The organism is Ancylobacter amanitiformis (assembly GCF_030814815.1).
Classification (GTDB): domain Bacteria; phylum Pseudomonadota; class Alphaproteobacteria; order Rhizobiales; family Xanthobacteraceae; genus Ancylobacter; species Ancylobacter amanitiformis.
In genome coordinates this window covers 1-56971 of record NZ_JAUSVR010000008.1, presented here as the reverse complement: position 1 = coordinate 56971, position 56971 = coordinate 1, and the positions used below count along the sequence as shown (strand labels likewise).

52 protein-coding genes and 1 tRNA gene (1 of these 53 cut by a window edge) are annotated in these 56971 nt (G+C 67.0%); 19 read left to right on the top strand and 34 right to left on the bottom strand.

What is annotated here, in order from left to right; translation table 11 throughout:
- The 8 genes from QOZ99_RS13245 to QOZ99_RS13210 all read right to left on the bottom strand — a co-directional run.
- A protein-coding gene (locus QOZ99_RS13245; protein ID WP_306890462.1) for a GMC family oxidoreductase crosses the window boundary here: on the bottom strand, positions 1-1332 show its 5' portion. It extends 366 nt beyond the left edge of the window; only the first 1332 of its 1698 coding nucleotides appear in the window; its start codon is at positions 1330-1332; its stop codon lies off the left edge, out of view.
- Positions 1333-1340: 8 nt separating this feature from the next.
- Positions 1341-2816: an aldehyde dehydrogenase family protein gene (locus QOZ99_RS13240; RefSeq protein ID WP_306890460.1), complete on the bottom strand. Its 1476-nt coding sequence runs from the start codon at positions 2814-2816 to the stop codon at positions 1341-1343.
- Positions 2817-2842: 26 nt separating this feature from the next.
- Positions 2843-3850, bottom strand: a complete 1008-nt coding sequence (locus tag QOZ99_RS13235) for a proline racemase family protein (protein ID WP_306890459.1) — start codon at positions 3848-3850, stop codon at positions 2843-2845.
- A 3-nt stretch (positions 3851-3853) separates the two neighbouring features.
- Positions 3854-4762 (bottom strand): dihydrodipicolinate synthase family protein, encoded by a 909-nt coding sequence (locus tag QOZ99_RS13230; RefSeq protein WP_306890458.1) that lies wholly within the window; start codon positions 4760-4762, stop codon positions 3854-3856.
- Positions 4763-4890: 128 nt separating this feature from the next.
- Positions 4891-5712 carry an amino acid ABC transporter ATP-binding protein gene (locus QOZ99_RS13225; protein WP_306890457.1) on the bottom strand — a complete coding sequence of 274 codons (822 nt, stop codon included), beginning with the start codon at positions 5710-5712 and terminating at the stop codon, positions 4891-4893.
- Positions 5713-5727: 15 nt separating this feature from the next.
- On the bottom strand, positions 5728-6375 hold the full coding sequence (locus QOZ99_RS13220; RefSeq protein WP_306890456.1) for an amino acid ABC transporter permease: 648 nt from the start codon (positions 6373-6375) through the stop codon (positions 5728-5730).
- A gap of 77 nt (positions 6376-6452) precedes the next feature.
- Positions 6453-7325 carry a transporter substrate-binding domain-containing protein gene (locus QOZ99_RS13215; protein WP_306890455.1) on the bottom strand — a complete coding sequence of 291 codons (873 nt, stop codon included), beginning with the start codon at positions 7323-7325 and terminating at the stop codon, positions 6453-6455.
- A 91-nt stretch (positions 7326-7416) separates the two neighbouring features.
- Positions 7417-9306: a proline racemase family protein gene (locus QOZ99_RS13210; protein ID WP_306890454.1), complete on the bottom strand. Its 1890-nt coding sequence runs from the start codon at positions 9304-9306 to the stop codon at positions 7417-7419.
- A gap of 417 nt (positions 9307-9723) precedes the next feature.
- On the opposite strand from QOZ99_RS13210, the gene QOZ99_RS13205 reads away from it, so the two are divergent.
- Complete coding sequence (locus QOZ99_RS13205; protein ID WP_306890453.1) at positions 9724-10626, top strand: polyphosphate kinase 2 family protein; 903 nt, start codon at positions 9724-9726, stop codon at positions 10624-10626.
- Between the two features lie 272 nt (positions 10627-10898).
- On the opposite strand, the gene QOZ99_RS13200 is transcribed toward QOZ99_RS13205, so the two are convergent.
- The 3 genes from QOZ99_RS13200 to coxB form a co-directional block, all read right to left on the bottom strand.
- Positions 10899-11249, bottom strand: a complete 351-nt coding sequence (locus QOZ99_RS13200) for a hypothetical protein (protein WP_306890452.1) — start codon at positions 11247-11249, stop codon at positions 10899-10901.
- A gap of 62 nt (positions 11250-11311) precedes the next feature.
- A complete protein-coding gene (ctaD, locus tag QOZ99_RS13195; protein ID WP_306890451.1) occupies positions 11312-13876 on the bottom strand; it encodes a cytochrome c oxidase subunit I in 2565 nt (854 codons plus the stop codon).
- On the bottom strand, positions 13873-14550 hold the full coding sequence (gene coxB / locus QOZ99_RS13190; RefSeq protein WP_306890450.1) for a cytochrome c oxidase subunit II: 678 nt from the start codon (positions 14548-14550) through the stop codon (positions 13873-13875). The genes ctaD and coxB overlap by 4 nt, the downstream gene beginning before the upstream one ends.
- An 87-nt stretch (positions 14551-14637) precedes the next feature.
- On the opposite strand from coxB, the gene QOZ99_RS13185 reads away from it, so the two are divergent.
- Positions 14638-15147 (top strand): DUF2231 domain-containing protein, encoded by a 510-nt coding sequence (locus QOZ99_RS13185; protein WP_306890449.1) that lies wholly within the window; start codon positions 14638-14640, stop codon positions 15145-15147.
- Here QOZ99_RS13185 and QOZ99_RS13180 read toward each other — a convergent pair.
- The 11 genes from QOZ99_RS13180 to QOZ99_RS13130 form a co-directional block, all read right to left on the bottom strand.
- Complete coding sequence (locus tag QOZ99_RS13180) at positions 15111-15611, bottom strand: HemJ family protein (protein ID WP_306890448.1); 501 nt, start codon at positions 15609-15611, stop codon at positions 15111-15113. The genes QOZ99_RS13185 and QOZ99_RS13180 overlap by 37 nt on opposite strands.
- Positions 15608-16336 carry a cytochrome c oxidase assembly protein gene (locus tag QOZ99_RS13175; protein ID WP_306890447.1) on the bottom strand — a complete coding sequence of 243 codons (729 nt, stop codon included), beginning with the start codon at positions 16334-16336 and terminating at the stop codon, positions 15608-15610. Before QOZ99_RS13175 ends, QOZ99_RS13180 begins: the two co-directional genes overlap by 4 nt.
- A gap of 318 nt (positions 16337-16654) precedes the next feature.
- Complete coding sequence (locus tag QOZ99_RS13170) at positions 16655-18085, bottom strand: aldehyde dehydrogenase family protein (protein ID WP_306890446.1); 1431 nt, start codon at positions 18083-18085, stop codon at positions 16655-16657.
- A gap of 35 nt (positions 18086-18120) precedes the next feature.
- A complete protein-coding gene (locus tag QOZ99_RS13165) occupies positions 18121-19461 on the bottom strand; it encodes an NAD(P)/FAD-dependent oxidoreductase (protein WP_306890445.1) in 1341 nt (446 codons plus the stop codon).
- Between the two features lie 168 nt (positions 19462-19629).
- Positions 19630-20724, bottom strand: a complete 1095-nt coding sequence (locus tag QOZ99_RS13160) for an ABC transporter ATP-binding protein (protein ID WP_306890444.1) — start codon at positions 20722-20724, stop codon at positions 19630-19632.
- Complete coding sequence (locus QOZ99_RS13155) at positions 20714-21328, bottom strand: helix-turn-helix domain-containing protein (RefSeq protein ID WP_306890443.1); 615 nt, start codon at positions 21326-21328, stop codon at positions 20714-20716. Before QOZ99_RS13155 ends, QOZ99_RS13160 begins: the two co-directional genes overlap by 11 nt.
- Positions 21329-21429: 101 nt before the next feature.
- Positions 21430-22500: an ABC transporter substrate-binding protein gene (locus QOZ99_RS13150; protein ID WP_306890442.1), complete on the bottom strand. Its 1071-nt coding sequence runs from the start codon at positions 22498-22500 to the stop codon at positions 21430-21432.
- Positions 22501-22579: 79 nt separating this feature from the next.
- Complete coding sequence (locus tag QOZ99_RS13145; RefSeq protein ID WP_306890441.1) at positions 22580-23401, bottom strand: ABC transporter permease; 822 nt, start codon at positions 23399-23401, stop codon at positions 22580-22582.
- Entirely contained in the window at positions 23398-24276 is an 879-nt protein-coding gene (locus tag QOZ99_RS13140; RefSeq protein WP_306890440.1) for an ABC transporter permease, read from the bottom strand. The genes QOZ99_RS13145 and QOZ99_RS13140 overlap by 4 nt, the downstream gene beginning before the upstream one ends.
- Before the next feature lie 701 nt (positions 24277-24977).
- Complete coding sequence (locus tag QOZ99_RS13135; RefSeq protein WP_306890588.1) at positions 24978-26507, bottom strand: HAL/PAL/TAL family ammonia-lyase; 1530 nt, start codon at positions 26505-26507, stop codon at positions 24978-24980.
- Between the two features lie 79 nt (positions 26508-26586).
- On the bottom strand, positions 26587-27750 hold the full coding sequence (locus QOZ99_RS13130) for an aromatic ring-hydroxylating oxygenase subunit alpha (protein ID WP_306890439.1): 1164 nt from the start codon (positions 27748-27750) through the stop codon (positions 26587-26589).
- Between the two features lie 246 nt (positions 27751-27996).
- Between QOZ99_RS13130 and QOZ99_RS13125 the strand changes: the two genes are divergently transcribed.
- From QOZ99_RS13125 to QOZ99_RS13055, 15 genes are all read left to right on the top strand, one after another.
- On the top strand, positions 27997-28845 hold the full coding sequence (locus QOZ99_RS13125; RefSeq protein WP_306890438.1) for a helix-turn-helix domain-containing protein: 849 nt from the start codon (positions 27997-27999) through the stop codon (positions 28843-28845).
- Positions 28846-28901: 56 nt separating this feature from the next.
- Positions 28902-30650, top strand: a complete 1749-nt coding sequence (locus QOZ99_RS13120) for an ABC transporter substrate-binding protein (protein WP_306890437.1) — start codon at positions 28902-28904, stop codon at positions 30648-30650.
- Between the two features lie 30 nt (positions 30651-30680).
- On the top strand, positions 30681-31640 hold the full coding sequence (locus QOZ99_RS13115; RefSeq protein ID WP_306890436.1) for an ABC transporter permease: 960 nt from the start codon (positions 30681-30683) through the stop codon (positions 31638-31640).
- Complete coding sequence (locus tag QOZ99_RS13110; protein WP_306890435.1) at positions 31637-32494, top strand: ABC transporter permease; 858 nt, start codon at positions 31637-31639, stop codon at positions 32492-32494. Before QOZ99_RS13115 ends, QOZ99_RS13110 begins: the two co-directional genes overlap by 4 nt.
- 1 nt (position 32495) lies before the next feature.
- A complete protein-coding gene (locus QOZ99_RS13105; protein ID WP_306890434.1) occupies positions 32496-33479 on the top strand; it encodes an ABC transporter ATP-binding protein in 984 nt (327 codons plus the stop codon).
- Complete coding sequence (locus tag QOZ99_RS13100; protein ID WP_306890433.1) at positions 33476-34441, top strand: oligopeptide/dipeptide ABC transporter ATP-binding protein; 966 nt, start codon at positions 33476-33478, stop codon at positions 34439-34441. Before QOZ99_RS13105 ends, QOZ99_RS13100 begins: the two co-directional genes overlap by 4 nt.
- A complete protein-coding gene (locus tag QOZ99_RS13095; RefSeq protein ID WP_306890432.1) occupies positions 34441-35439 on the top strand; it encodes an Ldh family oxidoreductase in 999 nt (332 codons plus the stop codon). Before QOZ99_RS13100 ends, QOZ99_RS13095 begins: the two co-directional genes overlap by 1 nt.
- Positions 35436-36620 carry a mandelate racemase/muconate lactonizing enzyme family protein gene (locus QOZ99_RS13090; protein WP_306890431.1) on the top strand — a complete coding sequence of 395 codons (1185 nt, stop codon included), beginning with the start codon at positions 35436-35438 and terminating at the stop codon, positions 36618-36620. Before QOZ99_RS13095 ends, QOZ99_RS13090 begins: the two co-directional genes overlap by 4 nt.
- A gap of 178 nt (positions 36621-36798) precedes the next feature.
- Positions 36799-37800: an ornithine cyclodeaminase family protein gene (locus QOZ99_RS13085; protein WP_306890430.1), complete on the top strand. Its 1002-nt coding sequence runs from the start codon at positions 36799-36801 to the stop codon at positions 37798-37800.
- A gap of 14 nt (positions 37801-37814) precedes the next feature.
- On the top strand, positions 37815-38627 hold the full coding sequence (locus tag QOZ99_RS13080; protein ID WP_306890429.1) for a phosphate/phosphite/phosphonate ABC transporter substrate-binding protein: 813 nt from the start codon (positions 37815-37817) through the stop codon (positions 38625-38627).
- A gap of 488 nt (positions 38628-39115) precedes the next feature.
- Positions 39116-40441, top strand: coding sequence for an ABC transporter substrate-binding protein (locus QOZ99_RS13075; protein ID WP_306890428.1), 1326 nt, complete (start codon positions 39116-39118; stop codon positions 40439-40441).
- Positions 40442-40730: 289 nt separating this feature from the next.
- Positions 40731-41627, top strand: a complete 897-nt coding sequence (locus tag QOZ99_RS13070) for an amino acid ABC transporter permease (protein ID WP_306890427.1) — start codon at positions 40731-40733, stop codon at positions 41625-41627.
- A 41-nt stretch (positions 41628-41668) separates the two neighbouring features.
- A complete protein-coding gene (locus QOZ99_RS13065) occupies positions 41669-42472 on the top strand; it encodes an amino acid ABC transporter ATP-binding protein (RefSeq protein WP_306890587.1) in 804 nt (267 codons plus the stop codon).
- 4 nt (positions 42473-42476) lie between these two features.
- On the top strand, positions 42477-43055 hold the full coding sequence (locus QOZ99_RS13060) for a cysteine hydrolase family protein (protein WP_306890426.1): 579 nt from the start codon (positions 42477-42479) through the stop codon (positions 43053-43055).
- Positions 43052-44386 carry an LLM class flavin-dependent oxidoreductase gene (locus tag QOZ99_RS13055; RefSeq protein ID WP_306890425.1) on the top strand — a complete coding sequence of 445 codons (1335 nt, stop codon included), beginning with the start codon at positions 43052-43054 and terminating at the stop codon, positions 44384-44386. Before QOZ99_RS13060 ends, QOZ99_RS13055 begins: the two co-directional genes overlap by 4 nt.
- Positions 44387-44534: 148 nt before the next feature.
- Here the strand turns inward: QOZ99_RS13055 and QOZ99_RS13050 are convergent, their stop codons facing one another.
- The 10 genes from QOZ99_RS13050 to QOZ99_RS13005 form a co-directional block, all read right to left on the bottom strand.
- Positions 44535-45434: a sugar kinase gene (locus QOZ99_RS13050; RefSeq protein WP_306890424.1), complete on the bottom strand. Its 900-nt coding sequence runs from the start codon at positions 45432-45434 to the stop codon at positions 44535-44537.
- Positions 45421-46890 (bottom strand): mannitol dehydrogenase family protein, encoded by a 1470-nt coding sequence (locus QOZ99_RS13045; RefSeq protein WP_306890423.1) that lies wholly within the window; start codon positions 46888-46890, stop codon positions 45421-45423. Before QOZ99_RS13045 ends, QOZ99_RS13050 begins: the two co-directional genes overlap by 14 nt.
- On the bottom strand, positions 46887-48104 hold the full coding sequence (gene uxuA, locus QOZ99_RS13040) for a mannonate dehydratase (RefSeq protein ID WP_306890422.1): 1218 nt from the start codon (positions 48102-48104) through the stop codon (positions 46887-46889). The genes QOZ99_RS13045 and uxuA overlap by 4 nt, the downstream gene beginning before the upstream one ends.
- A gap of 35 nt (positions 48105-48139) precedes the next feature.
- Positions 48140-49198, bottom strand: coding sequence for an L-idonate 5-dehydrogenase (locus tag QOZ99_RS13035; protein ID WP_370876859.1), 1059 nt, complete (start codon positions 49196-49198; stop codon positions 48140-48142).
- Positions 49199-49218: 20 nt separating this feature from the next.
- Positions 49219-50499, bottom strand: a complete 1281-nt coding sequence (locus QOZ99_RS13030; RefSeq protein ID WP_246547562.1) for a TRAP transporter large permease — start codon at positions 50497-50499, stop codon at positions 49219-49221.
- The gene (locus QOZ99_RS13025) at positions 50496-50996 is read right to left on the bottom strand and encodes a TRAP transporter small permease (protein ID WP_306890419.1); all 501 of its coding nucleotides are present in this window, start codon (positions 50994-50996) and stop codon (positions 50496-50498) included. The genes QOZ99_RS13030 and QOZ99_RS13025 overlap by 4 nt, the downstream gene beginning before the upstream one ends.
- Positions 50997-51054: 58 nt before the next feature.
- Positions 51055-52029 (bottom strand): TRAP transporter substrate-binding protein, encoded by a 975-nt coding sequence (locus QOZ99_RS13020; RefSeq protein ID WP_306890418.1) that lies wholly within the window; start codon positions 52027-52029, stop codon positions 51055-51057.
- Between the two features lie 43 nt (positions 52030-52072).
- On the bottom strand, positions 52073-52762 hold the full coding sequence (locus QOZ99_RS13015; RefSeq protein WP_306890417.1) for a GntR family transcriptional regulator: 690 nt from the start codon (positions 52760-52762) through the stop codon (positions 52073-52075).
- A 566-nt stretch (positions 52763-53328) separates the two neighbouring features.
- Positions 53329-53403 (bottom strand) — tRNA-Glu (locus tag QOZ99_RS13010).
- Positions 53404-53535: 132 nt separating this feature from the next.
- The gene (locus QOZ99_RS13005; protein WP_306890416.1) at positions 53536-53874 is read right to left on the bottom strand and encodes a DUF6476 family protein; all 339 of its coding nucleotides are present in this window, start codon (positions 53872-53874) and stop codon (positions 53536-53538) included.
- On the opposite strand from QOZ99_RS13005, the gene QOZ99_RS13000 reads away from it, so the two are divergent.
- On the top strand, positions 53873-54922 hold the full coding sequence (locus QOZ99_RS13000; RefSeq protein ID WP_306890415.1) for an RluA family pseudouridine synthase: 1050 nt from the start codon (positions 53873-53875) through the stop codon (positions 54920-54922). The genes QOZ99_RS13005 and QOZ99_RS13000 overlap by 2 nt on opposite strands.
- Positions 54923-55100: 178 nt before the next feature.
- A complete protein-coding gene (rpoH, locus tag QOZ99_RS12995; RefSeq protein ID WP_306890414.1) occupies positions 55101-56012 on the top strand; it encodes an RNA polymerase sigma factor RpoH in 912 nt (303 codons plus the stop codon).
- Positions 56013-56184: 172 nt separating this feature from the next.
- On the opposite strand, the gene QOZ99_RS12990 is transcribed toward rpoH, so the two are convergent.
- Positions 56185-56667 carry a CBS domain-containing protein gene (locus tag QOZ99_RS12990; RefSeq protein ID WP_370876853.1) on the bottom strand — a complete coding sequence of 161 codons (483 nt, stop codon included), beginning with the start codon at positions 56665-56667 and terminating at the stop codon, positions 56185-56187.
- 193 nt (positions 56668-56860) lie between these two features.
- On the bottom strand, positions 56861-56971 hold a 111-nt coding region (locus QOZ99_RS12985; RefSeq protein ID WP_306890585.1), incomplete at its 5' end, for an NAD(P)(+) transhydrogenase (Re/Si-specific) subunit beta.

Below are 56971 nucleotides of genomic sequence, written 5' to 3'. Positions count from 1 at the left end.
GCGGCTGACCGCGCCGAGTTTGCGCACGCGCTCGGAGAAGGTGGCGGGGAAGATGTTCTCGATCACCCCGTCCATCGCCGGGTCGTTCACCATGCGCCACAGCCGGTGCATGCCGTCCTCCAGCCGCGCAAGGTCGCGCTCGTCCGACAGCTGGCGGAAATTGACGAAGGGCGCCGTCTGCGCCGACGCGCCGGCCAGCCGCACCTCGCCGGTGGAATAGGGCCGGTTGACGCAGACGATGATGGAGGCGAGCCGCCGGCCGAGCGGATGCCAGGCGGCGCGGTTGGAGGGCAGCACGAACATGTCGCCCGGCGTCGTCTCCGGCAGGCCGGACGTGTAGCGATAGCCCATCTGGATATGCCGGCGCTGGCTGGCCGGCAGGCGGGCGGATTTGGGTAGATAGGCGGCGAAGGCCACCATCGGGTGGTCCTGCAGGTTCTGCCCGACCCCCGGCCGGTCGGCCCGCACCTCGATGCCGAATTCCTTCAGGTGCCCGGCCGGCCCGATGCCCGCGCGCATCAGCTGCGCCGGGGTCTGCAGGGCGCCGGTGGAGAGGATCACCTCGCGCGCCCTCAAGGTCATCGGCCCGCGCGGACCCACCGCCTCCAGCCCCACCACGCGGCGGCCTTCGAACAGCAGTTCGGTCAGCTCGGTCTCGGCGAAGATGGTGAGGTTCGCCCTCGCGCGCACCTCGCGGGTAAGATAGGCGCGGGCGGTGGAGACGCGCTGGCCATCGACATTGTTGATGGTCATCGGGAAGTAGCCGTCGTCGAACACGCCATTATGGTCGGCGATGTTGCGCACGCCCTGCCTGTCCAGCACCTTCGCGACCGTCCTGGCGAAGGGCGACCAGTCCTTTTCCGCGATGCGGCGCACCGGCAGCGGGCCGTGGCTGCCGTGCAGCTGGCTGTCGCCGAAATCGCGATCGGTCTCCAGCTTGCGGAAATAGGGCAGGACATCGTCCCAGCCCCAGCCTTCCGCGCCATCCTCGCGCCAGTGATCATAGTCCCACGGCACGCCGCGGACGGCGAACTGACCGTTGATGGAGGTTCCTCCGCCCATCACCCGCGCCTGCTCGTAGCGTCGCCCTTCCGCGCCCGGCTGCGGGTCGGAGAGGTGAACCTTCAGGTTCTGCCAGTGATAGAAGCGGTTGAAATAGGCGACGATCGGATAGGCATCGAGCGTATCGGCCGGCTCGGCGCCGGGCGGCGTGTCCTTGCCGGCCTCCACCAGCGCCACCTTGAGGTTGGACGCCTCGGAAAGCCGGCTGGCCAGCACGGCACCGGCCGCGCCGCCGCCGACGACGATATAGTCAAAGGAATGCTGGGACATGTTCTCGGTCAGCCGTGATTGAGCCAGACGGTCTTGAAGCGCAGGAAGCCCTCAAGCCCGGCGCGGCCCATCTCCTTGCCGAAACCCGAGCCGGCAAAGCCGCCCTGCGGGGTGGCGAAGTCGGGCTGGCGGCCATGGCCGTTGACCCACACCGTGCCGGCGATGAGACGGGAGGGCAGCGCCATCGCCTTGGCGGCGCTGGTGGTATAAACGCTGGCGGCCAGCGCATAGCTGGGATGGTTGGCCATGGCGATGGCCTCGTCCTCGTCGTCATAGGCATGGACGGACAGGACCGGGCCGAAGAATTCCTCGCGGAAGCCGACCGAACTGTCGGGCACGCCGGCCAGCACGGTCGGCTCGAAATAGGCGCCGCGGTTGAGCCCGGCATAGCGCGAGCCACCCGTCAGCACGCGTGCGCCATCGGCAACCGTCTGTTCGACCATGCGGTCGATCCGCGCCGCCTGCTTTTCACTGATGATCGGCGGCAGCGTGGCGCGGCTGTCCCAGGTGGGGCCCGGCACGCGGGCCTGCGCCAGCGCCACCACGCGCTCGGTCAAATCGTCGAAGATGCGGCGCGGCGCGATGAGGCGGGTGCCGGCGGTGCAGACCTGCCCGGCATTGGCGAGGAAGCCGCCGGCAATGGTGGCCGCGAGCGCGTCGAGATCGTGCGCGTCGTCCATCACCAGCTGGGGCGTCTTGCCGCCCAGCTCCAGCGTCAGCGGCTTGGTGCCGGTCATGGCGGCATCCGCCATCACCCGCGCACCTGTCGCGGAGGAGCCGGTGAAGGTGATCTTTCCGATCAAGGGATGGCGCACCAGCACTGAACCGGTCTCGCCGGCGCCCTGCACCACGTTGAACAGGCCGGCCGGCAGGCCCGCCTCGATCGCCAGTTCCGCGATCATCACCGCCGAGGACGGGGTGAGTTCGGAAGGCTTGAGCACCACGGCGTTGCCGGTGACGAGCGCCGGAGCGGACTTCCAGATGGCGTTGATCGCCGGGAAGTTGAACGGCGCGATGGAGGCGATGACGCCATAGGGCTCGGGCTTCAGAAAGGTCGTGCCGCTATTGGCGCCGGCAATGAGCGTGCCCTCGATCTTGTCGGCCCATTCGGCGAAATAGCGCACGGCGCCCGCCGCCCGGACCAGATCGCGGGTCACGACGTCGGCGATCGGCCGGGTCGTGGTCGCCGCTTCGAGCCGGGCGAGGTCGAGGCGCCGCGCGTCGATGAGGTCGGCCCACGCCTTCAACACCCGCGCCCGCTCGGTCGGCGTGGCGCCGGCCCAGCCGGAGGCGGTGCGGGTGGTGGCGGCGAGGCGCACCGCCTCGTCCACCAGCGCCGCGTCGCCCGCGCGGATGGTGCCGATCGGCGCCCCGTCGGAGGGCCGCACCAGCGCGATGGCCGCGCCGTCGCCAGCGACGCGCCGCCCGCCGATCAGGTGATCGGTGATGGCGGCAACGCCGTTCGGGTCGAAATCATGGGACATGTTAGCCCTCTCCTGAACGCGGATCCTCAGACGCCGGTGAGGCGGAAGCCCTGCTGGAACGGGTCGTTGGGATCGAGGAAGAAGTTGAAGCTGCCGGTGAGGTAGGCCGAGCCGGTGACGGTGCAGCGGATCGCCGGCAGGTCGCCGACACTGGCCTCGCCATGGATCTCGCCGGTGAACACCGTGTCGAGAATGCCGGCATGGCGGAACGTGTCGCCCACGTTCAGCTCGCCCTTGCCGTGCAGCATCGCCATGCGCGAGGCGGTGCCGGTGCCGCAGGGCGAGCGGTCGATCACGGTCGGCGGGCAGACCACGACATTCTTGCCGTCGAAGCGCACGCCATCGCCCTCGCCGATGATCTCGATCTGGTAGATCTCGTTCACATGCGCCAGCGTGGGGTGCTGGACCGGGATGTCCTTGAGGCCGGCGCGCAGTTCCGCGGCCGCGCTCACCAGCGCCCAGGCATTGTCGGTGGTGAGGTCGAGGCCGAGGTCCGGGCCCTTGACGATGAGGTAGAAATCGCCGCCGAAGGCGATGTCGGCGCGCACGGTGCCGAAGCTTTTCGTCTCCACCATCACGTCGCGCTGGTAGAGGAAGCTGAGCGGCATCTCCAGCGTCACGGAGACGGCGCGGCCGTTCTCCACCTTCACCCGCGCCGGCACCACGCCGGCCGGCGTGTCGAGGCGCACCAGCGTCTCGCCTTCCTGCGCGGTGATGTAGCCGGCTTCCACCGCGATGGTGGCGACCGCCATGGCGCAGTGGCCGCACATGGGGGGATAGGTATCCGGCTCAAGAATGAGCATGCCGATATCGGCATCCGGCGAGCAGGCCTCGGTGAGCACGGCGGCCGGCATGTTGAACGAGCCGCGCGGCTCGAACAGCACGAGCTGGCGCAGCCAGTCGCGGCTCATCAGGTCGGCGCGCTTCTCCACCATGGTCTTGCCGCGGATCGGACCGAAGCCGGAGGTGATGAGGCGGAGCGGGCAGCCGGCCGTGTGGGAATCGATGCCCTGGATGATACGGGTGGAACGCATGGTTCACGCAACCTTCTGGATGGCGGCGGCGACATCGGCCTCCGTGAGGATCTTCGCCACGCTGGCCATCTGCGCATCGGTGAAGGGCAGCAGCGGCTCGCGCGGCAGGCCGACCGGCTGGCCGAGGCTGTTCATCGTCGCCTTGATGCCGGCATAGAAGCTGCCGGTCTTGAAGCAGCGATAGATGGCGAACAGAGCCGGCTCCAGAGCATCCGCCGTGGCGCCGTCGCCGCTCGCGCAGGCGTCGAAATAGCGGCGCACAAGGCGGCCGGAGAGCTGGTGCGCCATGGCGACGACGCCGACGACGCCGAGCGGCAGCGAGGAGCGGATCATCGTCTCATAGCCGACGAAGACCGCCAGTTCGCCCTTCACCTTCTGGCACAGCTCGGCCACCTGCTGGATGTCGGCCGAGGAATCCTTGATGGCGACGACGTTCGGCACCTCGGCGAGGCGCGCGACGAGGTCCGGCGTGATGTTGACGCCGATGCGCGCCGGGCTGTTGTACAGCATCACCGGCAGGCCGGTGGCGGCGCAGAGGCGGCGGTAGAAATGCTCGGCCTCGCGCAGGTCCGGCTTGGCATAGACCGGCGGCAGCGCGAGGATACCGTCGCATCCCGTGGCCTCGGCGGCCTTGATCAGCTGCAGCACCACGTCCGTCTGCAGGTCGGAGACGCCCGCCAGCACGGGCACGCGGCCGGCGGCCACCTTCACCGTGGCCTCGAACAGCTTCACCCGCTCCGCGACGCTCATGGCGTAGAATTCGCCGGTCGAGCCGCACACGATGAGACCATCGGCGCCGCTGGCGATATTGGCGTCGGCGAGCGCCTCGAAGCGGGGAAAGTCGATCGCGCCCTCGGGCAGGAAGGGGGTAACCAGGACGCTGTGAATGCCCTGCCAACTGGTCTTCGTCATGTCTCGTCTCAGCGGTTGAAGCGTGAAGTGCGGATGGACCGGGCCGTGGCGCGGACGCCGCGAGAGGCGCGCGCGCGGAAAGGCGGGTCCTGCGTGGATCGCGGCCGGCTCTCGTCCGGCCGGTAGCGTCAGGTTGACAGCAGCGGCCGCATGAGTTCGGCCGTGGCGTGGAAGCGGTTCACGAAGGTGCGCACCCGCTCGTTTTCCGGATGAAGCAGCACTTGCTGCGGCGTGCCCTGCGCGGCGATGGCGCCCTGGTCGAGGAACACGACCCGCGTGGCGACTTCGAGCGCGAAACCCAGTTCGTGCGTCACCACCAGCATGGTCATGCCCTCGCGGGCGAGCGTGATCATGGTGTTCAGCACCTCGCCGACCAGCTCGGGATCGAGCGCCGAGGTCGGCTCGTCGAACAGCATCATGGCGGGGCGCATGTTGAGCGCGCGGGCGATCGAGACGCGCTGTTTCTGCCCGCCCGAGAGCCGGGTCGGCATGCGGTCGGCGAAATCGGCCATGCCGACCTTCGCCAGCAGGTCCATCGCCCGCTCCCGGTTGGTGCGCTCGTCCTCGCCCAGCACCGTGCGCGGCCCCTCCATCACATTGGCGAGCACGTTCATGTGCGGAAACAGGTTGAACTGCTGGAACACCATGCCCACGCGGCTGCGCATCGCCCAGATGTCGCGACCCTTGAGACGGGCATTGTCGCGCCCGTCCGGCGTGCGGTCGAAGATCGGCTCCCCGGCAATGGCGATGCGGCCCGAGGTCGGCTGGTCGAGCAGGTTGACGCAGCGCAGCAGCGTGGTCTTGCCCGAGCCGGAGGAGCCGAGCAGCGCCACCACCTCGCCCGGGCGCACGTCAAGGTCGATGCCCTTGAGCACCTCATGCGAGCCGAAGCACTTGCGGATATCGCGGAGTTCGACGAGCGGGTCTGCGGTGGACTGAACGGGGATCATGTCGCGGGGCCCTTCTCAGTGGTTGCGCAGTTCGAGCCGGCGGGCGAGATAGTTCGACGGCACCAGGATGATCAGGAAGATGATGCCGACCGCCGTGTAGACTTCCATCGGCCGGTACGTGAAGGACGAGATGTAGCTCGCCTGATAAAGCAGATCCGGAATGGTGATGACCGACAGGAGCGTCGTGTTCTTCATCTGGATGATGGTCTGCCCGGCCAGCGGCGGGATCATCTGGCGGAAGGCCTGCGGCAGGATGATGCGATACATGGCCTGCAGCGGCGACATGCCCAGCGCCTTGGCCGCATCCCCCTGCCCGTGGTCGAGCGCCTGAATGCCCGCCCGCAGGATCTCGGCATAATAGGCCGCGCCATAGAGGCTGAGCGCGAGGATGCCGGCCGCCTCGCGGCTGATCCGGATCCCGGCGAAGATCGGCAGGGCGTAGTAGCTCCACAGCAGCCAGACCAAGAGCGGCACGTTGCGGAAGAACTCGACGAACAGCATCCCGGCCATCCGCGTGACGCGCAGCGGCGAGAGCTGGGCCAGCGCGATCACCAGACCGATGACGAGCCCCAACAGGCAGGCAATCACCGTATAGCGCAGGGTGACGAGCAGTCCCCAGCCGAGCAGATCGAGATTCTGGGTGATAACTGACCAGTCGAACACGGTGATGGGACCTTCTGGATCGGACGGGAGAAAAAGCCGGGCGCGGCGTCGTCAGGGGCCGCGCCCGGCCGTCGGCGTCAGAAGCTGAATTCGGGCGGCAGCATGGACAGGTCGATGCCGTGCTTCTCGAAGGCCTGCTGCAGCTTGCCCTGGGCAAGGCCGAGGGCGCGCTGCTGGTTGACCCAGTTGGTCAGCCAGTTCTCGTAGCCCTCATTGCCCTCCTCGCGGCGCACGCCGATCGTGGCGGGGTTGCGCAGCATCGGGGTAGGCAGCGTGATCTGGCCCTTGATCTGCTTGGCGATCTCGACGGCGTCGAAGACGGCGACGATCATCACGTCGGCGCGGCCGGACTGCAGTTCCATCACGCCGAGCGGACGATCCTCGACCGGGGTGATGGTGGCCTTCGGGGTCAGCGCTTCCGCCACGACTTGCATGGTGCCGCCCTTCTGCACGACAATGCGTACCGACGGGTCGTTGAGCTCCTTCCAGGTGGTCTTGGTGAAGCCCGGCTTGGTGACGATCGCCCAGGCATCCGTGAACAGCGGCACGCTGAGATAGTCGACCACGAGCCCGCGCTTGGGATTGGGGTTGAGGCCGAAGGCGATGTCGATCTTGTTGGCCTGGAAGTCGGCGGCGAGGTTGCCCCAGGTGGTTTCCACCGGAACCGCCTTCACGCCGAGAATGGTGGCGATGTCGTTGGCCCATTCCATGTAGAACCCGCCCCAGGCGCCGGTCGCGCGATCACGGATATAGCCGGGCTCCTCGCCCACCATGACCGGCACGCGCAGTTCGCCGCTCTTGCGGATGCGGTCGAGCACCAGATTGGGATCGGCGGCCATGGCCTGGTAGCTCGACAGCGCCATGATCACGAAAGCCGCCACCGCCATGACGAGGCGATGAAGCGAGAAGCGGGCCGTCGATTGCGGCCGGACAGTTGCGAGGCTGAGCATCGGTGTTCCCTGGTTTGTCGGTTTCTTGGGGGTCGAGACGTTCGGGGGTCGAAAAGTCGCGGGGGTCGAAAAGTCGCGGGGGCGCGGCCCCCTATCGCAGGAAGCCGCTGCCCAGGGGGTCGCCCGCTTCCTGAATGAGCGTGGCCATGCCCTTGAGATGCGCGCGTCCGGTGATCCGGGTCGTGACGGCCACGGCACCACCGGCGCCGTGGGTCGCGGCGGAAACCTCGCCGGTGAGCCGCCCGCCGAACAGGCTGACGGCGTCGAGCCGCGTGCCGGGCGCCGCCTTACCCCGCGCCGTGTTGAGCGCGAGCAGGCAGGCGAGGCCGGCAACACCGGGCGAACGGTCGAACTTCTGGCGGTCGATCGCCAGGAACTGGCGCGACATGCCGGCCTCGTCCGGCCCAAAGAACAGGACGGACTCGACGGCCGGCTGCATCCCATGCCGGCGCGGCAGGGTCTCGTTGAGCTGGCTGCGCAGCCCCGCGCCGATGGCGAGCAGGCTCTCGATCTCATGAACCGTGAGCGCCACGCCATCGGCCTCGGCGTCGATCAGCGCATAGCAGCCGCCGCACAGCACGATGGCGACGTTGAACACGCGCCCGCCCAGCACGACCGCGCGGCCCGGCTCGACGACGATGGCCGGGGGCATGTCGAGCGCGATCGCCTCGGCATCGCCCTCCACGCCCACCTGCACGGTGAGGATGCTGTCGGGCACCTCGATGGTGAAGCGGGGGGTGTGGGAGAGCCGCCCGAGCGCCCGCAGCGCGGCGGTGTAGCCCATCACCGCGTGGCCGCAGAAGCCGGGATAGCCATAGGACGAAATGAAGAACGCGCCGAAATCGGCCGCCGTGGACGACACCGGCACCAGGCCGAAGGCGCCGGAATGGCCGCGCGGCTCATGCAGCAGCATGGGGCGCAGCGCGTCGTAGCGCTCCGCGAACTGGCGCGCCTTGCCGGCGACGGTCTCGGCATCGAGCCCTTCCAGCGGCTCGATCAGGATATGGGTGGGATGGCCCTCGGTATGGGTCTCGATCACCCGGAAGGTGCGTGCACCCTCGGGCAGTTCGAGGCTCAGCGCGCCCTCCCCCAGCCCGGCGCCGAGACCCAGCCGACGGTCGCTCTTCTCGAAGCTCATGGCCGAGAGGCGGCTGCTATCGGTGTTGATCCACAAGACCTTGGCCGGCACGGTGCCGGGGTTGCGCCAGCGATGGGCGATGCGGCTGTTGAAATAAGCCCCGTCGCCCGGACCCAGCACCTCGACGTCCCGATCGGCCAGCGCCAGTTCGAGCGCGCCTTCCAGCACGTAGATGAGTTCCTCGCCCTCATGGGCATAGAAACCGTCGCTCTCGCGGTCGGGATCGATCGTCCAGACCTCGGCGTCCATCAGGCGCTGCGAGACGGTGAGCTGCTCGATCGCCACGCCCGGCCCGAACGAGCCGACGATGCGCCCCTGGCCGCGCCGAACCACGGGAAAATCGCGCCCCTTGGTGCCGCCCAGAAGCTCGGCCAGCGTGCGGCCGAACACTTCCGCCAGCGCGTTCAGCCGGGCCGGCGAGAGAAAGGCGACGCCACGCTCGAACATGCTCAGATGCGAGGTGGCGATGTCCGTGCGCTCCGACACTTCGCGCAGCGAGAGCCCGGCCTCCTGCCGCAGGCTGCGCACCCGTGCGCCCAGATTGTTGAAGGCGACGACGGATGCCGCCTCCTCGTCCGCCGCGGCGGGGGGCGCCTGTTCTTCCTCGCTGTCGAGCAGCCGGCGGATGACCGACAGGCTTTGCCCGTCGACCCGGCGCATGCGGTCGATGCGCCGCACCCGGTCGATATGCGCCTCGCCATAGGAGCGGTGGCCGCTCTCCGATTTCTGCGGCGACAGCAGCCCCTGGCCTTCCCACGAGCGCAGCGTCGAGACCGGAATGCCCGTGACCTTCGCCACATGACCGATCGAGAAGGGAAAGCGATTATCGGCTGTCTTGGCCATTCTCAATCTACATATGAGTTGTAGAAATCACGAACATATGTGGACGATATGTCGATTTATTGAACACGTCAACGCGCCATTCCCGTCCCGCTGATTTTTCCGCGGCGGGGTGGTGGATGGGGCTGTCGGCTGGGAACGGGAAACGGGAAACGTCCGGCGGCGCGTGGCCGCATCCGGCCGCAGGGGGACGACGCGGCAGGATGCGGCGCGGCTATCCGGCGGCTATCCGGCGCTTCCCGGCTTGTTTGCCGGCAGTGCAGGCCTGGCAACGCAAGCCTGGCAACGCAAGCTTGGCAACGCGCCGGCACCGTGAGGCGGGTTCCCCACGAGGGGACGTGAACCGAATGATGACGAAGAGCAGAGAAGTGTCGCCCGCCATATGCGACCTTGTCTGACGACACTGGGAGGACAGGTGGCATGCTGCGTGGTGATATCGGCAAGAACATTACCCGATACGTCGATCCGTTTCGCATCACCAAGGGCGCGGACTTTCGCCTCAAGGACCACGATCCCGGCGAAACCCTGGGCCTCAAGATGGACAAGTCGGAGGCCGCCGAGTTGCTGGCGACCGGCTCCGAATGGCTCGCGAAGGAGCAGGAGATGCTCTACGCGCAGGGCAATCGCTCGGTGCTGATCCTGTTCCAGGCCATGGACGCGGCCGGCAAGGACAGCACGATCAAGCACGTCATGTCGCGGATCAATCCGCAGGGCTGCGACGTCGTCTCGTTCAAGCAGCCTTCGGCCGAAGAACTCTCGCATGATTTCATGTGGCGCTACGCGACGCATGTGCCGGCGCGCGGGCGGATCGGCATCTTCAACCGCTCCTATTACGAGGAAACGCTGGTCGTGCGCGTGCACGAGGCCCTGCTTGAAAAGCAGAAGCTGCCGCCCGAATTCGTCGGCAAGCGCATCTGGGACGAGCGACTGGCCGATATTGCCCGCTTCGAGGATTACTGGACGCGACAGGGCGTTCTCGTCCTCAAGTTCTTCCTCAACCTGTCGCCCGCCGAGCAGAAGAAGCGCTTCCTGGAGCGGCTCGACAACCCGGAGAAGAACTGGAAATTCTCGCCCTCCGACATTGCCGAACGCCGCTACTGGGACGATTACATGCACGCCTATGAGGAGGCCATCCGCGCCACGGCCTCCAAGGCGGCGCCGTGGTACGTGGTGCCGGCGGACAGTAAATGGTTCACCCGCCTCATCGTCGCCGCGGCCATCGTCGAGGCGATCGACAAGCTGGACCTTGCCTATCCCGTCGCTCCCGCGCTGCTGCAACAGCAGCTCGCCGCGGCGCGCGCCGAACTGGCGGCGGAAGAATGACAGACGCGCGGCAGCGGCAGGAGCCACATGCCGGCCGCGGTCACGCCCGGATCGATGCCATGCGACGGCTCAAGCGAGCGAAACATCACCATGGCGGGCGGTCGCCTATCGTCTCCGGCGCGGCGGATAGCAGCGCGGCCGCGAGGGCAAGGCCAAGAGCGAGGCCAAGAGCGAGGCCAAGGGCCGGGGCGACGGCGAGGGAACGCATGGTGGGGGCTTCGGAACAAGTGAACGAGTAAACAGCCATCGCGCGCGCCCTCAGGTGCATGCGCTCAGGTGCACGCGCTCAGGAACAGCGTCGGCCCGAGCGTGAGCACGATCTTCGCCAGCGCGGAGACCAGCGTGCCGATGATGATCCAGTGCAGGAAGACGCCGGTACGGCCGAAGGACGGGTTGGGCCCGCGCAGGGCCTGCACGCGCCATAGCCCGGCGATCGCCGCGATATGGATGATCAGCGCCGCAGCAAGGCTCAGGCGGAGGGTGCCGGCGCTCCAGCCGAAGGCGCAGCCCACGGAATGGAGCACGTAGACGACCACCAGCGCGCTGAACCAGAGGCAGAAGCCCGGCGCCAGCCACAGGATCTGGCGGGCCGGCGCGCGGCGAGCGCCCGTCTCGCCCCCCACAGGCGTTTTGCTCCCCACAGGCGTTTTGCCCTCGGCAGACGTCTCGCGTGAAGAGCCTGTCGTCACGGCCGCATCCCCAGCATCGTCACCAGCGCCGGCAGCGCCAGCACAAGGCCGATCGCCAGCGCGCCGGTGATCGCGGTGTAGTCGATCCACAGCCGGGTCAGGTGCAGGTCGATCGCGCGCCGGGGCGAGGCATGGCCGGAGGCCAGCCGCAGGGTGGCGGTGAGCAGGAAGAGCAGCCCGATTCCGGCGTGAACGACCACGAAGGTCAGCAAGGCCGCCGCCGTCGCGCCCAGCGCGTGCGCGGTCGGGTGCGGCGCGAGGCCGGCGATCAGCACCACCATCGCGCCGATGACCGCCAGCAGCGCGAGGGCCGCCAGCGCCATCCACAGACGCGGCGCGCGTCGGCCGACAAGCGCATGCAGGGCGGCGCGGGCGAACAGCGCCGAGATGCCAAGCACGGCCATGGCGGCCAGCGCCAGCGCGAGATCGGTATCGGGCACCGCATCGGGCGGCCAGTTCGGCGCGGAGATCCAGAGAAACAGCAGCCCGAACACCAGCGAGGTGAACAGCGTGGCATCGGCCACCAGCGTGAAGACCAGCGCCCACCAGGCCGGCGGATGGGCGGCTTCCGTGTGCACCGGCAGGCTCACGCCGCGGCCGATGGGCAGCCGCCCGTAATCCCGGTCAAAACCCGCCATGCGGGCGGCGAGGACGAACAGGGCGATCGTCACCGCCGCCATGAGGGCGGTCAGCCAATAGAGCTTGGCCAGCATGGACAGCACGGCCGCCGCCGTGGCGAGTGCCGTCCACAGCGGCAGGTAGGTCGTCCGCGGCAGCACGATGAGCTGTTCCGGCTCGCCGGTCGTCATGTGCACGCCCAGCGTCTCCTGCCAGCCATGGCGGGTGAAGCCGAGATAGCCCTCGCCGCGCGCCAGCGCCGGGGCGACCTCGCCCACCGCGACGCGGTCGGCCCGGGTCTCGACATGCGGGATCGAGGCGAAGCCATAGGGCGCCGGCGGAATCGGCATCGCCCATTCCAGCGTCGCGGCCTTCCAGGGGTCGCGGCGCACGCGGCGGCCGAAGCGGATCTGCGCGAGGAGGTCGATCACCGCCAGCGCGAAGCCGATGGTCATGATGAAGCCGCCCACCGAGGAGAGCAGGTTGAGCCAGGTCCAGCTCTCGACATCGGGGTAGGTGTAGATGCGCCGGGGCATGCCGAGCAGGCCGACCAGATGCATCAGGAAGAACGTCATGTTGAAGCCGACGAAGATCAGCCAGAAGGCCGGCACCGACAGCCGGTACACCGCCACCCGCCCGGTGAGCAGCGGCAGCCAGTAATAGAGCGCGCCGAACAGCGGGAAGGCGATGGAGCCCGCCATGACGTAATGGAAATGCGCGACGACGAAATAGGTGTCGTGCGCCTGCCAGTCGAACGGCACGATGGCCAGCATCACCCCGGTGAGCCCGCCCATCACGAAGGTGGAGAAGAAGCCGAAGACATAGAGCATCGGCACGTTCCAGCGCGGCTTGCCCTGCGCCAGCGTGGCCAGCCAGGCGAAGATCTGCACCGCCGTCGGCACCGCGACAATCGCCGATCCGGTGGAAAAGAAGGCGAGCGCCAGATGGGGAATGCCCACCGTGAACATGTGGTGCACCCAGATGCCGAAACTGGCGAAGGCGAGGCCGATGATCGCCACCACGATGGCGCGGTAGCCGACCAGCACCGTGCCGGCGAGCACCGGGATCATGGTCGACAGCAACCCGGCCATGGGCAGGAAGATGATGTAGACGTCCGGGTGGCCGAACAGCCAGAACAGGTGCTGCCACAGCAGCGGGTCGCCCCCGCGCGTCGGATCGAAGAACGGCAGGCCGAAGGCCCGCTCGCTCTCCAGCAGGATCGAGCCGAGGATCAGCGGCGGGAAGGCGAGGATCATCATCAGCGCGGTGACGAGCATGTACCAGCCGAAGATCGGCATCCGGTCCAGCGACATGCCCGGCGCGCGCATGATGAGGATGGAAACGATGATCTCCACCGCCAGCGTCAACGCCGATATCTCGACGAAGGTCACGCCCAGCAGCCAGACATCGGCATTGATGCCGGGCGTGTACACGTTCGAGGAGAGCGGCGTGTACATGAACCAGCCGCTGTCGGGCGCCACGCCGGCCAGCAGCGACACCGTGAGGATGGTGCCACCGAACAGGTAGCACCAGTAGCCATAGGCGGTCAGCCGGGGGAAGGCGAAGTCGCGCGTGCCGAGGATTTTCGGCGTGAGATAGACCGCGATTCCCTCCAGCATCGGAATGGCGAACAGGAACAGCATGATCGAGCCATGCATGGTGAAGACCTGATTATAGGTCCCCGGCTCCATGAAGGTCGCCATCGGCGTCGCCAGTTGGACCCGCGTCAGCATGCCGAGCACGCCGCCGATCGCGAAGAAGACCAGCGCCGTCACCATGAAGCGGATGCCGAGCACCGAATGGTTCACCGCCGCCAGCCGCTGCCATCCGGGGCCGGTCTTCCAGATCTCGGTGAGCTGCCGGTGCAGGCTCAGCGCCGCGCCGGCCGAAGCGGCGGGCGGCGAGGCGCCGGAGGTCGCGGTGTCATCCTGCGAGGAACTCATGGCTGCACCTTCCCGGCGGCGGCCGCGGCGAGGGCGGCCGGGAACTCCGCTGCCGGATGAACGATCACGTCGAAGCGCATGCCGGTATGGCCCAGGCCGCAGAACTCGTTGCACAGGCCCTGATAGGTGCCGGGCCGGTCCGCCTCGATGCTCAGCACATTGGCATGGCCGGGCACGGCGTCGATCTTGCCGGCCAGCCGGGGAATCCAGAAGGCGTGGATGACATCCGCGCTGGTCACGACCACATCCACCGGCGTGCCGGCCGGAAGGTGCAGCACGCCCGGGGTTTCCGCGCCGCCGCCGTCGGGATAGCGGAAGGTCCATTCCCACTGCCGGGCCTCCGCCTCGATCCGCATCGGATCGGCCGCGAGGCGCGGGAGCAGCCGCTCGCCGGTCAGCAGCGCGAAGACGAGGAGCGGCGTCAGCACGATCGCCGGCAGGACCAGGCCGCCCAGCACGATCCAGCGCGCCGGCGATATCCGGCGCGCCCAGTCGGGACGCAGCATCACCAGGGCGAACAGCCCCATGACCAGCGCGAACAGCGCGGTGGCACCGGCCAGCATGACCCACCACAGGCTGGCGATGGAGCCGGCCGCCGGGCCGGCAGGGGCGAGCGTGGACAGCGGGCCGGTACAGCCGGCCAGCATTCCCGCCATCGCGGGCAGGCTCAGCATGCGGATCCGGCCATGGACGGCCGGGCGCCGCGGGTTATGATCGCGCGGAATGATCGGCCTTGGGTCAGGGGAGCGGGCGGCGTGGCAATGAACCGGAAAAAGCGCGCCGCGCCGCGCAAGAGCCCCGTCATGCTCGAACTGCTGGAACTCGACACCGGCTCGGCCGTCGCGCTGGTCGGCCACCCGATCCATGTGATGATGGTCCATTTTCCGGTGGCCTTCGTCATCGCGACCCTGGGCATCGATGTCGTCTACTGGTGGTCGGGGGATGATTTCTGGCTGCGGGCCGGCGTGTGGTCGGCCGGCGTCACCTTCTGGACCGGCATTGCGGCCAGCCTTGCCGGCACCGGTGAATTGCTGCTGGTGCGGGGCATCCGCGCGCGGGAGGCCAGCTGGTCCCATGCCATCGCGGCCATGACGCTGGTCGCCATGTCCGGGGCGAACTGGGGCCTGCGGCTGGACTATCCGCAATCCGTCCTGCCGCACGGGCTCGCCCTCTCGGCACTCGCCGCGGCGATGGCGGGCTTCGCGGGCTGGCATGGCGGCAAGCTGGTCTTCGATCATGGCATCGGAATTCTGGTGTCGGCGAAGAAGTGACCGAGCCCGCCGGGCGAGAACAGTTCCGTCGCGAACTGGTTGGAATCGATCGGCGGCTTGGCGAGCACCACCCAGAGGATGGCCGTGATCAGCACGAGATAGGAGAGCGTGAGCGACACGAAGGCGACGCGCCCGAAGCGCCGGCCCGGCTCGAACAGATGCCCGAGCACCAGCCCGGCGACGACGTGCAGCATCGCCATGAGCCCGACCAGCACCATTTTCAGCGAGAACCATTCCAGGAAGGTGGTCTGCAGGAAGATGAGCGCGGTCCCGGTGCCGATGGCGATGAACGCCGCTGGCGAGGTGATTTCGACATAGATGAAGCGGGTGAAGCGGTGCAGCCGGTCCAGCTCCGGCCCGGGCTCGAGGCCGCGCCGCTGCCAGAACAGGAAAGGCAGCACGATCAATCCGGCCGACCAGATCGCGATCGTGGCGAGGTGGATGAACTTGAGCAGCGTCGTCATGCCACCGGCCCGACCGGCCGCAGGCTCGACCAGGCCAGCCAGAGGCCGACACCCAGATAGGGCAGCGAGGCCGGCACCCACATGAGCAGCCCGGCCAGTTGCTGGTCGGCGAGGGGGCTCATCCCCCAGGCCTGCGTGCTGGCGACATGGACATCGTAGAGCGCGCGCGGCGCGAACACGATGAGCGCGGCCAGAAGACCCATCTGCGCGACGGTCCCCACCAGCGCGACCAGCGCCGAACCCGCCGGTGTCGCCGGCGCGAGAACCGCCCGCCAGAGCAGGAAGGCGCTGCCCAGCAGCGAGATCTGCATCAGCCAATAGGTCGGCACGGTGGCGAGCCCCCATTCATAGGGAATCGGCATATGCCAGACCCACAGCACCACGCCCTGCAGGCCGACGAGCAGTGAGAGCGGCGGCGACGGCAGGCGGCGCAGCGGGAACGCCAGCGCCAGCAGCGGCGCCACGGCGGCAATCAGCAGCACATGATGCAGCACCCGCGCCGAGAACAGCGCCGAGGACAGCGCGCAGAGCGGGGATACGAAGATCACCACCATCAGCGCCAGCGCCGCCCAGCCGGCGCGAGCATTGGTGCTGCGCCCGCCGGCCAGCGCCACGGCCAGCGCGGCAAGCACCGCCAGCAGAACAGGATCGAGATTCCACCGTGCCAGCAGGTCGTCCGGAACGGCGGCGGGTCCGCAATAGGCGATGGAGAAACTATCTGGCATGACCGTCCCGCTGCCGGCGTCTGGCTGGAATGTTTCAATTGAATTGATAGCGGCTTCATCGCCGTGGCGCCAGATGTCGAGCCGGCGGGGGCGCGCGCCCTCCCGTGGGCCATCACCGCCGAGCGCTGCCCGTTGCGGGCGCCCGCACTGAATCGGGAATCCGGGAAAAGCGGCAGCCGGGCAGGCAAGACGGCCCGTGCCCGGAACAGGCCCGCCCGGGGCGGCGGGCGCGGCCGGCCTCGGCCTCGCGCGGAGAGTGGAGAGTGGAGAATACCAGCCGGCGGCGATCGCTGTCGCCGGCTGGTGCGAGGGTCCGGATCAGTCGCCGTAGCCGACAATGCCCTTGATCTCGAGGAAGTCGTGCAGGCCGAAATCGGCATATTCGCGCCCGTTGCCGGACTGCTTGTAACCGCCGAACGGCGCGAACAGGTCCCAGTCCGGATAGTTCAGATAGACCGAGCCGGCCCGCAGCTTGCGCGCGACGCGGCGCGCTTCGGCGATATCCGTGCCCTGCACATAGGCGGCGAGGCCATAGGGCGTGTCATTGGCGATCGCGATGGCCTGGTCGAGCGTGTCGTAAGGAATGATCGCCAGCACCGGGCCGAAGATCTCCTCGCGCTCGATGCGCATACCGGGCTTCACGTCGCCGAACACGGTGGGCTTCACGTAATAGCCGGTCTCCAGCCCTTCCGGCTTGCCCGTGCCACCGATCACCAGCGTCGCGCCTTCGTCGATGCCGGCCTGGATCAGGCCCTGCACCTTGGCGAACTGCACGTCGCTGACCAGCGGGCCGATCTGCGTCTCCACATCGGTCGGCGCGCCGACGCGCAGCGGCTCGGCGGTGCGCCGCGCGATGGCGAGCGCTTCCGCCTGGCGATCGGCCGGCACCAGCATGCGGGTCGGCGCGTCGCAGGACTGACCGGTATTGGAGAAGCAGGCCTTCACCCCCTCCGACACCGCGACCTCGAGGTCCGCATCGGGAAGCACGATATTGGCCGACTTGCCGCCCAGCTCCTGCGCGACGCGCTTCACCGTCGCGGCGGCGTTGCGCGCCACATCGATGCCGGCGCGGGTGGAGCCGGTGAAGGACACCATGTCGATATCGGGATGCGAGGACAGCGCGGCGCCCACTTCCGGCCCGGTGCCGTTGACAAGATTGAACACGCCCTTCGGCAGGCCGATCTCATGCAGGATCTCGGCGAAGACGATGCCGGAGACCGGGGCGATCTCGGACGGCTTCAGCACCATGGTGCAACCGGCGGCGATGGCGGGCGCCACCTTGCACATGATCTGGTTGAGCGGCCAGTTCCACGGGGTGATCAGCCCGACCACGCCGACCGGCTCATGGGTGACGCGGGTGGTGCCGCGCGTCTCGTCGAATTCGAAGCGCCGGAAGGCCTCGATGGTCGCCTTCAGATGGCCGAGGCCGGCATAGGCCTGCGAGTCGCGGGCGCGGGCGATGGGCGAGCCCATTTCGCGGCTGATCGCCTGGGCGACATCCTCGTAGCGGCGTTCATAGACCTCCAGCAGGCGCTCCAGAAGCGCGAGGCGCTCCTCCTTGGAGGTGAACTGGAAGCTCGCGAACGCCGCGCGGGCCGCCGCCACCGCACGGTCGACATCCGCCTGCGTGCCGAGCGAAATGGTGGCGAACACCTGTTCCGTCGCGGGATCGACGACGCCGAGCGGCCGGCTCTCGATCGGGTCGACGAAGGCGCCGTCAATATAGAATTTCTGCATATTGGGGGTCATGCGGATCTCGTTTCTTGTCGCGAGGAAGGCGTGGGTCAGATGCCGAGCGCGTTGCGCGCGCGACCATAGGCGATGCGGATGGCCGCGCCGATCGGCCAGAGGCCGTGGAACGGATAGGTCGTGAACGGGCGTACCGGCATGTCCAGCGCGGGCTCGGGCGTGCCGGTGGCCCAGCGCGCCAGTTCCCCGCCCATCGCCGTCGCCATGGCGACGCCCCGTCCATTATAGCCGATGCAGGCGACAAGTCCCGGCGCGGGCGCGGCGATGACGGGATAATGGTCCGTGGTAATGCCGAGCTGGCCATTCCAGCCATGGCTCCACCTGACATCGGCGAGAAACGGCCAGAGCCGTTGCGTGTAGCGCCTGAGGTCCGGGAACGGCGCGGGGCCGTGCAACGGCCGCAGCCGGCTGCGCCCGCCCATGAGCAGCCGGTTATCCGCATCCAGCCGGTAATAGACGGTGATCGATTCGTGCTCGTACAGCACATGGCGCCCCGGCAGGATGCGCGCCGCGTCCCGCTCCGCCAGCGGCTCGGAGGCGATGATGCCGCTGAACACCGGCACCACCGCGCGCTTCAGCCCGGGCCAGAGATCATCGGTATAGCCATTGGTGCCAAGGATGACGCGCGCCGCGCGGATCTGCCCGGTGGGGGTGGCGAGGATCCAGCCATCCGCCATTCGCGCCAGCGAGAGCGCCGGCGTGTGGGGGAACAGGCGGGCCCCCGCCCCCGCCGCCGCGCGGGCGAGGCCCCGGCTATAGGCGAGCGGATTGAGCGAGCCGCCGCGCCGGTCCAGCGCCGCCGCCGTGTAGCGGGCGGTGCCGGTGGCCTGCGCCACCGCCGCGCGGTCCAGCCACTCCACCGGCATGCCGCGCCGCTGCAACTCCGCCGTGGCCCGTTCGAGAAAGCCGACCGAGCCCGCGCTGAAGGCCGCGCGGACGGTGCCGGTGCGCTGGGCCTCGCAGGCGATGCCGGCCTCGCTTACCAGCTGGAATACCTTGTCCGGCGCGGTGAAGGCGAAGGCGACCATGCGCGCGCCCAGCTCCGGCCCGAAGGCCTTCTCGATCGCGGCCGGCTCGTGCTTGAGGCCCGGATTGACCTGCCCGCCATTGCGACCCGACGCCCCCCAGCCGAAGCCGCGCGCGTCCACCAGCGCGACGCTGACGCCGGCCTTGGCGAGGTGATAGGCGGCGGAGAGCCCGGTAATGCCCCCGCCGACCACGGCGACATCGACCCGCAGGTCGCCGCCCAGTAAGTCACCGTCCAGCCTCTCGCCCGGCACGTCGGGGCCGGCGGTGAGGGCATAGACGGAGTCGGCATCGTGCACATGAGCGCCGGCCCCGGCGCGGTTCCCGGCATTCCCGGCATTCAATGTCATCGCGGAAAGTCTCCAGCTGAACGTTCGGCGGCGGCGCGCAGGGCGCCCCGCAGGATAGTCCGCCCCGTGTGCATCGCGGGGAAATCGCAGCGGGCGGTTGCAGCGGACGGTTGCAGCGGGCGGTTCCTGCACGTCCGTCTTTTGACGGAGCGGCTGGCAGCGCGAAAATCAGCCATCGGCCGGCAGCAGCGCGCACGCCGCCCCGGCCCGGACCGAGACGGACAGCCGGTCGCCCTGGCCCACCGCGGCGGGCAAGGCACCGCGCGCGACATCGGCCATGAGAGCGGGGCCGCTGGCGAGACGCAGATGAACGCGCAGGCTGCGCCCCTGGAACGAGGTGCCTTCCACGATGCCGGACGCCGCGCCGGCCGGGCCCTCGCCAAGCTCCAGCACGACATCCTCCGGCCGGATGCCGACGAGCATGTCGGGCAGGGGCGTCATCGCGGCACGCCCGGCCAGCGGCACCTGGAAGGTCATGCCCCCGGCGACAAGGGTGGCGCCGGCATCGCCGGTCGCGCCGATCCGCGCCGGCAGCAGGTTCATCGCGCCGATGAAGCTGGCGACGAAACGGGTGGCGGGCCCGTCATAAAGCGTTGCCGGCGAGGCGACCTGCTCGATGCGGCCGCGATTCATCACCACGATGCGGTCCGAGATCGACAGCGCCTCGGTCTGGTCATGCGTGACCATCACGAAGGTGGTGCCAAGCTCGCGCTGCAGCCGCTTCAATTCCAGCTGCATCTGCTCGCGCAGATTGGCGTCGAGCGCCGACAGCGGCTCGTCGAGCAGAAGAAGCCGCGGCTGGCAGACCAGCGCGCGCGCCAGCGCCACGCGCTGCCTCTGCCCGCCGGACAACGCCTGCACGCGCTGGCCCGCCTTGTCGGAGAGGCCGACCAGGGCCAGCGCCTGCGCGACGCGGCGCGCCCGCTCGGCCCCCGCCATCGGGCGCAGCGACAGGCCGAAGCCGACATTCTCCGCCACGTTCATGTGGGGAAACAGCGCGTAATCCTGGAACACGGTGTTCACCGGCCGCGCGAAGGGACGCAGCGCGGTGATGTCGCGGCCGTCGATCAGCAGGCGGCCGGCAGTGGGCGTTTCGAAGCCGGCGATCACCCGCAGCGTGGTGGTCTTGCCGCAACCGGACGGGCCGAGCAGGCTGAGGAATTCACCCTCGGCGATGTCGAGGCTGATATCGTCCATGCCGACGACACCGCCGTCAAAGCGCTTGCTCACCCGCTCCAGCCGCAGCAGTGCCTCATTCGCCATCGCGCGGCTCCTTCGCCTTCTGGCTGTTCACCCACACGATGCTGCAACGCTCGGGCCGGGTGTTGCGGAAGGCGTGCAGCAGCGTGCTCTTGAAGGCGAAGCTGTCGCCCGCCTTCAGCACATAGCGCGTGGAATCCACCGTCAACTCGATCTCTCCTTCGGCAACGAAACCGAATTCGTGGCCGGAATGGGAATAGGCATCGGTTCCCCCGCCCGGTTCGACGACCACCATCATCCCGGTGAGCACCGCACCGGGGGGCGACAGCAGATCCTTGGAGATCCCCTCCGACTGAACGGGCAGCGGGCGCCGCCTGGCCGCGCGCACGCAGTAGAGATCGCTCTCCGCCTCGTCATCATCCACGATCAGCGCGGAGGGTTCGACGTCGAGCGCCGCGGCCAGCGGCCAGATCACCCGCACCCGCAGCGAGGTCATGCCACGCTCGATCTGGCTGAGCGCGCCGATGGAGATGCCGGCCCGCGCCGCGAGATCGGCGAGCGAGAGGTTGCGGGCGAGCCGCAGCGCCCGCACGCGCCGCCCCACGCGGATATCGGCCTCGTCGGCATCGCGGCCGGCCCGCTCCGTCACATCTGCAGCGTCACTCATCCATCCGTCCCTGTCATCGGCTTCCCGGCCGGCAAAGGTGATGGCCGGGAACACGGGCAGCGCAGGCCGCCCGTGGTGGTCTCGTCGAACATACCGGCGGATCAGCCGCCCGCCTTCACCTTCTCGAACATCTTGGCGAGATCGTCGGCCTGCTTCATCGGCCCGGTGAAGATGGTGGTCTTCAGCGCCACATTCGGGTCGGCGGGCAGCTGCAGGCTTTCCAGCGTCGCTTTCGGCACGGCATCGAAGGCGCTCGTGGTGGAGGCGCCATAGCCGTAATCCTCGATCAGCTTCTGACCGGAACTGGCTTCCAGCCGGCTGTTGATGAAGTCATAGGCGAGATCGGCATGCGGGCTGCCCTTGAGCAGGACGAAGCCGCAGGCCCAGGTGAGCATGCCCTCCTTCGGCTTCATGAACGCCACCGGCACGTTCTGCTTCTTCAGCGCCACCGCCGAGGCATTCCACGTCATCGCCGCCACCAGTTGGCCGCTGGCAAGCGCCTGCTCCACCGAGGTCATGTCGGTGGTGTAGCTCGACAGCAGCGGGCGCTGCTCGCGCAGCTTGGCGGCCACGATGTCGATCTGCGCCGGGGTCATGTCGAACGGGCTGACCCCGGTCAGCAGGGCGGCGACGACCGGGGTGTCGTGCACCGCGTCGATGGTGGCGAGGCGCCCGCTATAGGCCTTGTCCCACAGCAGGTTCCAGCTGGCCTCGGGATCCTTCACCAGATCGGTGCGGTAGAGGATCGAGGTGTTGCCCCAGTCCCACGGCACCATCCACACCTTGCCCGGTCCGGCCTGCAGGTCCGGCAGGTCGCGGAATACCGGGAAGATCTTGTCCCAGTTCTTGATCCGCGATGTCTCGATGGGCTCGATCAGCCCCTCCCGGCTCCAGCGCGCGACCTTGTCGTAGCAGGGATGCGCCAGGTCCGGCCGGAAGCCGGCCTTCACCTTGGTGAAGGCATCGTCGTCGTCGCCGAAGGTCGAGGTGTCGACCCCGTCGGCATGCGCCTTGAGGTAGGTGGCGTCGAACTCGGGCAGTTCGTAGCCGGACCAGGTGAAATAGGTGAGCTTGTCGCCCGCCGACGCCGCGACCGGCGACAGTGCCGTGGCGCAGGCGAGCGCGGCGGCGAGGAGGCTGGACAGGATCGTTCTCGGCGTCTTCTGGGACATGTCGGTTCTCCGTTGGTCGACGCTCGATGGCGTTCTTCTGGAAGGGGTCGGGAGGTCAGGCATTCAGGAGGTCAGGCAATCACAGGGGCAGGCGTCGCAGGCCGCGCCGGCGCAGCAGTTCGGCCGCGCCGGCGATGAGGATCGAGGAAACGAGGATCGCCGTGCCAAGCGCCATGACCGTCGGCAGGGATTTGGGAAAGCGCAGCTGGCTCCAGATGTAGAGCGGCAAGGTCGGCTGCGTGCCCGCGAGGAAGAAGGCGACGATGAACTCGTCGAAGCTGGTCAGGAAGGCCAGCATGAAGGCGGAGACGGCGGCGGGCAGCGCCAGCGGCAGCATCACGCGCCGGAACACGATGGCATCGCTCGCCCCCAGGTCCTGCGCCGCCTCGGGAAGGCTGCGCGGCACCGCGGCGAGGCTGCCGCGGATGATGATGACCGTGGTCGGCAGCGCGACCAGCACATGGCCCAGCACGATCGCCAGCCGGGAGGGCCCCAGCCCGACGAGATTGACCGCGATGAGCAGCGAAATGCCCACCACCACGCCGGGAATGAGGATCGGCATGCGCGCCAGGCCCGCGATCAGCCGGGACAGCCGCGAGCGCAGGGTGAGTTCGGCATAGGCGATGGTCATGCCGCACAGCGTGGCGAGAAACGCCGCGCAGACCCCGATGCCGAGGCTGGTCATCAGCGCCGCCTTCAGCGCCGCGTTGCCGGCGAGACCACGATACCAGTCCAGCGTGAAACCCTTCAGCGGAAACGCCGCCTGCACGGAATCGTTGAACGAGAACAGCGGGATCAGCACGATCGGCAGATAGAGGAAGACGAGATAGGCGACGAGGTAGACGCCGAGCCAGCGCGGCCGGCCGGGCGCCGAGGGAGCGGGAGCGGCGGCGGGGCTCACAGGCGGCTCCCGAAGCGATGGTCGGCGCGGCGGACGAGGAGGATCACGGCAAGGATCACCAGCATGACGACAAGGGCGAGAGCCGCCCCGAACGGCCAGTCCTGCGCCTTGCCGAACTGCGCCTGGATCAGGCTGCCGATCATCGTGCTGCTGGGCCCGCCGACCAGCGCGGGGGTGACGTAATCGCCCACTGTCGGCACGAACACGACCACCGCGCCCGCCAGCACGCCCGGCATCGAATTGGGCAGGATCACCCGCCGGAACACGGTGAACGGCGTGGCGCCGAGATCGGCCGCCGCCTCGGCCAGCGAGCGGGGAATGGCATCCAGCGACACGAGGATCGGCAGGATGGCGAAGGGCGCATAGGCATGCGCCAGCGTCAGCACCACGGCGGCCGGCGTGTTGAGCAGCGCGGTCGACGGCTCGCTCCAGATGCCGGCGGCGATGAGGCCGGAATTGAGCACGCCATTATAGGCCAGCACGATCTTCCAGGCGAAGACCCGCAGCAGGTAGCTGGTCCAGAACGGCAGCGTGACCAGGAACAGGATGAGCGCGCGCGACCGCGCATGGAAGGACAGGTAGTACGCCACGGGATAGGCGGTGACCACGGTCGCCGCCGTCACGAGACCGGCAATCGTCAGCGAGCGCAGGATGACCAGCCCATAGAGCGGCTCGCTGGCGAGGATCCTGAAATTGCCGAGCGTGAAACCGGCCCCGAACAAGGACCCGTCATTGAAGCGGAACGCGAGGATGGCGAGCAGGCCGAGCGCGAACAGGATCAACCCGAGCGTGACGACCGATCCCGGCAGCATCAGCGCCACGCGGAAGGCCGAACCGGGTCGTTGGGGCTGTCCAGAAGTGCCGAGATCGGCCATCACCGCTCCATTGACATGAAACAGGTGAAGATTTTTTCATTTTTATGAATGTGTCAAGCGCGATTTCCGCGGCGGGCTGAGCGCGCCCCACCTCGAACCGGCGGGGAATGGGAGATGGCATCGCACGCAAGGCCCGCGCGAAGGCGATGCCTTGCCCGCGCGCGCATCCACGCGGGCAAGGCGGGCAAAGCGGGCAAAGCGGGCAAAGCGGGCAAAGCGGGCATCCATGGCGATGCCGATATGCAGGATCCAGCGAAAGGAGAGCGCTTTCTTCATGAAAATGCTACGAGCATTTTCACAGATCGTCCCGCCCCAGAAGAGGGCTCTTCCGCCGCCGACGCATCGCCCCGCTCGCCATAGGCGAACATCAAATCGGCCCCCTCTCGACCGGGCGAGCAAGCATGCCGCCACGCGATCGGAGCGCCTGCCGGACGAGCCCCCCGCGCGGTCGGCGAGAACCCGCCCGGAATGATTGGCGAGCGGGTTGGGGACAGGGCGGAGCGGGTGGCCAGACGCAGCCAGACGGCTCCGACGGCCGTGCAGGCGAGTATTACCGAACAGGAAGGTGCGCGGGTCGGGCCGGAATGCCAGGGACGCCACTATGCCCGCGCCCGATCGGCGCGCCTCGTTGAAACCCGGGACAGCCGGCCGCGCGGTCCACCGACCTTGATGAAGGTGACCTCGACAGCCGGCCCCTCGCGTCAGCCCAGCGAGAACAGCGTCTCGTCCGCCAGTCCAGCGCGCAGGGTCCGCAGCAGGGGGGCGTCGTGCAGGATCGCGTCGACACGGTCGGCGTCAGGACCATTTTCCCGATCGTCCTCCAGCATCGGAATTTCGGCGCGGATCGCCTCGTAGAGGGCGCCGGTCGTCGGGGCGAGACGCGGCGTGCCCCGCAGATCCACGGCCTGCGTGGCCACAAGCGCCTCGATCGCGAAGATCAGCCGCAGCGGCAGGATCTGCTCCTCCAGCTTGCGGATGGTCAGCGGCGTCTGCGGCGCATGATCCTCGACGGATTCCGACACGGGGATCGAATCCGTGCTGGCCGGGAAGGCTTTCAGGCGCACTTCCCCCTGCAGGGCGGATACCGTCTTCTGCATGGAGTTGTAGCCGTTCGACGCCCCCCCGAGCGGGGATAGATATTTGGGCAGGCCCGACAATTGCGCGTTCATCATCTTGATGGTGCGATAGGCCGAGGCGGTGGCGAGCTGCGTATTGACGATCGCCATCGTGTCGAAGCTGAGGGCGATGTCGGGCGTGTGGAAATTGGCCGTCGACAGAATCAGGTCGTCGTCGGCCATGACGAGCGGGTTGTCGGCGGCGGCGTTGATTTCCGTCCGCACACTGCCAACGGCCGTTTCGAAGCTCGCGAGAGCCGGGCCATATATTTGCGACAGCACGCGGAAGCACAGCGCATCCTGAATCGAGCGCGCCGCGCCCGCGTCATGGAGATAGCTGCCGCTGAGGGCGGCACGGAAGGCGCCTGCCGCCGCCTCCTGTCCCCGCGCGGGACGGGCCGCGGCGAGGCGGGCGTCGAAAATCCGGGGATTGGCGCCATAGCCCTCTCCCGCGAGCGCCGCGACCGCCATGGACGCGACCAGCACGTCGGAAAGTTCCGCCAGCACGAGCGAGGCATAGCCGCACGAGACGGCGCTCGCGTTGAGGATGGCCAGCCCATCCTTGGGGCCGAGCCTCGCCGGCGCCAGGCCCGCGGCGCGAAGCGCCTCGCCGGCAGGCTGGCGGCGCCCCTGCACGTAGACCTCGCCCAGTCCGATCAGCGTCGCGCCAATATGGGCACACAGACCCAGATCGCCCCCGCCGATGGAGCCCCGTCCCGGCACCACGGGGGTGATGCCCGCGTTGAACATGGAGACCATGAGGTCGAGCACCGCGGGCGTGATGCCCGAACCACCCTGCGCCATGCCGATGATACGGCACAGCAGCATCGCCCTGCCCGCCCGCTCCGGGAACGCCTCGCCGACGCCGATGCAGCGCCCGCGAACCATCTTGACCTGGAAAGCCTCGATCTCCTCCGGCGGAATCCGGTAGCCGACATTCCCGCCAAGGCCGGTGTTGAGCCCGTAGATCGGCTCGTCGCCGGCCGCATAGCGATCCACCACCGCACGCGCGGCCGCCACGCGCGCGACAGCGGCGGGATCGAGCGCGATCTGGCTTCCCGGTTCGACAAGCGACAGGATGGTGCCGAGACTGACGGTCGTCGAACCCAGTTGCATGAGACTCACGCGCGTTTCCTTTTCAATGGTCGAAGCGGCAGGTGGGGCGGCAGGTGGGGCAGCAGCTGGGCATGCGACACTATCGGGCGGCGGCGGGACAGGCGGCCGGGGCCGCGAATTCCTGCATCGTGCGGGCATACCATTCCACGAAGGTCCAGACGCCGTGTTCGGAGGCCTCGGCATAGGGGCCGGGGCGGTAGCCGACGGAGCGGACGCCGCGCTGATTGCGCTCGACAAGCCGCCGGTCCTGGTCGTTGGTCTCGCGCCAGACCTGGACGAGCCGTTCCAGATCGTAGTCCACGCCTTCGACCGCCTCGGAATGGACGACCCAATGGCAGGTAACGGTCGTCTCCTCGGCCGATTTCGGCAGCATCTGCACGACAATGGCGTAGTCGGCGTGGATATGGCCGAACATGCTGGGATAGTGGGTGAAGCGCAGCGAGCCGATATCCTGCTCCGGCCTGTCGCCTAGGCGCCTGGCGACGGCCGGCTGCCCATCCATCGTGATCGAGAGATTTCCCTCTTTGAAGGGCATGCGGCCGACGCGGAAATCGGCGCCGTCCCGGGTGACGCTCGGCAGGCCGGCGGCTTCGCAGCGCTGCCAGAACGAGGCGATGTACGGATCGCTCCAGGGATCGGCGAAGTCGAAAATCAACAATGTGTTCATCAGTTCAGGGTGGCCGGCCTGGCAATGGTCGCATTCGCGGGCATTTTCCATGACGAGCTTCCAGTTGCCCCGCTCATGCAGGGTCACCGAATGCACGACCTTGCCATTGGCCAGCGCGTGCGGTGCCGCCGCGGGTGCCAGCACCGCGGCGAGCGGCTCGATATCGGGCGCCGCGTCCGCGAGGCAGACATAGATCAGCCCCGCAATGTCGCGAATGTGGACGGGGCGCAGGCCGAGCCGCGACTTGTCGGCGGCGGGGTCGAGGTTCGGCGCGCGCACAAGCCGCCCGCCCAGATCATAGGTCCAGTGATGATAGGGGCAGACAAAAGACGATTTGTGCCCGCACGGCTGGTCGACGACGATCGAACCGCGATGGCGGCATGTGTTGAAGAACGCACGTACCTGCCGTTCGCGATCGCGGCAGACGATGACGGAGGTCTCGCCGATCTCGAAGGAGAAGAAGTCGCCGGGCTCGCGAATCTGGCAGGAAAGGCCGGCGAAGATCCAGCGCGCTTCAAAGACGGCCTGCATGTCCAGCCGGAAGAATTCGGGATCGGTATAGAAAGGCCTCGGCAACGAGGTGTGCGGGGACCGCGCGCGCAATAGTTGCGCCATCCTCTCCCGAGCACTCGCGTCGGACCCAGTTACTTCAAACAGATCGCCATCCATCGCCTGTATTTCCCCGGTTTTATCGGGTGATACGCCCGAGGAATATTACAGGCCAAGGATGCGGATGTTATATTTGTTGACATTGGCGGTATTTGGTTGTCATTTGATTTGAATAGTAAAAACCGTAAACTGATTGATGCAACAGGTGTGAAAGTGAACGCGATCGATGCTGCCGCCACCTTTCGCCGACGCCTGCAATCCCTGATCGACCGCTCGGGACTCAATCAGGCGGCCTTTGCCCGCATGACGACGATCGACCGCTCGACGCTGTCACAGCTTCTCTCGGCGGATGGCGCGCGAATGCCGCGCGCGGACACGCTCGTCGCGCTCGCCGGCGCCTGTCACGTCTCGGTCGATTGGCTGCTCGGCCTGACCACCCATGAGGAGGTCGGCACGCAGATCATCGACTCGGTCATGCAGATTCAGGCCCACACGCGCTCACCCATCGATGAGCGGTTCGTGGAATGGCTGCGCGAGGCGGAGGGTTATCGTGTGCGCACCGTGCCCGAGAGCTTTCCCGATTTCCTGAAGACCGAAGACGTCCTTCGCTTCGAATATCAGGGCTCGGCCTTCAACAAGATCGTGGGTTCGCTCGATATCGTGGAGACGCGCCTCGCCCTGATGCGCCGACCCGAGAGCGAGCTTGAAGTCTGCACGTCGGTCCAGGCCATCACCATGATGGCCAAGGGAGAGGGCAAGTGGGAAGGTCTCAGCAAGTCCGTGCGCCGCCGGCAGCTTGAGCATTTCGCCCAGCTCTATTCGGAGCTTTATCCAAGTCTCCGCATATATTTGTACACTCTTACGGAAACCTATTCCAATCCCTTCACGGTATTCGGGCCCCAGCGCGTGGCCTTGTTCCTGGGCACCAGCTTCCTCCTGCTCAACAGCATCGAACATGTCCGGCTTTTCAGCCGGCGGTTCGATGAGCTGATCAAGCTTGCCGTGGTACAGCCCAATCAGGTGACGGATACTCTCGGGGACATTCTCAGCGAACTCGCCTAGGGCTTTCCCGGCTTCCGCCACGGTCGCAGATCGCGACGGGCCGGTTCGATCGGCACATGATCGTTTACAATATGAACGATAAAATACTAAGCGCACTTTTCGGCGCCTGGATATTACCGTTGTATCGCCTTTGCGGCGCACCCTATTTTTTGTCTATACAAATTTCAGCGCCTGACTTTACGCCCCCGGCTTTCTGCGAAAGGATCGCTTTCAAAGAACGGGCAAAGTCCCGCGTTTTCCAGAGAACACAAGGGAACATGATGGATCATTTCATGTCGCGTCGAGCGTTCGTCGGAGCATCGGCGGCCGCGCTCACGCTAGCCATGGGCGCAAGCTCCTCGGTCTCGGCCCAGCCCAAAAGCACCATCACCGTCCGGATCGACCGCGACATCACGGCGCTGGACCCGGCCTTCCGCGGCGGCCCCCATGACGCGAACGTCGTGCGAGCGGTGTTCCAGAGGCTGGCGGCGCTGAAGGTCGACGGATCAGGCCTCGAACTCGATGCCGCGGCCGAACTGAAGCAGGTCGATCCGACGCTCATCGAGTTCACCCTCAAGCCCGGACAGATGTTCACCGACGGCTTCGGCGAGATGACCGCCGAGGACGTCAAGTTTTCCTTCGAGCGTTTCGCCGTGGCGCCGGTCGACGGCAAGGTATCGCCCTACAAGGCCGATTGGGCGGGGCTGACCGAGGTTGAAGTCACGGGAACCTATACCGGCCGCATCAAGCTGTCGGCTCCCAATGCCGGACTGATGACGATCGCGATCGGCGACTGTTCGGGTTGCATCGTTTCGAAGAAGGCGGTTCTGGAGCGCGGGGCGGAGCACAACACCCATCCGGTCGGCTCGGGGGCCTATCAGGTCGCTTCCGTAGAGAAGCAGCGCGGCGCGGTCCTGCGTCGCAACCCGGACTATAAGGGTGCCAGGCCGGCATTCGAAGAAATCCGCGTCAACTTCATCCAGGATCCGAAGACCACCGAACTCGCGTTGCGCTCCGGTGAGCTCGACTTCGCGGTTCTGCCCCCCTCCATCGCCGAGCCGATGCGCGGCGCGAGCGGCCTCAGCGTCGAGAACTATCCCGGCCTCGCCTATATCTGGCTGGGCATCAACATGCAGAAGGCGCCCTTCACCGACGTGCGCGTGCGCCAGGCCGTGCGGCTCGCGCTCGACGTCGACCAGATCCTGCTTGCCGGCTTCAATGGCAAGGCGCCGCGCCTCAATGCTCTGGTGATGCCGCCCGTGCTTGGGTACTGGAAGGACGCCCCGATCTACAAGCGCAACGTCGCGGAAGCCCGCCGGCTCCTGGCTGAAGCCGGCCAGACCTCGATCAAGACGCGCATCACCATTCTCAATCAGCCGGCTTACCAGAGCATGGCCCTGGTTGCCCGCGCCCTGCTGCAGGAAGTGGGCATCAGCGCCGAAGTCGATGTTCAGGAGGGCGGAACCTACTGGGACGCCGGAAAGGGCGAGGCCGGCAAGAACATCGACATGTTCCTGATGCGCTTCAACGGAAAGCTCGATCCCAGCTTCCTGATGCAATGGTTCACGTCGAGCCAGATCGGCCTGTGGAACTGGCAACGCTTCGCCAGCCCGGAATATGACCAGCTCGCCCAGCAGGCGATCCGCGAACTCGACCCCGCCAAGCGCGCCGAGATCGCCATCAAGGCCCAGCAGGAAATGGACAAGTCGGCCGCGTTCGTCTGGCTGACCAACGATGTCGCCTATGTCGTGCGGCGCACCAGCGTCAAGCCGGCATTCCTGCCGGGGGCGATCGACTGGCAGCTCGACAAGTTCACCCCGGCCTGACGCAGCAATCCAAAGGGGAGTTGCTGCCGCATGCGCGAAACGCTCCGTTACGTTGCCAGTCGATTGGCGACGACGTTCCTGATTGTCCTGGGTGCGATGATCCTGCTCTTCGCCCTCTCGGCGCTGGTACCCGGCGATCCCGCCACCGCCCTGCTGGGGCCGGCGGCGACGCCCGAATATGTGCAGCGCTTCATCCAGGAGATGGGGCTGGACCAGCCGTGGTATCGCCGGCTGTTCAGCTTCATGGCGAACGTGTTCGTCGGAAACCTCGGAACGGACGTGCTGTCGGGGCAGCCCGTCACGCAGATCATTGCCAATGTGCTGCCCTACACGTTCATCCTCACCTTCACCTCCATCGGCCTGGCCGTCGCCTTCGGCGTGCCGCTCGGGTGCTATGCCGCCACGCATCGCGGCTCGCTGCTCGACCATCTGCTTGCCTTCGTCAGCGTGGCGTTCATCGCTATCCCGTCCTTCGTGATAGCGATCTTTCTTCTGCTCATCTTCGCGATCTGGCTGGACTGGCTTCCGGTCATGGGTGCGGGCGAGGCGGGAAACTGGCTCGATCAGGCCCAGCGCCTGATCCTGCCGACGATCGCGCTCAGCGTCGGCTGGATCGGGTTCATCGCCCGGCTGGTCCGCAGTTCCATGCTGGAGACCATGGGGGAGAACTTCATCCGGCTGTCGCGAGCCTACGGACTTTCCAACCGTCTCATCACCTACAAATACGCGCTCAAGAACGCCTGCATTCCGACCCTCGCGGTGCTCGGCATGGGGGTTGGGCGCCTGCTCGGCGGCGCGGTCCTGGTCGAGATCGTGTTCTCCCGGCCCGGTCTGGGCCGGCTCATGTTCGATGCGATCTCGACGCGCAACTTCCCCGTTCTGCAGGGCACCGTGCTGGTGGTCGTTCTCATCTTCGTACTGACGAACCTGCTGGTCGATCTCAGCTATGCGGCCATCGACCCGCGCATTCGCCGTCAGGGATCCCGATGACAGCCTTTGCCGCCACAAGGGCGACCTTCGCCCGCATCCTGTCCGGTCCCGGCGGTATCGTAGGCACGGTCATCATCGTCCTCGTCGTCGGGTCGGCGATATTCGCGCCTCTGGTCGTCACGCACGACCCCGATGCGCTGGATATCCTCAACCGCTTCTCCGGCCCGTCCGCGGCGCACTGGCTCGGCACCGACAATCTCGGGCGCGATCTCTACAGCCGCCTCGTCTACGGGGCGCGCGTCGCGATGATGGTGGCGCTGTTTGCCATCGGCTCGGCGCTGGTGGTGGGAACACTGCTCGGCATGCTCGCCGCATCGCTGAACGCGCGCGGGGAGCGCCTGCTGCTGATCGTCTTCGACATCATCTCGTCCTTTCCCAGCCTCGTGCTGGCGCTTGCCGTGGTCGCCGTGTTCGGCCCGTCGACCGCACTGGTCACGGCGATCGTGGCGGTGACGCTGATGCCGCATTTCGGGCGGGTTGCCCGCGCGCAGATGCTCACCCTGCGCCACGCCCCGTTCATCGAGGCGGAGCGGCTCATCGGCGCCTCACCCGTGCGTATCGCGCTGTCGCATATCCTGCCGAACATTGCCGGCCCGCTCGTGGTGCTCGCCAGCATCGATATTCCGGTCGTCATCACCATTGAGGCCGGTCTGTCCTTCATCGGCCTGGGTGTGCGGCCGCCGCTCGCGAGCTGGGGCACGCTGATCTATGACGGCTATGCCTACCTGTCGGATTCCAGGGTTCCGGTCATCGTCGCCAGCGCGGCTCTCGCCATCGCGACGCTGGGCTTCACCCTTTTCGGCGAAGCCTTGCGCGACGCGGTCGATCCCCGGCTCGATCGAGAGGGACGTTGAGATGAACCCCGATCTCCCCATGATCGCGATCCGCAACCTCAAGCTCGACGCCCGCACCGAGCACGGGCCGGCGCACATCCTGCGCGGCATTGATCTCGGATTCGGGCGCGGACGCATTGTCGGCGTGGTGGGCGAGTCCGGGTCGGGAAAGTCGACCCTCGTGTCCTGCCTGTTGCGGCTGCTGCCGAGCAACATCGAGCGGCTGGAGGGCGAGATCCTGTTCGACGGGATCGACCTCCTCAAGCTCTCCCCATCGGACATGAACGACTGGCGGGGACGCAAGATCGCCATGGTGTTCCAGGACCCGATGACGGCCCTCAACCCGCTCTTCACGATCAACACGCATCTCAGGGACGTACTGAAACGGCGATTTCCGCAGATCTCCGCGCGCGAGGCCCGCGAGCGCAGCCTTGCCATGTTGACCAAGGTCGGCATTTCCGACGCTTCCGCCCGGCTTGACGCCTATCCTCACCAACTCTCCGGCGGCATGCGCCAGCGTATCGTGATCGCGATGGCACTTCTGGTCGAGCCGGACCTGTTGCTCGCGGACGAGCCCACCACGGCTCTGGACGCCACGGTCGAGGCACAGATCGTCGATCTGTTCGACCAGCTCCGGCAGGATTTTTCAGGCTCGATCGTCTTCATCTCGCATCATCTCGGCCTCGTTGCCGAGCTCTGCGACGACCTTTGCGTCATGTATGGCGGAACGATCGTGGAGACCGGCCCTGTCGCCGAGGTGCTGGCCCGGCCGCGCCATCCCTATACCCGCGCCCTGCTCGACTGCGAGATAGAAGACGACCATGGGGGGCGGCTCGCCACCATACCGGGCGAGGTGCCGAGCGCGACCTGGGCCATGGATGCCTGCATCTTCGCCAGCCGCTGCGCCCATGTCGCCGATATCTGCCGCACGGGGCCGACAGCGCTGGAGACGGTCGCCATCGGCCACAAGGCCGCCTGCAAACGCTCGCGGGAGGTTCTGCCGTGAACGCCGGGCGTACCCCCATCCTGTCCATGGATTCGGTGAGCGTCGCCTTCGGCGACAAGGTCCGCGCGCTTGACGATGTGTCCTTGAACATCGCGCGCGGGGAGATTGTCGGTCTCGTCGGCGAATCCGGCTCCGGCAAAAGCACGCTGTGCCGCACGTTGATGGGGCTTGGCGAGGCGACCTCCGGCACGGTCCGCATCGATGGCGAGCCATTGGCGGACCGCCTGGATCGGGACCGGCTCGGGTTCCGCCGCGAAGTGCAGATGCTGCTTCAGGATGCCGTGGCCTCTCTCTCGCCGCGCATGCGCGCGCGCCGGCTCGTGGAGGAGCCGCTCCACGTGCATCGCCTGCCGCTCGCGGCGGGGCGCGCGCGTATTCTGACCCTGCTCAAGCGCCTCGGCCTGCCCGAAAGCGCGCTGGAGAAGTTCCCGCACCAGCTTTCCGGCGGGCAGGCCCGGCGTGTCGCCATCCTGCGTGCCCTGATACTGCAACCACAGGTCATCGTCGCCGACGAACCCACGGCAGGGCTCGACGTCTCGGTGCAGGGCGAGTTGCTGAACCTGATGCTGGACCTGCACGCCGAGTTCAGGCTGACCTACCTGATCGTCAGTCATAACCTGAATGTCGTTCGCCGCATCACGACACGCAGCGTGGTCATGTATCTCGGCCAGATCGTGGAAGAAGCGCCAACCGCAGCGCTGTTCCGCGCGCCCGCCCATCCCTATACGGCAGCGCTGCTCTCCACCAACCCGGTGGTCGATCCGGGCAAGCGGCGCGTGCGCATCGTGCTGCGGGGAGAGATTCCCAGCCCGATCAACGTCCCGAGCGGCTGTCGTTTCCATACGCGCTGCCCCCACGTGCAACCGCGCTGCCGACAGGACATGCCGGATCTGCGGGCGCTGGCCGATGGCCGCAAGGTGCGCTGCCACTTTCCCCTGGCCGAAACCGCGGGTATGGCCTGATGCCCCTGCTCACCCTGGATGAGATCGAGACATTCGCGCGCGACGCGCTGACGGACTGCGGCGCTAGCGCGCCCGTCGCCGCCTCCGTGTCACGCTCGGTACGTCGCGCCGAGGCCGACGGCATCGGCAGCGTCGGGCTTGGCTACCTCGGCACCTATCTCGCCCACCTGAAGAGCGGAAAGGTCGACGGGCGGGCGGAGCCACGCGTGAACCGCGCCCGCGCCGGCGCCGTGCTCGCCGATGCACGCCATGGCTTCGCGCATCCGGCCTTCGACCTCGCCCGCCCGGTGCTGGTCGAGGCCGCGCAGGATGCGGGGACGGCAACGCTGGCGATCCGACGATCCTACTCCATCGGGGTTGTCGGCCATCCGGTCGAGGATCTCGCGGAAGCGGGGCTCATCGCCCTGGCCTTTACCAACTCACCGCCGAACATCGCGCCATGGGGCGGCCGAAAGCCGCTTTTCGGAACCAATCCGCTTGCCTTCGCCGCACCGCGCAGGGCGGGGCCCCCGATCGTCATCGACCTCGCGACGAGCCAGGTGACAAAGGTGTCGCTGGTGGCCGCGGCGAAGGCCGGCACGCCTCTTCCGGAGGGCTGGGCCCTGGATGCCGAGGGGCAACCGACGACCGACCCTGCTGCGGCACTCTCGGGGTCCATGGCGCCGTTCGGCGGGGCGAAGGGCGCCGCCGTCGCGCTGATCGTCGAAATACTCGCGGCCGGCCTGACAGGGGCGAACTTCTCAAAGGATGCCTCGGCCTATGCGCGGACGGATGGACCTCCGCCCGGCGTCGGCCAGTGCATCGTCGCCTTCGATCCATCGGCCTTTGCAGACGGTTTTGCCGAGCGCATCGAGGACCTGATCGGCGCCATCCATGCGCAGGAAGGAGCCCGGCTGCCGGGCGCACGTCGGCTGGCGGCCCGCGAGGCCTCGCAGACACGGGGCGTCGAGGTTGATGCCGCCCTGCTCACCCACATCGAGAAAATCAGATTCGCATGAAGATCGCCGCCATCCGCGCCACGCCGGTCAATATTCCGCTTGAGGCCCCCTATCTCTGGTCCTACGGCTCGCTGGCGGGGTTCTCGAAGACCATCGTCGAGGTCGAAACCACCGACGGGCTGGTGGGTCTTGGTGAGGGCCCTTCCCCCGCCAATGCCGCCACCATCCTGAACATGTTCGCGCCGCGCCTGATCGGGCAGGATCCCATCGATATCGAGGCCTGCGAGCGCCTGTGCCTGCCATCCTGGCGCGGCGTCTATACCGACGTCGATTTCGCCAGCATCCGCGCCTTCGGGGCGGTCGAGATGGCACTTTGGGACCTGCGCGGGAAGGCCTGGGGCCGCCCGCTCCACGATCTCTTCGGCGGACGGGTGCGCGATACCGTCGCCTTCACCGACTATTTTTCCTTTCGCGAGGAAAAGGACGGCATTGGCGGCGAAAGCGACCCGCAGGCCGTTCTCGACTACTGCCTGCGCCAGCGGGAGAATTTCGGCACCACCATGTTCGAGGGCAAGCTCTCGACCGCCGACCCGGGCCCGTCCATCCGCACGCTGGAACGGTTGCGCGAGGGACTGGGCGATGAGGCGATACTGCGCATCGATTCGAACAAGGCCTACTCCCTCAGCGCCGCCATACGCATCGCCAAGGCGATCGATCCCCTCGACATTCGCGCCTGGGAGGACCCGGTCTCCAGCTTCGAGGACATGGCGAAGCTTCGGCAGCACACCGCGATACGGTTTTCGGCGCACACGCCGGACTTGCGCCGCGCGGTTGCCCTGGGCGTGCCCGACGCGTTCTGCACGGACGTCAACGTCCATGGCGGCATTGGCCGCGCGCTGAAGTTCATTGCGGCATGCGAGCTGATGGGGCTCGATTTCTGGTGCTATTCCGGCGATTCCGGCATTGCGAGCACGGTCTACCTGCACCTGGCGGCCGCGCATGAGCACATTCGCGAGCCCTCGCAGTCCCTGTTTCACATGCAGCCTTTCGACGTCGTCGAGGAAGGCCCGCTTCGCCCGCGCGACAATGTCGTGCGCGTGCCGACCGGTCCCGGAATCGGCGTGACCCTGTCGCCGGACAAGCTCGCCTTCTGCCACCGGCATTTCGTCGAGCATGGCCCGTTCAACAAGTTCCACGATCCGGACCGGCCGGGCGTGTTCAGGAGATTGCCGCTGGCATAGCGGCACGACGACCCGGGCGCGGCTCGGGAAACCGTGGAGCGTCGAGTGTCCGTTCTCCGGCACGGCGCCGATCGCGGCGACACGCCATGCCACGCCATGCCACGCCGCGCCCCACGCCGCGCCCGATGCCGCGCGTCACGCAGAGCGGCGCCATGAAGCCAGTTCCAGAGGGAGTGCAATGCAACCGATCTATATGGATTACCTCAACCGCCTCGACATCGAGGCTCTCGCCATGACCGATGCCGAGATCCTGGAGGCGACCGAAACCAGCCTGGCGACGCAGGGGCGTGGCGAGGCCGTGATCGAGCCCCGCGTTCATCTGGAGCCCGGCGTGGCGAACGGGCATTTCAACGTGCTGCGCGGCGCGCTGAAGGAACCGATCGACTCCGCCGGCGTGAAGGTGGTCGGCGACTTCGTGGACAATTACAAGCTCGGCCTCCCCTCGGAACTGGCGAGCCTCCTGCTGTTCGACCCGCGCACCGGCGTGCCCAGGGCGTTCCTCGACGCCAGCGCGATCACCGACATGCGCACCGGCGCGGTCACAGCCATCGGCGCGAAATACCTTGCCCGCAAGGATTCGAAGATCCTCGGCCATGTCGGCGCGCGCGGCACGGCCTACTGGAACGTCCGCCTGCTGAACCATCTCTTCGATTTCGACGAAATCCGCGTCCATTCCCGCCGGCCCGAAAGCCGCAATGGCTTCGCCGAACGGCTCAGTCGCGATCTCGGCAAGCCGGTCGTGGTGACAGAGGACTGGCAGTCCTGCGTCGAGGGCGCGGACATCGTCGTCGAAGCCTCCCGCCTCGACGCGCCGACGCCGGTGCTGAAGACCAGCTGGATCAAGAAGGGCGCCTTCGTCGTGCCCTATGGCACGATGAGCGCGATCGAACTCTCGCTCACCGATATCATGGACAAGCTGGTGGTCGACGACTGGGGCCAGTGCAAGGGTGGCAAGTTCGGCAGCCTGCGCGCCCATGTCGAGAGCGGCAAGCTCTCGGCGGACACATTATATGCCGAACTCGGCCAGATTGTCGCCGGCCTGAAGCCCGGCCGGCAGAGTGAGGCGGAAACCAATCTGTTCTGGCATCGCGGCCTGTCGCTCTCCGACATCGCGCTCGGCCATGCCATGCTGACCAAGGCGCGCAGGCTGGGGATCGGCCAGCGCCTGCGCTACGCCTGAGGAGACACTCGGCCATGAGCCTCGTCGCCAATGCCCGGATGTATGCCGCCACCGCCGATGCGGCGGCGGCATGGGACGCGTTCTTCGCCTGGCTGTCGCGGGCGAGTGGCGTCGAGCTTCAGGTGATCTCCCATGGCTTTCCCAGGCCCATGGCCGAGCTTTGGCAGCGCGACGATCTCGGCTGCGTCTTCATGTGCGGCCGGCCATGGCGGCGCGCGGAACCAAGGCCGGTGCCGCTTGCCGCACCGGTTCCCGCGCCGCCGGCCTATAAGGGACGGCCGCGCTACTGGACCCGTCTTGCCGTCCGGCGCGACGGGCCGATCCATAGCCTCGCGGACAGTTTCGGCGGACGGTTCGGCTATACGATCGAGGAAAGCCAGTCCGGCTTCAACGCACCACGCTTCCATCTGCTTCCATGGCGCACGCCCGAGCGGCCGCTCCTCTATCGCGAGAGCGTCGGTCCGCTCCATACGCCGCGCGCCGTGGTGAAGGCGCTCCTCGCCGACGAAATCGATATCGGTCCGCTCGATTCCTACGCGCTCGACCTGATGCTGCAGGATCCCGCCGACCCGGCCCATGGGCTGCGTGTCGTCGCGGATACCGAGCCGGCGCCCCTCCCTTTCCTCGTCGCGTCGCCCGGGATCGACGCCAGCACAGCCCACGCGCTGCGGGCGGCCCTCCTGGCCAGCGCGGATGACGATGCAGCCCGCCCCCTTCTCGACCGGCTTCTCCTTGAACGGTTCGTCCCGGTCGAAACCTCGGCCTATGGTCTCCTCGACGATTGGGACGCGCGGGCTCTTGCCGCGGGATATGTCGAGCCCGGATGACGGAACCCACGGGAATTCGGAGGACGACCTTCGGACGGGGACATAGGAAGTGAGCACGGTTCACGGATAGGCCCCGGACATTTCCAGGTCTCGGACACTTCTAGGCCTCGCACATTTCCAGGTCTCGGACATTTCCGGCGTGGCCGGAGCTTCGATCCTCGCGTCCAACGCAGCGCAGGCACCATTGACGCGTCACACGCAGCGACGGTGCCACGGTGCAATCCTGCCGAGCGACCGCCGCGCGCCTACATCCTAGAAATAGTCTGTACATTATAAATTTGCAGCATGCGGTTGACCGATTCCTGACCAACTGCACATTTTTCGCTCGATTACTGGATATTTACAGCCACTTAAGCATTTTCCCGTACGGAACACATTGCGCGTTACAGTGCATGCGCTATAGATTCACGGTGTTCAGCCGACCCGCCTCGCCGGTTTCAGCGAATGGGATAAGGAACACCGGCTTGCCCGCCACTCACCAAAGACAAATGCATTTGGTGACTTCCCTCAAGACCGGCCCAACAGCCCGGCATGATGGTCGATGGCGCCGTCCTGATGTCGCAGCCGACAACACCCACACCGGCAAGCGCCCCCCTGAAATAGCGTTCACACTCGAATCGTCGGGGTCCGACGGCTACCGCTTCGCCGATCTGCCTGAGTTGCCCGATATCCGCCGGCACAGTTCCGACGCCGGGCTCCGCGAGGATGGACAGACCCGGCATCGCGATCCCGCGCCCGTGCTGCGCAAGAATGGCCGCCCTCCTTCATCGCCGACCTTCTGCAGAATCTCTGCGAATCCGGAGTCTGCGGCGGCTTCGGCTTCGTCCTCACCCCCGCCCCTTTTCCCGGCAGGTTCGAGCCGCTCTGTCGCTCGGTGGCTCCCGAGTTGCGGCGGCGCGGCGGCAAGGCGGAACAGCAACAAAAACATCTCCAGAGTGGAAGACAGCACCATGAAGCGAATGACAGCAATGCGTGCCCGGCTGACCGGGCTGGCCCTCTTCGGACTTGCGGCGTTCGGCCTGACCGGCCACGCAAGCGCTCAGGGCGTGGTGGACGCGGCGCGGGCCGCCCTGCCCGAGGCCACGCGGCAATCCGGCGTGCTCAAGGTGGCCACCTCGTTGCAGTGGGCGCCGTTCGACTATGCGTCGGAAAGCGGCGAGCCGACAGGCATCGACATCAGCCTCATGAAGCTGCTTGCCGCGAAACTGGGGCTCAAGCCGGAATTTGAGGATATCAAGTTCCCGGCCATCATCCCGGGCGTGCAGGCGGGACGCTACGATGTCGGCGTCAACCAGTTCGGCGTCACCGACGAGCGCAAGAAGATCGTCAACCTGCTGCCCTATTTCAACTCCGGCTACGGCCTTCTGGTGCGCAAGGGCGCCACGGCTATCGACGTGAACGATCTGTGCGGGAAGACCCTGGCCCTGACCCAGGGCAGCGCGCAGATCGCCATTGCCGAGAAGCTGTCCGCCGCCTGCGTCGCGGCGAACAAGCCCAAGATCGAGATGACCTTCTACCCCGACAGCGCCGACACCTATCTCGCCGTCGCCAATGGCCGCGGCGATGGCTTCCTGACGGCTCGCGCCGTCGGCGTCTATATCGCCAAGAGCAACCCGAAACTGGACGTTGCGCCGGGTGCGCTCGCGAACCTGGATTCGATCTCCGGCATCGTCGTCGGAAAGTCCAATGAAGGGCTTTACAAGGCCCTGCTGCTGGCTCTGGAAAGCGCCGTCGCCGATGGCTCCTATAAGGCTGTCCTCGACACGTTCGGCGTCGCCGATGGCGCGCTGACCCTCGAACAGATCCGAAAATAGCGCAGATCCGACAATAGCCCTGTCTCCCGACGCTCGCCACGATGAGCCTGGAAGCGCGTTGGAGCCCTTGCCGATCCGGTGGAGCTGATCGATAGGAAAGTGCTCCCGATTCACCAAGCTGGAGCGTTCTCAAATCGCGAAAGTCGATCAGCGTTCGCGGAAAACGCGCCAACGCTTCCCACCCAATCGGCTTCGGGAATCGTGGTTCGATCAAGGTGATCGAACCACCCAATGGCTTCGCCGGTGCGTCGCCGCGCGCGCCGACACCGGCACGACTTCGGGAGCAGTCATGAGCGCACATCTCGCACTGGACACGGCGGAAACGTCGACGGACATGTCGAAGGCGCCGGAGATCATCAACCCGCCCCGCCTCGGACGCTGGATAGGTGTCATCCTGGTCGGCACGGTGATGGCCTGGATCGTTTATCAGGCCCTGACCAATCCGGGCTTTCAATGGGATGTCGTTGGCCGATACCTCCTGGATGTCGGCGTTCTGAAAGGCGTCGCGATGACGCTGCAGCTCACCGCGATCGTGATGATCGTCGGGCTGCTCATCGGCATCGTCGTGGCGGTGATGCGCATGTCGGGCGATCCTCTGCTCATCTTCTGCGCCCACGCCTTCGTCTGGTTCTTCCGGGGAACACCCGTGCTGGTCCAGCTGGTATTTTGGTACAATCTGGCGGCGCTCTTCCCTGCCATCGAAATCGGCATTCCGTTCGGCGGGCCGAAATTCTTCGAGATTCCGGCCACCGTCGCCATTTCGTCCTTCACCGCCGCCCTGCTCGGCCTCGGCCTGAACGAGGGAGCCTATATGGCGGAGATCATCCGCGCGGGCCTGATGTCGGTCGACAACGGACAGAGCGAAGCCTCCAAGGCGCTCGGCCACAAGCCCTGGCATACTTTCTGGGTCGTCGTGCTGCCGCAGGCGATGAAGGCGATCGTGCCGCCGACGGGCAACCAGGTGATCGGGATGCTCAAATATACCTCGATCGCCAGCGTGGTTGCGCTTTACGAACTGATGCATTCGGTCGAGCTGATCTATTCACGGAATTTCGAGATCGTGCCGCTGCTGATCGTTGCCGCCCTCTGGTATCTCTTTCTGGTGAGCATCCTGTCGGTCATCCAGTATTTCATCGAGAAACACTACTCGAAGGGCTGGCAGGGGCAGGATGATCGGGGCGCATGAGGCATGAACAGCATCCCCTCAACGAATACCGGGCCTCGACCATGACCGCAGCGAAGACCGACGAGCCGCTCGTCCGATGCGAAAACATCTGGAAGACGCGCGGACGGAATCTGGTCCTGAAGGGCGTCAATCTCCAGGCCCGCAAGGGCGAGGTCGTCTGCCTTCTCGGGCCATCCGGGGCCGGCAAGAGCACCCTGCTCCGCTGTATCAACGCCATCGAGCTGGCGGATCGCGGGCTCGTCCATGTCGATGGAGTGCCGATCGGCTGCGCCCTGCGCAACGGCAGCCATGTCCGTCTGACCGAGAGCCAGCTGAGCCGTCAGCGCGCCGACATCGGCATGGTCTTCCAGAACTTCAACCTGTTCCCGCATATGTCGGTGCTGAGCAACATCATCGACGCGCCGATGCGCATCCGGCGAGAAACGCGCGCGGCGGCGACCCATCGTGCGCACGAACTCCTGCGCAAGGTCGGCCTGCTGGACAAGGCCGGCGCCTATCCGCGTCATCTGTCCGGCGGCCAGCAGCAGCGCATCGCCATCGCCCGCGCGCTGGCCATGCAGCCCAAGCTCATGCTGTTCGACGAGCCGACATCGGCGCTCGATCCCCACCTGACGGACGAAGTGCTCGACGTCATCAAGGGGCTCGCCGCAACCGGCATGACGATGATCATCGTCACCCATGAGATCCAGTTCGCCCGCGACGTCGCCGATACCGCCGCGGTGATGAGCGACGGGGCGATCATTGAAATGGGGCCGGCCAGGGACGTGCTCTCGCGGCCCACCGACCCGCGCACCAAGACCTTCCTCGCGCGTTCCCTTCCGGACCCACAGCGGCAGGCAGTCTAGCAGCATGAGCGACCTTCGCCGCAGCTGGCTCATGGTCATCGACCATCAGCCGGCCTTCACCCACCCCGCGAGCGCGTGGTTCACGCCGGCGGCGGCGCACTCGACGCCGAAAGTGGCCTCGCTGGTGCCGCTCTTTGGCGAGCGCGTGGTCTTCACGCGCTTCGTGCCGCCCGCTGTGCCGGGCGGCAGCTGGATTCCCTATTACGACAAGTGGTCCTTCGCCCATGCCGAAGGCTCGGACTGGCTCTGGGAGGTCGACGAGCCCTGGCGCGAGCAGCGCAGCATCTCCAGCGATACTTTCTCGAAATGGACCGCGGACGCGCGGGCGATCTTCGCGCCGGAGGACGAGATCGTCATGTGCGGCATCTCGACGGATTGTTGCGTGCTGGCCACCGCCTTCGCCGCCGTGGATGCGGGGGCCCATGTCCGGATCGTCGCCGATGCCTGCGCGGCGAAAAGCCGGGACGTTCACGAGAACGCGCTGGCGATCATGGCCTCGCGCGCGCCGCAGCTGTCGATCGTGACCGCCGCCGAGGAGGCGGAACGCAGACATCAGGCGTTGCTGAGAAGTGGAGAGACATGATGGGCAAGACCATGCATCTCGGCATGATTCTGCTGGGCACCGGTAGCCATGTCGCGGGATGGCGAATGCCGGACGCGCAGTTCGGATCGCAGAACCTGCCTCTGCTCCAGCGCGTGGTGCAGAAGGCGGAAGCGGGCAAGCTCGACTTCGTGTTCTTCGCCGACGCGGTGAATACCGGCCTCGACGCCCATCCCGGCATGATGCTCCGCTTCGAGCCGCTGACGCTGCTGGCGGCGCTGGCGATGAGCACCTCGCGCATCGGGCTGGTGGCGACCGTCTCGACGACCTATTCGGAGCCCTACAACATTGCCCGCGCCTTTGCCTCGATCGACCATCTGAGCCAGGGTCGCGCGGGCTGGAACGTCGTCACCGGATCGAGCCCGGACGCCGCGGCGAATTTCAGCCGGGACAAGCACCCCCCGCACGAGGAGCGCTACGCGATCGCCGAGGAATATGTCGCGATCGCGAAGGGCCTCTGGGACAGCTGGCAGGAAGGCGCGCTCGTCGGCGACAAGGAAAAGGGCATCTTCGTCGATCCGGCGAAGATGCATGTCCTCGATCACGTGGGCCCCCATTTCAGCGTGAAAGGCCCGCTGAACATCACGCGCCCGCCGCAGGGCTATCCCGTCATCTTCCAGGCCGGCGCCTCCGATCGCGGCCTCGATTTCGCCGGAGCCACCGCCGAAGTCGTCTTTGCCGCGCAGCAGATCCAGGAAGAGGCCCTGTCCTTCGCCAACAGGCTGCGCGACAAGGCCGAGGCCGCAGGCCGGCCGCGCGATGCTGTGAAGGTTGTCTGCGGCGTTTCCCCGGTTGTCGGCCGCACCGAGGAGGAGGCGAAGGAGATCGTCGCCGAGCTTGCCTCGATGATGGACACCAAGGCGGCGATGCGGGTGCTCTCCGACCGCCTCGGCCACGACATGAACGCGTTCCCGCTCGACGAGCCGGTCCCGGATCTTCCCCCGTCCGGGATGATGCAGGGCCACGCCATCCAGCTGACCGCCATCGCCCGGCGCAAGAAGATGACGCTGCGCCAGCTGCGCGACTATGCTGCCGTGAGTTCGGGGCATCGACTGCTGGTCGGCACCGCCGAGCAGGTGGCCGACGATCTGGAAGACTGGTTCCGCAGCGGTGCTGCGGACGGTTTCGCCATCATGTCCACCCACCTGCCCGGCCCGGCGGAGCGCTTTGTCGACGAGGTTGTCCCGCTTCTCGTCGAGCGCGGCCTGTTCCGCTCCGACTATACCGGCAGCACGCTCAGGGAACATCTCGGCCTCCCCCGGCCGGCGCACCCGGCGGCTGCAACCGGCAGGACGATGAATATCCCCGCCTAAAGGGCACTCCTAAAGGGCACTGCGGCCGCCCAACGACATCCGTCAAAGGACCGTCCCGCCGCGGCCAGACCCGGAAGACGATATCGCGCGACCTGCCCGGCTCCATTGCGAGGAAGCCGGCAGGTCGCCCCGGCCATCACCCGGCAGATCAGACGAGCGCACCCTTGTGCGAAATGACATGCGTCGCCAGCGCGTGGGCGCGTGCCAGACTTTTCTCCGGCGAGTTCCCGCTGATCCGGCCGAACAGCCAGCCGGCGTTGAAGGCATCCCCGGCACCTGTCGTATCCACCGGCTCGATCGGCCTCATCGCATGGTGGCTGCACCGGCCTCCCATGGCGACCGCCACATCCCGCCCGCCATTCTTGACGACGACCTCGCGGCTGCCATCCGTGTCGTAGCGCCGGGCACAGTCTTCGAGGCTGGCATCGCCGAAATGCTGTGCCTCGTCCTCGAAGCTGGGCAGGATGATGTCCGCCACCTTCGCCGCGCGCAGGAGGGTGGCGCGCATGATCTCGGCGCTCTCCCAGAGGCGGGGGCGAATATTGGGATCGAAGGCGATCGTCACGCCCTCGTCACGCGCGACAGCCAGAGCCGCCAGCAGCCGCTCGCGTGCCTCGGGCGCGAGAATGGCGAGCGTGATACCGCTGAGATAGGCCATGTCGGCCCAGCCGAAGGCCGCCGCCAGCGTCGCCCCGTCATCGGCCAGCAGCTTCGCCGCGGAGCGGTCGCGCCAATAGGTGAAGCTGCGCTCCCCATCGCGCAGCGAAATGGCGTAGAGACCCGGCCCCCGCGACGCCTGGTGGCGAATGAAGCGGGTGTCGATCCCCGCATCCGCGATGAAATCCTCGATCCGCGCCGAGAACGGATCGCTGCCGAGCGCGGTGAAATAGGCGACCTCGGCCGCCTCGCCGGCCAGGCGCTTGAGGTGCCAGGCGGTGTTCAGCGTGTCGCCCGCCACGTTCATCGCCCAGAGCGGCGCCTGCTGCTCGGAAAGCTCCAGCATCGCCTCGCCGATGGAGAGAAAGCGCACCGCCTTACTCTCCGTCAAGCTCGGCTTCGCGGACGATCACCGCCGCCATGCCCTCGCGCAGGATCGCATCAACCAGTTCCGCCAGCGTCGCGCCGAAGGCCCCGGTACGCAGGGCGTCCGGCAGAATGTCGGGGCACGCGGCGGCGATGGCCGGCAGCAGCGTCGCCGCATCCGTTGCGCCGGAGACCGCCGCGAGAAGCACATCGGCACGCGGGTCATCGACACGGATCGGAGCACCGCGTGCATCGCGGCGCGCGAGATAGGCAACCCAGCTCGCCAGCGCGAAGGCGAACGGACGAACCGGAGTTCCGGCTTCCAGCGCCTCCAATGCGGGGGCGGTGATGCGCTGGGGCAGCTTCTGCGTGCCATCCATCGCGATCTGCGCGGTGGCGTGGGCGATGGAAGGGTTGGCGAAGCGCTCGGCAAGCGCCGCGGCATAGGCATCGAGATCGATCGCCAGGCCGCGCACGGTGGCGGCGGCGGCTTTGAGGTGGCGACGCACGAGAGCGGCATGGGCGGGGTCGGCCATCACATCCCGCACATAGGCCCTGCCGGAGAGTTGCCCGCTATAGGCGAGCATGGAATGCGCGCCGTTGAGCATGCGTAGCTTCATGTGCTCATAGGGGCCGACATCCCGCACGAAGAGCGCGCCCGCAAGCTCCCAGGCGGGCCGGCCGGCGCTGAAATCGTCCTCGATCACCCATTGGCGAAAAGGCTCGGTCTCGACGGCGGCGGCATCTTCATGCCCGGTCAGCGTGGCGGCGGTGGCAAGGGTCTCCGCTGTCGAGGCCGGGGTGATGCGGTCGACCATGGTGGAGGGAAAGCGCACCTGTTCCAGAATCCAGCCGGCGATTTCCTCGCCATACGCCTCGGTCGCGAATTCCAGCACCGCGCGTTTCAGCTTTTGCCCGTTATGCGAGAGATTGTCGCAACTCAGCACCGTGAAGGGCGGCACTCCCATCGCGCGCCGCTGCGCCAGCGCCGCCACGATGAGCCCGATGACGCCCGTCGGCGCCTCGGGGCGCGCGAGATCGGCGCGGATCGCCGGATGCGCGCGGTCGAGATGACCCTCGCTGGTGATGCCGTAGCCCTTCTCCGTCACCGTGATGCTGACGATCCGGCAGGTTGGGCGGGCCATCGCCGTCAGCGCGCAACCTGCCATCTGCGTGCCGGCAATGACATGTTTCAGCGCCCCGATGACGCGGGCATGCGTCTGCTGCCCGCGAATGATCAGCGTGTAGCGCCCATCCTGCGGATTCAGCGCCTCGGCGACGGCGGTGCCGCGCAGCGACACGCCGATCGCCCGCCAGTCGCCGCCCTGTTTGGCCAGAACCTCATCGGTATAGGCCAGCAGATGCGCCCGGGCGAAATTGCCAAGCCCGAGATGCACGATGCCTGCCCGGTACTCCTCCGGCCGGTAGCGGGGCCATTCGGCGGTTCCGGCGGGAAACGCGGTGGCTGATAGACGGTTCATTGCGCGGCCCTGGCGAGCGGATGCGAGAGCGCGGTCATGATCCCGCGCAATTCGGCAAGGCCCTTGAGCCGGCCGATCGAGGGATAACCCGGCTGGCCGCCCCGGTTGAGATCGTCGAGGATGTTCTGGCCGTGGTCGGGGCGGAACGGAAGGTTCCAGTCGGCGCGCCCGGCAGCCTTGCGGCGGCTCTCCTCCGCGAGAATGGCGGCGATCATCGCCACCATGTCGGTATTGCCTTCAAGATGCGCCGCCTCATGGAACGAGCCGCCGAGATGACGCTCCTCCAGCGCGACATTGCGCAGGTGAAGGAAGTGCACCCGGCTGCCGAGCCGGTCCATCATGCCCGGCAGATCATTGTCGGCGCGCGCGCCCAGCGAGCCGGTGCACAGGGTGATGCCGTTGGCGGGAATGTCCACGGCCTCGATCACCGCACGGTAATCGGCCTCGGTCGACATGATGCGCGGCAGGCCGAGCAGCGGGAACGGTGGGTCGTCGGGATGGCAGCACAGCCGCATGCCGATCTCCTCGGCCAGTGGGCTCACCTCGGCGAGGAAGTCGACCAGATGCTGGCGCAGCGTGGCCGGCGAAATGCGGTCATAGCGCGCGAGATGGCGCTTCACGTCGTCCATCGACATCGCCTCGGCCGAACCGGGCAGGCCAAACACGACATTGCCGGCAAGCTCGGCCTTGCGGCCGTCCGACATGGCGGCGAACCGCTCGCGCGCGGCCTCGACGATGTCAGGCGAATAGCCCTCCATCGCCCCGGCCCGCTCCAGGATGAACAGGTCGAACGCCGCGAAGTCGACGGCATCGAAACGCATGCAGGTCGCGCCATTCGGCAGGCGATAGGCGAGATCGGTGCGCGTCCAGTCGAGGATCGGCATGAAATTATAGCAGATCACCTCGATGCCGGCCGCGCGCAGGTGGCGCATCGAGGTCTTCCAGTTGGCGATATGGTCGCGCCATTCGCCGCTTTGCCGCTTGATGTCCTCGGAAACCGGAAGGCTCTCGACCACATCCCATGTGAGCGTGGAGGGCGCGCCATCCGTCATGGTGGCGATCTCGGCCTGACGCCGGGCAATCTCTTCCGGCATCCACACCGCCCCGGTCGGCACATGATGAAGGGCCGACACCACGCCTTCCACATCCGCCTGCCGCATGTCGTCGATGGAGCAGAGGTCCTTGGGGCCGAACCAGCGCCAGGTTTGTCTCATGAGGTCGTCTTTCGTTTTTCGGGTCGAACGTGCCGTCAGCTGGCAGCGAAGGCAAGTTGCACTTTGACCGAGGCCGAGCGGTCGGAGGCCGCATGGAAGGCCGCAAGCGCTTCATCGATCGGATAGGTCGAGGTGATGATCGGGCGCGGATCAATGGCGCCGGATCCGATCAATTCAGCCGCCTCGGCGAACTCGCTGTCGAAGCGCTGCGAGCCGACGAACAGGATTTCCTTGCCCACCATCACGTTGAGCGGCAGGGGCGTCGGGCCGGCGACGCCGACCTGCACCAGCGTGCCGAGCGGACGCAGCACGCTGACCGCATCGCGGATCGCCGCCGCCGCCGCCGAGCACTCGAACACCAGGTCGACCTTGCCCTTGCCTTCCTGCCAGCGGGCAAGCCCTTCCGGCTCGCGGGCGGTGTTGACGATGTGGTCCGCGCCCATCTTCCGGGCAATGGCGAGCGTCGCGTCCTGAATATCGGTGACGAGGATCTCGGCCGCGCCACGCTGGCGGGCGACCGCGACGCACAGCGCGCCGATCGGCCCGGCACCCGTCACCAGCACGGTCTTGCCCTTCAGGCTCCCCGAAACCGCCTCGCCGCGATTGGCGGCGTGCAGGCACACCGCGAGCGGCTCGCTGCACGCGGCGGCGCCGGGCGAGACGCCCTCCGGCATCGGGAAGCACTGGGCGGCGCCGATGACGAGGCGATCGCGGAACATGCCCTGTTCATGGGGCAGGTACATGGCCGAGCCCTTGAAGCGCATGTTCATGCAGTGGCGCGGCAGGCCCTTGCGGCAGAACTCGCATTCCCCGCAGGGGTGCGAGGGGTTGACCGCCACAAGCTGGCCGACCTTGAGCCCCTCCACGCCGAAGCCCAGCGCCTCGATGCGGCCGGCCACCTCATGGCCGAGAATGATCGGCTCGCGCACGCGGATCGTGCCGATGCCGCCCTCGTGCCAGTAATGCAGGTCCGAGCCGCAGATGCCGCCGGCCAGCACGGCCACGCGCACCTCGCCGGCGAGAGGCTCGGCGACCGGCAGGGTTTCGATCCGCAGATCGTCCTGCGCATGGAGGCAGACCACGCGGTTGGGAATTTCATCGCTCATGACAGACCTCACGGCATCAGCAGGTTGGGCAGCCAGGTCGCGAGCGGGGCGAAATAGCTGACCATCAGAAGGACGATGATGTTGGTGATGATGTAGGGCACGATGGCCTTGATGACCGGGGAGAGCGGCAGCCGCGCGATATTGGCCGCCACGAACAGGCACACGCCGACGGGCGGCGTCGTCAGGCCGATCATCAGGTTCAGCACGGCGAAACAGGCGAAGTGCAGCGGATCGATGCCGACCGCGGTCGCCAGCGTGAGCAGCGGCACGAACAGGATGATCAGCGCCGCGATCGTCTCCATGAACATGCCGACGAACAGCAGCAGGATGTTGATCAGCAGGATGACGACGAACTTGTTGTCGGTGATCGACAGCACGGTATCGGCCAGCATCTGCGGGATACGCTCGGCCACCAGGATCCAGCCGAACACATTGGCGGTGCCGACCAGCACGAGGATTCCCGCCGAACTGATGGCGCTGTCGATGATGATCTTCGGAATCCGGCTGACGGGCAGTTCGCGATAGACGAAGAGCCCCACAACGACCGCGTAGAGACAGGCGACGATGGCCGTCTCGGTCGGCGTGGTGATGCCGAGCAGCAGGCCGCCGACGATCAGAACCGTCATCGCGATGGCCCAGATCGCCCCTGCGAAGGAGGTGAACAGTTCGCGCAGGCCCTTGAACGGCTCGCGCGGGAAGGCGTGCTTCTTCGCGAGGAAATAGGTGGTGACCATCATGGCCAGCCCCATCAGCACACCGGGCACCGCGCCGGCCAGGAACAGCTTGCCGACCGAAAGACCGGACAGCGAGCCGACGATGATCATCGGCACGCTCGGCGGGATCATCGGGCCGACGGTCGAGGAGGCCGCCGTGACCGCCGCCGAGAAGGCGGCGGGGTACCCCGCCTTTTTCATGCCGGGAATCATCATGCCGCCGACCGAGGCGACGTCTGCAACCGCGGTACCCGAAATGCCGCCGAACAGCATCGAGGCGGCGATATTCGCCTGCGCAAGGCCGCCGCGCATCCAGCCGACCAGCGCGTTGGCGAAGCGGATGATGCGTTCGGTAATGCCGCCGGAATTCATGAGATTGCCGGCCAGGATGAAGCCGGGGATGCAGAGCAGCACGAAGCTGTCCATGCCGGCATACATCTTCTGCGGAATCACCACGAGGGGGATGTCCGCGAAGACGAGATAGGCCATCGAGGAGATGCCGAGCGTGACCGCGACCGGCAGGCCAATGGCAAGCCCGATCACGAAGGTGCAAAGCAGCAGTGTGAGGCCCATCATTCGTCCCCTGACATCGGAATTGGGCGACCGTCATGGCGACGGGACAGCATCTCGTAGACGCGCATCAGCGCCCACAGCGCGAGGGTGACGAACAGGACCAGCATGGCGGCGTGGATGAAATCCATGCGCCAACCGAGCGAAGGAGCGGTCTGACGCATGCCGATCGAGGTGTAGTCCCAGGCCGCGGGGATGAGAACCAGGGCGAAACCGGCGGTGAGCAGCGCGCAGAGAAACCGCAACATCCAGGGCTGACGACCCGGCATGCTCTCGCAGAGAAGGTCGACATTGACCAGGTCGCCGCTGCGAAGCGCCAGACCGGCACCGAGGGCGCCGATATAGATCAGGCAGAACCGGGTCAGTTCCTCGGTCCACACAGGGGCGGAGGCAAGGAAGGTTCGGGCAAATACCTGCAGCAGCACCGAGCCCGACAGCACGAGGAATGCCGCCAGGATCAGGAGGCGGCACAGCCCCTCCAGCCCTTTGAACAAACGTGTCATGAATGCCTCCGCGCGCGGACCGGCCGGCTCACCGGTGGAGCCGGCCGGCACGGGCGTGTCAGTTGCTGTTGAAGATCTGCTCGGCGAGCGGGCGAATGGAGGCGGGCACCGCCTTGATCACGGCATCGCGAGCCTTGGCGGCAAACGCTTCCTTGTCGACATCGACAAATTTCACGCCGCGACCTTCCAGATCCTTCACCAGCGCCGCCTCGTCGGCGAGGAACAGCGCGCGCTCATAGACCTGCGTACGCTTGGCGGCTTCCGTGACGGCCGCCTTGTCCGGGTCCGACAGCTTGTTCCAGGTCCGCTCGGAGATGACGAGGTAGATCCAGGACCGGACATGCTCGGTCTTGTTGATGACCTTCTGCACCTCGTAGAAGCCGCCCGACTTGAACAGGGCGAGCGGGTTCTCCTGGCCGTTGATGGTGCCGTTCTGCAGCGAGGTGAACACTTCGGAGAAGGCCATCGGGGTCGGATTGGCACCCATGGCCTGCCAGGCCGCGACGAAGATCGGCACATTCGGGACGCGCAGCTTGAAGCCCTTCAGTTCGTCCGGCGTCTTGATTTCCTTGTTGGCGGAAAGGTTGCGCGGGCCGCGCGCGAAATAGGTGAGCGGACGCACACTTGCCTTCTCGATGATCTCGGCCTCGATCTGCTTGCCGATCTCGCCGGAGGCGACCTTGTCCATGTGCTCCAGCGAGCGATAACCATAAGGCAGCGCCAGCAGCGCCGCCTTGGGCGCCCAGTTCTGCAGGCTCTCGCCCGTGATCGTCATGTCGGCGGTGCCGAGTTGCATGCCGTTGATGAGGTCCATCTCCTTGCCGAGCGACTCGTTGGGATAGACCTGAACCTTCACGCGGCCATCGGAGAGGGCCTGAACTTCTTCGCCGAACTTCAGCGCGGCCTTGTGCCAGATGTTTTCCTCATTGGCGAGGTGGCCGAGCTTGAGGGTGACATCCGCCATGGCGGCGCTGCCGAGCAGCGTGAGGGCGGCACACGTGGCCGCAAGTCGCGTGATTGTCTTGAACATCATGGTTTCCTCCTCGTTTTTTGATTTCCGGCCATCAGCCGGAGGGTCAGCGGAAATACTCGGGGTGCTCCTGCTCGATGATCGGCAGGTCCTGAAGGATGCCCCGCAGGTGAGAACGGATGGCCTGCTCGGCGCCCACGGCATCGCCCGCCGCAATCGCATCGACCAGTTGCGTGTGTTGATCGACCAGGCGGGCGACCGAGAAGTGCATGCTGGACAGGAAGCGCACACGGTCCATCTGCGCCTTCATCTCGACGATCACCCGCCAGGCGTTCTCCTTGCCGGCACCGGCGGCAAGCGTGTGATGAAAGGCCTCGTCAGCCTCCATGAAGTCCCGGGCCGAGCCGCCGATAATCTCGCGCTGGCGGACAAGGTGGCCGCGCAGATCCGCGATCAGCGTCGGCTCGGGCGCCTGTGCCAGCAGCTTGACGATGTCGGCTTCGACGGCCTCGCGCACGAAGCGGGCATCCATGACGGCGGGCCGGGAGATTTTCGCGACGAAGGTGCCGCGCTGCGGGCGAATTTCGAGGAGCCCCTCATTGGCGAGCTTGATGAACGCTTCGCGAACCGGCTGGCGACTGACGCCGTAATGCTGCGCGATTTCCGTCTCGGAGATCCGCGCGCCGGGGCTGAGATCATTGTCGATGATGGCGCCGCGCAGGGTCGCATAGAGCTGATCGACGACGCTCACGCGTACCGTCTTGAGCGATGCGGCATCCAATCCGGCGAGTTGCATCTGCGTATTCCCTACCCGTGCGCACCATCTTGCATACTACCATACAAGTCAAGAGAGCCTGCTGACGCGGATGCCCGAGCGACGGGAGGCGGCGCGCCCATTCGTCGCCGACGCGCGGGGTGAGGCGGAAGCTCCGGTCAGGGCAAGGATCGATTGACTGTCCCGCGACACGACAACCGCCCGGCCGCAGGCTGCGGGGGCCGTGTCAACGCGTCGCCGACGGCATTGCCGAACCCGATGACAGGCTCAAGGAACATATCGCGAAGCGCAGAGCCGACGAGGATCGCGCGCACCACGCTGGAGCTGGAGCTGGATCTGGAGCTGGAGCGGATCGAAAATCAAAGTCCGGCCGCACGTCGCTCAGTCCGGACAGGCAGGCCCGCTTCGGGCTGATCAGTCCGTGAACATCCCCGAGGGTGCCGTGCACAAGACCGGTCCGCACTCGCGGATCGATGCCGTGGCGACCAGCACGCAGCGCGCTGCGCCATGGATCAAGGATGGTGCCGGAAAGGGGGCCACTCGCCGACCACGCCACCCATCCGGGTGTTCGCGGTTTTGTACGGAAGTGGCGCGCCCACGGGGAATCGAACCCCGGTTTTCGCCGTGAGAGGGCGACGTCCTAACCGCTAGACGATGGGCGCGTGCGGTAGCCGCGTCTCTTAGAGACAAGCCCCCGACCGGTCAAGGCCGCCGCACATCATCCGCCGGGTTTTTCACAGCCATGGCCTCATCCTTGGCGGGGCTCCGCCCGCGGGGGATTGCCCCGGCAAGCCTCACGGCTCGCTGGCGAAGGTCAGGACGCCGCGCGGCGCCCGTGTCGCGAGGTCGAACAGCCGCGTCTCCACCACGCCGCCGCGCTCCACCGTCACCGCGATGAGATCGCCCGCCACCAGCGCGGAGCGCACGCTCGCCCCCTTTGGCAGCTGGATCGTGCCGCTGATGTCGGCGGCGCTTTTCCTTGCGCCCATGAGCTTGTATGCGATGGCACCAAACACGGCGATGAAGCCGAGCAGCATGATCAAGCCGGAAAAGGCTGCGAAACGGCGTACCTTGCGCAGCACGCGCTCCTGCGCGGGGCTCAGCCTGTCGCCATCGGAATCGGGAGAAGTCATGCAGGCACCGCCGGATGAACCGCTGGATGAGGTGGACGAGATCGCCGCCGAAGAGGGCGCGCTGCGCGTCGATATCATCACCGCGCCCGAGGATGAAGGCCTGCGGCTCGATCGGGCGCTGGCGCGGCATCTGCCCGAGCTCAGCCGCACCCGCCTGCAGGCGCTGATCACCGAGGGGCGGCTGGCGCGCGAGGGCGTGGCCGTCACCAATGGTTCGGCCAAGATCACGGCGGGCACGCACTTCACCCTGGATCTGCCGCCGCCGGAGGCTGCCGAGCCGGTGGCGCAGGACATTCCGCTCGTCATCGTCTACGAGGACGATCATCTCATCGTCGTCGACAAGCCGGCCGGGCTCGTGGTGCATCCCGCTCCGGGCAATGCCGACGGCACGCTGGTCAACGCGCTGCTGCACCATTGCGGGGCAAGCCTTTCCGGCATTGGCGGCGTGCGCCGGCCCGGCATCGTGCATCGGCTGGACAAGGACACGTCGGGCCTTCTCGTCGTGGCCAAGAACGACCGCGCCCACAAGCGCCTCGCCGCGCAGTTCGCCGACCATGGCCGCACCGGGCCGCTGGAGCGGGCCTATGTCGCCTTCGTCTGGGGAACCCCGGAACTGCCCAGCGGCACGGTCGACGTCGCCCTCGCCCGGCATTCCACCTCGCGCGAGAAGATCGCGGTGCGCCGCGAGGGGCGTTTTGCCATTACGCACTGGTCGCGGCTCGCCTCGTTCGAGGACGAGCAGGGCCGCCCGATCGCGGCGATGGTCGAATGCCAGCTGGAAACCGGCCGCACCCACCAGATCCGCGTGCACATGGCGCATATCGGCCATGCCCTGATCGGCGATGCGCTTTACGGCAGCAGCCAGCGCACGCGGGCAACCCGGCTCGGGCCGCAGACGCGCGCCATGGTGGAGGGGTTCGGCCGGCAGGCGCTGCATGCGGCGCGGCTGGGCTTCGAACATCCCGCCACGGGCGAGTTCCTGCTGTTCGAGAGCGAGCTTCCACCCGATCTGCAGGCGTTGGAACAGGCGCTCGCCAGCGGACGCTGACCCGGACGAGAGGCCGCGCGGCAGGGTGCGCCCGTACCCGGTCAACGCTTCGTGACCCCGTAACGTCTTGCGCTTTCGCAAAATAAATCGGTTGCTGCTAGTATAGTCCAGCGGTCGGCGATCAGCGGCCGCGCACCGGTCGCCCTATTTCGGGGGCCGAGAAAGAAAGGGTTCTGTCATGGCCCGTTCTGCCATGAATCTACCGTCTGCCGAAGGCGGCCTCAGCCGCTATCTCGCGGAGATTCGCCGGTTCCCCATGCTGGAGCCGCAGGAAGAATATATGCTCGCCAAGCGCTGGCGCGAGCACGAGGATCCGGAAGCCGCGCATCGCCTCGTCACCAGCCATCTGCGCCTCGTGGCCAAGATCGCCATGGGCTATCGCGGCTATGGGCTGCCGATCTCGGAAGTCATCTCCGAAGGCAATGTCGGCCTCATGCAGGCGGTGAAGCGCTTCGAGCCCGACAAGGGCTTCCGCCTCGCAACCTATGCGATGTGGTGGATCAAGGCCTCGATCCAGGAATACATCCTGCGCTCGTGGAGCCTCGTGAAGATGGGCACCACGGCGGCGCAGAAGAAGCTGTTCTTCAACCTGCGCAAGGTGAAGAGCCAGATTTCCGCGCTCGAGGAGGGCGACCTGCGCCCCGATCAGGTGCAGCAGATCGCCACCAAGCTCGGCGTCACCGAGCAGGACGTCATCGACATGAACCGCCGTCTCGGCGGCGACGCGTCGCTGAACGCGCCGCTGCGCGGCGATGCCGAGGGCGGCGGCGAGTGGCAGGACTGGCTGGCCGATGACCGCGAGAGCCAGGAATCCTCGCTGGTCGAGGTGGAGGAACTGGACAACCGGCGCAGCGCGCTGGCGGGCGCCCTCTCGGTGCTCAACGAGCGCGAGCGCCGCATCTTCGAGGCACGCCGGCTCACCGACGATCCGATGACGCTGGAGGACCTCGCCACCGAGTTCGGCGTGTCGCGCGAGCGCGTTCGGCAGATCGAGGTGCGTGCCTTCGAGAAGGTGCAGAAGGCGGTTATCGACCGTGTGCACCAGCTGGAGACCGCTCCCGTTCGGCGCGAGACCTCCCCGGCGCTGTGAGGCCATGAAGGCTGGCGCGCCGCACGGCGTGTCGGGCGTGGCACATCTGACGGAGCGGACGCGATTGACGACATCGCAATCCGCGTGGCGCTTGCGAGCGCGATCCAGACGAACAGACCCGCGCGGGGGCCCTCGCGCGGGTTTCTCATTTTTTGAAGCGTCGCCGAAGGCCTCAGGATGGCAGGGAGGGCGCTGGCGCCTGCATCCCGCCCGCCACCGATCCCAAAGCCGCGGCAGCCCGCGCCGCCAGGCGCACATCATGGGCGAGCACGTCGCGAATGCTCAGCACGCCGACGAGCTGGTGATCCTGCAGCACGGGAAGGTGACGCACATGGTGCTCGTCCATCAGCGCGCGCACATGATCCACCGTGTCCTGCATGGCGCAGGAAATCATGTTGCGCGACATCAGTTCGGCGACCGGCGCGCGCAACGAGGCGATGCCGCGATCGGCGATGGCACGCACAAGGTCGCGCTCGGAAAAAATGCCGACGACCGTATCGCCCTCCGAGCCGCAGGCATCCTTCACCACCACCGCACCGATACGCTCGCGGTTGAGCAGCGTTGCCGCCATTTCGACGGTTTCGGTCATGCGGATGGTGGGCACGCGGGCGCTTTTCAGCGTCATGAGATCGGCGACAAGCATGGCGTTAAGCATGGCGTTTCCTCGACCTGAGTGGAACGGGCGCCGTCACGTCTTCTTAGCCTTTGGTCGAAGTCTGGTATGCAATACACCTGTCGTCAATCAAAAGAGTCGCGGCAGCGCAGCATGGGGCGAGCGCTGCGCAGGCGCGCTCCCATGAAAAAGGCCGGGCTTTCACCCGGCCTTGTCGTGGAACACCCCCGGCCGATCAATGCCCGAGGTTCTTGACGATGTCCTCGACCATTTTCTTGGCGTCGGCGAAGAGCATCATGGTGTTGTCGCGGAAGAACAGTTCGTTCTCCACCCCGGCATAGCCCGC

What these genes read in the sequence shown, in the direction of transcription:
- QOZ99_RS13240 (WP_306890460.1), bottom strand. Translation starts at nt 2,816, where the DNA reads ATGTCCCATGATTTCGACCCGAACGGCGTTGCCGCCATCACCGATCAC.
- QOZ99_RS13235 (WP_306890459.1), bottom strand. Translation starts at nt 3,850, where the DNA reads ATGCGTTCCACCCGTATCATCCAGGGCATCGATTCCCACACGGCCGGC.
- QOZ99_RS13230 (WP_306890458.1), bottom strand. Translation starts at nt 4,762, where the DNA reads ATGACGAAGACCAGTTGGCAGGGCATTCACAGCGTCCTGGTTACCCCC.
- QOZ99_RS13225 (WP_306890457.1), bottom strand. Translation starts at nt 5,712, where the DNA reads ATGATCCCCGTTCAGTCCACCGCAGACCCGCTCGTCGAACTCCGCGAT.
- QOZ99_RS13215 (WP_306890455.1), bottom strand. Translation starts at nt 7,325, where the DNA reads ATGCTCAGCCTCGCAACTGTCCGGCCGCAATCGACGGCCCGCTTCTCG.
- QOZ99_RS13210 (WP_306890454.1), bottom strand. Translation starts at nt 9,306, where the DNA reads ATGGCCAAGACAGCCGATAATCGCTTTCCCTTCTCGATCGGTCATGTG.
- QOZ99_RS13205 (WP_306890453.1), top strand. Translation starts at nt 9,724, where the DNA reads ATGCTGCGTGGTGATATCGGCAAGAACATTACCCGATACGTCGATCCG.
- ctaD (WP_306890451.1), bottom strand. Translation starts at nt 13,876, where the DNA reads ATGAGTTCCTCGCAGGATGACACCGCGACCTCCGGCGCCTCGCCGCCC.
- coxB (WP_306890450.1), bottom strand. Translation starts at nt 14,550, where the DNA reads ATGCTGAGCCTGCCCGCGATGGCGGGAATGCTGGCCGGCTGTACCGGC.
- QOZ99_RS13185 (WP_306890449.1), top strand. Translation starts at nt 14,638, where the DNA reads ATGAACCGGAAAAAGCGCGCCGCGCCGCGCAAGAGCCCCGTCATGCTC.
- QOZ99_RS13180 (WP_306890448.1), bottom strand. Translation starts at nt 15,611, where the DNA reads ATGACGACGCTGCTCAAGTTCATCCACCTCGCCACGATCGCGATCTGG.
- QOZ99_RS13175 (WP_306890447.1), bottom strand. Translation starts at nt 16,336, where the DNA reads ATGCCAGATAGTTTCTCCATCGCCTATTGCGGACCCGCCGCCGTTCCG.
- QOZ99_RS13170 (WP_306890446.1), bottom strand. Translation starts at nt 18,085, where the DNA reads ATGACCCCCAATATGCAGAAATTCTATATTGACGGCGCCTTCGTCGAC.
- QOZ99_RS13165 (WP_306890445.1), bottom strand. Translation starts at nt 19,461, where the DNA reads ATGACATTGAATGCCGGGAATGCCGGGAACCGCGCCGGGGCCGGCGCT.
- QOZ99_RS13160 (WP_306890444.1), bottom strand. Translation starts at nt 20,724, where the DNA reads ATGGCGAATGAGGCACTGCTGCGGCTGGAGCGGGTGAGCAAGCGCTTT.
- QOZ99_RS13155 (WP_306890443.1), bottom strand. Translation starts at nt 21,328, where the DNA reads ATGAGTGACGCTGCAGATGTGACGGAGCGGGCCGGCCGCGATGCCGAC.
- QOZ99_RS13150 (WP_306890442.1), bottom strand. Translation starts at nt 22,500, where the DNA reads ATGTCCCAGAAGACGCCGAGAACGATCCTGTCCAGCCTCCTCGCCGCC.
- QOZ99_RS13140 (WP_306890440.1), bottom strand. Translation starts at nt 24,276, where the DNA reads ATGGCCGATCTCGGCACTTCTGGACAGCCCCAACGACCCGGTTCGGCC.
- QOZ99_RS13135 (WP_306890588.1), bottom strand. Translation starts at nt 26,507, where the DNA reads ATGCAACTGGGTTCGACGACCGTCAGTCTCGGCACCATCCTGTCGCTT.
- QOZ99_RS13120 (WP_306890437.1), top strand. Translation starts at nt 28,902, where the DNA reads ATGATCGTTTACAATATGAACGATAAAATACTAAGCGCACTTTTCGGC.
- QOZ99_RS13115 (WP_306890436.1), top strand. Translation starts at nt 30,681, where the DNA reads ATGCGCGAAACGCTCCGTTACGTTGCCAGTCGATTGGCGACGACGTTC.
- QOZ99_RS13110 (WP_306890435.1), top strand. Translation starts at nt 31,637, where the DNA reads ATGACAGCCTTTGCCGCCACAAGGGCGACCTTCGCCCGCATCCTGTCC.
- QOZ99_RS13105 (WP_306890434.1), top strand. Translation starts at nt 32,496, where the DNA reads ATGAACCCCGATCTCCCCATGATCGCGATCCGCAACCTCAAGCTCGAC.
- QOZ99_RS13095 (WP_306890432.1), top strand. Translation starts at nt 34,441, where the DNA reads ATGCCCCTGCTCACCCTGGATGAGATCGAGACATTCGCGCGCGACGCG.
- QOZ99_RS13090 (WP_306890431.1), top strand. Translation starts at nt 35,436, where the DNA reads ATGAAGATCGCCGCCATCCGCGCCACGCCGGTCAATATTCCGCTTGAG.
- QOZ99_RS13085 (WP_306890430.1), top strand. Translation starts at nt 36,799, where the DNA reads ATGCAACCGATCTATATGGATTACCTCAACCGCCTCGACATCGAGGCT.
- QOZ99_RS13080 (WP_306890429.1), top strand. Translation starts at nt 37,815, where the DNA reads ATGAGCCTCGTCGCCAATGCCCGGATGTATGCCGCCACCGCCGATGCG.
- QOZ99_RS13075 (WP_306890428.1), top strand. Translation starts at nt 39,116, where the DNA reads ATGCATTTGGTGACTTCCCTCAAGACCGGCCCAACAGCCCGGCATGAT.
- QOZ99_RS13070 (WP_306890427.1), top strand. Translation starts at nt 40,731, where the DNA reads ATGAGCGCACATCTCGCACTGGACACGGCGGAAACGTCGACGGACATG.
- QOZ99_RS13065 (WP_306890587.1), top strand. Translation starts at nt 41,669, where the DNA reads ATGACCGCAGCGAAGACCGACGAGCCGCTCGTCCGATGCGAAAACATC.
- QOZ99_RS13060 (WP_306890426.1), top strand. Translation starts at nt 42,477, where the DNA reads ATGAGCGACCTTCGCCGCAGCTGGCTCATGGTCATCGACCATCAGCCG.
- QOZ99_RS13055 (WP_306890425.1), top strand. Translation starts at nt 43,052, where the DNA reads ATGATGGGCAAGACCATGCATCTCGGCATGATTCTGCTGGGCACCGGT.
- QOZ99_RS13045 (WP_306890423.1), bottom strand. Translation starts at nt 46,890, where the DNA reads ATGAACCGTCTATCAGCCACCGCGTTTCCCGCCGGAACCGCCGAATGG.
- uxuA (WP_306890422.1), bottom strand. Translation starts at nt 48,104, where the DNA reads ATGAGACAAACCTGGCGCTGGTTCGGCCCCAAGGACCTCTGCTCCATC.
- QOZ99_RS13030 (WP_246547562.1), bottom strand. Translation starts at nt 50,499, where the DNA reads ATGATGGGCCTCACACTGCTGCTTTGCACCTTCGTGATCGGGCTTGCC.
- QOZ99_RS13025 (WP_306890419.1), bottom strand. Translation starts at nt 50,996, where the DNA reads ATGACACGTTTGTTCAAAGGGCTGGAGGGGCTGTGCCGCCTCCTGATC.
- QOZ99_RS13020 (WP_306890418.1), bottom strand. Translation starts at nt 52,029, where the DNA reads ATGATGTTCAAGACAATCACGCGACTTGCGGCCACGTGTGCCGCCCTC.
- QOZ99_RS13015 (WP_306890417.1), bottom strand. Translation starts at nt 52,762, where the DNA reads ATGCAACTCGCCGGATTGGATGCCGCATCGCTCAAGACGGTACGCGTG.
- QOZ99_RS13000 (WP_306890415.1), top strand. Translation starts at nt 53,873, where the DNA reads ATGCAGGCACCGCCGGATGAACCGCTGGATGAGGTGGACGAGATCGCC.
- QOZ99_RS13005 (WP_306890416.1), bottom strand. Translation starts at nt 53,874, where the DNA reads ATGACTTCTCCCGATTCCGATGGCGACAGGCTGAGCCCCGCGCAGGAG.
- rpoH (WP_306890414.1), top strand. Translation starts at nt 55,101, where the DNA reads ATGGCCCGTTCTGCCATGAATCTACCGTCTGCCGAAGGCGGCCTCAGC.
- QOZ99_RS12990 (WP_370876853.1), bottom strand. Translation starts at nt 56,667, where the DNA reads ATGCTTAACGCCATGCTTGTCGCCGATCTCATGACGCTGAAAAGCGCC.